Source organism: Streptomyces lacaronensis (assembly GCF_047337785.1).
Taxonomy (GTDB): domain Bacteria; phylum Actinomycetota; class Actinomycetes; order Streptomycetales; family Streptomycetaceae; genus Streptomyces; species Streptomyces lycopersici.
Window position 1 is genome coordinate 6,425,348 of record NZ_JBLHDK010000003.1, and the last position, 56,642, is coordinate 6,481,989.

At 71.6% G+C, this 56,642-nt stretch carries 48 protein-coding genes, 1 tRNA gene and 1 pseudogene (2 of these 50 running past the window's edge); 36 read left to right on the plus strand and 14 right to left on the minus strand.

Features of this window, described 5'->3' with window-relative positions; translation table 11 throughout:
* Both ACMTAK_RS28110 and ACMTAK_RS28115 read right to left on the minus strand, forming a co-directional pair.
* On the minus strand, positions 1–23 hold the 5' end (the start) of the coding sequence (locus ACMTAK_RS28110; protein ID WP_413808755.1) for a hypothetical protein. 757 nt of this gene lie to the left of the window's left edge; the window shows 23 of its 780 coding nt (coding positions 1–23); it begins with the start codon at positions 21–23; its stop codon lies beyond the left edge, outside the window.
* Positions 24–210: 187 nt separating this feature from the next.
* Positions 211–702 carry an ATP-binding protein gene (locus ACMTAK_RS28115; RefSeq protein ID WP_413808756.1) on the minus strand — a complete coding sequence of 164 codons (492 nt, stop codon included), beginning with the start codon at positions 700–702 and terminating at the stop codon, positions 211–213.
* Positions 703–831: 129 nt separating this feature from the next.
* On the opposite strand from ACMTAK_RS28115, the gene ACMTAK_RS28120 reads away from it, so the two are divergent.
* From ACMTAK_RS28120 to ACMTAK_RS28130, 3 genes are all read left to right on the plus strand, one after another.
* Positions 832–1,686 carry a helix-turn-helix domain-containing protein gene (locus ACMTAK_RS28120; RefSeq protein ID WP_413808757.1) on the plus strand — a complete coding sequence of 285 codons (855 nt, stop codon included), beginning with the start codon at positions 832–834 and terminating at the stop codon, positions 1,684–1,686.
* Complete coding sequence (locus ACMTAK_RS28125; RefSeq protein ID WP_413808758.1) at positions 1,574–1,951, plus strand: DUF397 domain-containing protein; 378 nt, start codon at positions 1,574–1,576, stop codon at positions 1,949–1,951. Before ACMTAK_RS28120 ends, ACMTAK_RS28125 begins: the two co-directional genes overlap by 113 nt.
* A gap of 267 nt (positions 1,952–2,218) precedes the next feature.
* Positions 2,219–3,394, plus strand: coding sequence for a macrolide family glycosyltransferase (locus ACMTAK_RS28130; RefSeq protein ID WP_413808759.1), 1,176 nt, complete (start codon positions 2,219–2,221; stop codon positions 3,392–3,394).
* 55 nt (positions 3,395–3,449) lie between these two features.
* Here the strand turns inward: ACMTAK_RS28130 and ACMTAK_RS28135 are convergent, their stop codons facing one another.
* Entirely contained in the window at positions 3,450–5,273 is a 1,824-nt protein-coding gene (locus ACMTAK_RS28135) for a bifunctional metallophosphatase/5'-nucleotidase (protein WP_413808760.1), read from the minus strand.
* 278 nt (positions 5,274–5,551) lie between these two features.
* Between ACMTAK_RS28135 and ACMTAK_RS28140 the strand changes: the two genes are divergently transcribed.
* From ACMTAK_RS28140 to ACMTAK_RS28160, 5 genes are all read left to right on the plus strand, one after another.
* Positions 5,552–5,812, plus strand: coding sequence for a hypothetical protein (locus ACMTAK_RS28140; protein WP_413808761.1), 261 nt, complete (start codon positions 5,552–5,554; stop codon positions 5,810–5,812).
* Positions 5,813–5,822: 10 nt separating this feature from the next.
* Entirely contained in the window at positions 5,823–6,755 is a 933-nt protein-coding gene (mshD, locus tag ACMTAK_RS28145) for a mycothiol synthase (RefSeq protein ID WP_413808762.1), read from the plus strand.
* 268 nt (positions 6,756–7,023) lie between these two features.
* Positions 7,024–9,276: an RNA degradosome polyphosphate kinase gene (locus ACMTAK_RS28150; RefSeq protein ID WP_413808763.1), complete on the plus strand. Its 2,253-nt coding sequence runs from the start codon at positions 7,024–7,026 to the stop codon at positions 9,274–9,276.
* A 16-nt stretch (positions 9,277–9,292) separates the two neighbouring features.
* Entirely contained in the window at positions 9,293–11,029 is a 1,737-nt protein-coding gene (locus tag ACMTAK_RS28155) for a CHAD domain-containing protein (RefSeq protein WP_413813010.1), read from the plus strand.
* Between the two features lie 95 nt (positions 11,030–11,124).
* Positions 11,125–11,607: an NUDIX hydrolase gene (locus ACMTAK_RS28160; protein WP_413808764.1), complete on the plus strand. Its 483-nt coding sequence runs from the start codon at positions 11,125–11,127 to the stop codon at positions 11,605–11,607.
* A 249-nt stretch (positions 11,608–11,856) separates the two neighbouring features.
* Here ACMTAK_RS28160 and ACMTAK_RS28165 read toward each other — a convergent pair whose 3' ends face one another.
* On the minus strand, positions 11,857–12,882 hold the full coding sequence (locus ACMTAK_RS28165) for an aldo/keto reductase (protein ID WP_413808765.1): 1,026 nt from the start codon (positions 12,880–12,882) through the stop codon (positions 11,857–11,859).
* A 207-nt stretch (positions 12,883–13,089) separates the two neighbouring features.
* Here ACMTAK_RS28165 and ACMTAK_RS28170 point away from each other — a divergent pair, with 207 nt between their 5' ends.
* Together ACMTAK_RS28170 and ACMTAK_RS28175 are read left to right on the plus strand one after the other, a co-directional pair.
* A complete protein-coding gene (locus tag ACMTAK_RS28170; RefSeq protein ID WP_413808766.1) occupies positions 13,090–13,938 on the plus strand; it encodes a helix-turn-helix transcriptional regulator in 849 nt (282 codons plus the stop codon).
* Positions 13,939–14,225: 287 nt separating this feature from the next.
* On the plus strand, positions 14,226–15,764 hold the full coding sequence (locus ACMTAK_RS28175) for an APC family permease (protein ID WP_413808767.1): 1,539 nt from the start codon (positions 14,226–14,228) through the stop codon (positions 15,762–15,764).
* Here the strand turns inward: ACMTAK_RS28175 and ACMTAK_RS28180 are convergent.
* Complete coding sequence (locus ACMTAK_RS28180) at positions 15,727–16,539, minus strand: methyltransferase domain-containing protein (protein WP_413808768.1); 813 nt, start codon at positions 16,537–16,539, stop codon at positions 15,727–15,729. The two genes, ACMTAK_RS28175 and ACMTAK_RS28180, sit on opposite strands and share 38 nt — an antisense overlap.
* Before the next feature lie 280 nt (positions 16,540–16,819).
* Here ACMTAK_RS28180 and mshA point away from each other — a divergent pair, with 280 nt between their 5' ends.
* The 6 genes from mshA (at position 16,820) to ACMTAK_RS28210 (ending at position 23,736) form a co-directional block, all read left to right on the plus strand.
* Positions 16,820–18,181, plus strand: a complete 1,362-nt coding sequence (gene mshA / locus ACMTAK_RS28185; RefSeq protein ID WP_413808769.1) for a D-inositol-3-phosphate glycosyltransferase — start codon at positions 16,820–16,822, stop codon at positions 18,179–18,181.
* The gene (locus tag ACMTAK_RS28190) at positions 18,174–18,707 is read left to right on the plus strand and encodes a type III secretion system chaperone family protein (RefSeq protein ID WP_413808770.1); all 534 of its coding nucleotides are present in this window, start codon (positions 18,174–18,176) and stop codon (positions 18,705–18,707) included. Before mshA ends, ACMTAK_RS28190 begins: the two co-directional genes overlap by 8 nt.
* 178 nt (positions 18,708–18,885) lie before the next feature.
* Positions 18,886–20,631, plus strand: coding sequence for a glycoside hydrolase family 55 protein (locus ACMTAK_RS28195; protein ID WP_413808771.1), 1,746 nt, complete (start codon positions 18,886–18,888; stop codon positions 20,629–20,631).
* 113 nt (positions 20,632–20,744) lie between these two features.
* On the plus strand, positions 20,745–20,999 hold the full coding sequence (locus ACMTAK_RS28200; protein WP_413808772.1) for a hypothetical protein: 255 nt from the start codon (positions 20,745–20,747) through the stop codon (positions 20,997–20,999).
* Complete coding sequence (locus tag ACMTAK_RS28205; RefSeq protein WP_413808773.1) at positions 20,996–21,679, plus strand: RNA polymerase sigma factor; 684 nt, start codon at positions 20,996–20,998, stop codon at positions 21,677–21,679. Before ACMTAK_RS28200 ends, ACMTAK_RS28205 begins: the two co-directional genes overlap by 4 nt.
* Complete coding sequence (locus tag ACMTAK_RS28210; RefSeq protein ID WP_413808774.1) at positions 21,676–23,736, plus strand: M48 family metalloprotease; 2,061 nt, start codon at positions 21,676–21,678, stop codon at positions 23,734–23,736. The genes ACMTAK_RS28205 and ACMTAK_RS28210 overlap by 4 nt, the downstream gene beginning before the upstream one ends.
* A 26-nt stretch (positions 23,737–23,762) precedes the next feature.
* Here the strand turns inward: ACMTAK_RS28210 and ACMTAK_RS28215 are convergent, their stop codons facing one another.
* Positions 23,763–25,160 carry an MDR family MFS transporter gene (locus ACMTAK_RS28215; protein WP_413808775.1) on the minus strand — a complete coding sequence of 466 codons (1,398 nt, stop codon included), beginning with the start codon at positions 25,158–25,160 and terminating at the stop codon, positions 23,763–23,765.
* 143 nt (positions 25,161–25,303) lie between these two features.
* Between ACMTAK_RS28215 and ACMTAK_RS28220 the strand changes: the two genes are divergently transcribed.
* The 4 genes from ACMTAK_RS28220 (at position 25,304) to ACMTAK_RS28235 (ending at position 28,507) form a co-directional block, all read left to right on the plus strand.
* Positions 25,304–26,065 (plus strand): phosphoglyceromutase, encoded by a 762-nt coding sequence (locus tag ACMTAK_RS28220; protein WP_413808776.1) that lies wholly within the window; start codon positions 25,304–25,306, stop codon positions 26,063–26,065.
* A 173-nt stretch (positions 26,066–26,238) separates the two neighbouring features.
* A complete protein-coding gene (locus ACMTAK_RS28225; RefSeq protein WP_413808777.1) occupies positions 26,239–27,024 on the plus strand; it encodes a GntR family transcriptional regulator in 786 nt (261 codons plus the stop codon).
* Between the two features lie 2 nt (positions 27,025–27,026).
* Positions 27,027–27,785 carry a glycosyltransferase family 2 protein gene (locus ACMTAK_RS28230; RefSeq protein ID WP_413808778.1) on the plus strand — a complete coding sequence of 253 codons (759 nt, stop codon included), beginning with the start codon at positions 27,027–27,029 and terminating at the stop codon, positions 27,783–27,785.
* A gap of 107 nt (positions 27,786–27,892) precedes the next feature.
* Positions 27,893–28,507, plus strand: coding sequence for a dihydrofolate reductase family protein (locus ACMTAK_RS28235; protein ID WP_413808779.1), 615 nt, complete (start codon positions 27,893–27,895; stop codon positions 28,505–28,507).
* A gap of 19 nt (positions 28,508–28,526) precedes the next feature.
* Here the strand turns inward: ACMTAK_RS28235 and ACMTAK_RS28240 are convergent, their stop codons facing one another.
* From ACMTAK_RS28240 to phoU, 4 genes are all read right to left on the minus strand, one after another.
* Positions 28,527–29,450, minus strand: coding sequence for an FkbM family methyltransferase (locus tag ACMTAK_RS28240; protein WP_413813011.1), 924 nt, complete (start codon positions 29,448–29,450; stop codon positions 28,527–28,529).
* A 297-nt stretch (positions 29,451–29,747) separates the two neighbouring features.
* On the minus strand, positions 29,748–33,974 hold the full coding sequence (locus ACMTAK_RS28245; RefSeq protein ID WP_461773819.1) for a WD40 repeat domain-containing protein: 4,227 nt from the start codon (positions 33,972–33,974) through the stop codon (positions 29,748–29,750).
* A gap of 486 nt (positions 33,975–34,460) precedes the next feature.
* Complete coding sequence (locus ACMTAK_RS28250) at positions 34,461–34,691, minus strand: hypothetical protein (protein ID WP_413808781.1); 231 nt, start codon at positions 34,689–34,691, stop codon at positions 34,461–34,463.
* A 421-nt stretch (positions 34,692–35,112) separates the two neighbouring features.
* Positions 35,113–35,790: a phosphate signaling complex protein PhoU gene (gene phoU, locus ACMTAK_RS28255; RefSeq protein ID WP_413808782.1), complete on the minus strand. Its 678-nt coding sequence runs from the start codon at positions 35,788–35,790 to the stop codon at positions 35,113–35,115.
* 324 nt (positions 35,791–36,114) lie between these two features.
* Here phoU and ACMTAK_RS28260 point away from each other — a divergent pair, with 324 nt between their 5' ends.
* The 3 genes and pseudogenes from ACMTAK_RS28260 to ACMTAK_RS52685 form a co-directional block, all read left to right on the plus strand.
* Positions 36,115–37,419 (plus strand): sensor histidine kinase, encoded by a 1,305-nt coding sequence (locus tag ACMTAK_RS28260; RefSeq protein WP_413808783.1) that lies wholly within the window; start codon positions 36,115–36,117, stop codon positions 37,417–37,419.
* A complete protein-coding gene (locus ACMTAK_RS28265) occupies positions 37,416–38,096 on the plus strand; it encodes a response regulator transcription factor (protein ID WP_037960596.1) in 681 nt (226 codons plus the stop codon). Before ACMTAK_RS28260 ends, ACMTAK_RS28265 begins: the two co-directional genes overlap by 4 nt.
* A gap of 106 nt (positions 38,097–38,202) precedes the next feature.
* A pseudogene (locus tag ACMTAK_RS52685) lies at positions 38,203–38,274 on the plus strand (DNA-binding response regulator); the annotation flags it as partial.
* A 93-nt stretch (positions 38,275–38,367) separates the two neighbouring features.
* On the opposite strand, the gene ACMTAK_RS28270 reads toward ACMTAK_RS52685, so the two are convergent.
* On the minus strand, positions 38,368–39,075 hold the full coding sequence (locus ACMTAK_RS28270; RefSeq protein ID WP_413808784.1) for a DUF461 domain-containing protein: 708 nt from the start codon (positions 39,073–39,075) through the stop codon (positions 38,368–38,370).
* 632 nt (positions 39,076–39,707) lie between these two features.
* Between ACMTAK_RS28270 and ACMTAK_RS28275 the strand changes: the two genes are divergently transcribed.
* From ACMTAK_RS28275 to ACMTAK_RS28300, 6 genes are all read left to right on the plus strand, one after another.
* Entirely contained in the window at positions 39,708–40,190 is a 483-nt protein-coding gene (locus tag ACMTAK_RS28275; protein WP_009716930.1) for a CarD family transcriptional regulator, read from the plus strand.
* 335 nt (positions 40,191–40,525) lie between these two features.
* Entirely contained in the window at positions 40,526–41,317 is a 792-nt protein-coding gene (gene ispD, locus ACMTAK_RS28280) for a 2-C-methyl-D-erythritol 4-phosphate cytidylyltransferase (protein WP_413808785.1), read from the plus strand.
* Positions 41,307–41,798: a 2-C-methyl-D-erythritol 2,4-cyclodiphosphate synthase gene (ispF, locus tag ACMTAK_RS28285; protein WP_413808786.1), complete on the plus strand. Its 492-nt coding sequence runs from the start codon at positions 41,307–41,309 to the stop codon at positions 41,796–41,798. Before ispD ends, ispF begins: the two co-directional genes overlap by 11 nt.
* 219 nt (positions 41,799–42,017) lie before the next feature.
* On the plus strand, positions 42,018–43,415 hold the full coding sequence (cysS, locus tag ACMTAK_RS28290) for a cysteine--tRNA ligase (RefSeq protein WP_413808787.1): 1,398 nt from the start codon (positions 42,018–42,020) through the stop codon (positions 43,413–43,415).
* Between the two features lie 153 nt (positions 43,416–43,568).
* Complete coding sequence (gene rlmB / locus ACMTAK_RS28295; protein ID WP_413808788.1) at positions 43,569–44,519, plus strand: 23S rRNA (guanosine(2251)-2'-O)-methyltransferase RlmB; 951 nt, start codon at positions 43,569–43,571, stop codon at positions 44,517–44,519.
* Positions 44,520–44,735: 216 nt separating this feature from the next.
* The gene (locus tag ACMTAK_RS28300; protein WP_413808789.1) at positions 44,736–46,499 is read left to right on the plus strand and encodes a DoxX family protein; all 1,764 of its coding nucleotides are present in this window, start codon (positions 44,736–44,738) and stop codon (positions 46,497–46,499) included.
* Positions 46,500–47,211: 712 nt separating this feature from the next.
* Here the strand turns inward: ACMTAK_RS28300 and ACMTAK_RS28305 are convergent.
* From ACMTAK_RS28305 to ACMTAK_RS28315, 3 genes are all read right to left on the minus strand, one after another.
* On the minus strand, positions 47,212–48,012 hold the full coding sequence (locus tag ACMTAK_RS28305) for a nucleotidyltransferase family protein (protein ID WP_413808790.1): 801 nt from the start codon (positions 48,010–48,012) through the stop codon (positions 47,212–47,214).
* A gap of 81 nt (positions 48,013–48,093) precedes the next feature.
* Positions 48,094–48,513, minus strand: coding sequence for a hypothetical protein (locus tag ACMTAK_RS28310; protein WP_020870433.1), 420 nt, complete (start codon positions 48,511–48,513; stop codon positions 48,094–48,096).
* Between the two features lie 312 nt (positions 48,514–48,825).
* Positions 48,826–49,962, minus strand: coding sequence for an ABC transporter ATP-binding protein (locus tag ACMTAK_RS28315; protein ID WP_413813012.1), 1,137 nt, complete (start codon positions 49,960–49,962; stop codon positions 48,826–48,828).
* A gap of 176 nt (positions 49,963–50,138) precedes the next feature.
* Between ACMTAK_RS28315 and ACMTAK_RS28320 the strand changes: the two genes are divergently transcribed.
* From ACMTAK_RS28320 to ACMTAK_RS28350, 7 genes are all read left to right on the plus strand, one after another.
* Positions 50,139–50,211: transfer RNA gene (locus ACMTAK_RS28320), tRNA-Thr, on the plus strand.
* Positions 50,212–50,687: 476 nt separating this feature from the next.
* On the plus strand, positions 50,688–50,945 hold the full coding sequence (locus tag ACMTAK_RS28325) for a LysR family transcriptional regulator (protein ID WP_046084493.1): 258 nt from the start codon (positions 50,688–50,690) through the stop codon (positions 50,943–50,945).
* Positions 50,946–51,597: 652 nt separating this feature from the next.
* Positions 51,598–52,323, plus strand: a complete 726-nt coding sequence (locus ACMTAK_RS28330; protein ID WP_413808791.1) for a DNA-binding response regulator — start codon at positions 51,598–51,600, stop codon at positions 52,321–52,323.
* A gap of 115 nt (positions 52,324–52,438) precedes the next feature.
* On the plus strand, positions 52,439–53,248 hold the full coding sequence (locus tag ACMTAK_RS28335) for a LuxR family transcriptional regulator (protein ID WP_413808792.1): 810 nt from the start codon (positions 52,439–52,441) through the stop codon (positions 53,246–53,248).
* A gap of 156 nt (positions 53,249–53,404) precedes the next feature.
* Complete coding sequence (locus tag ACMTAK_RS28340; protein WP_413813013.1) at positions 53,405–54,148, plus strand: thioesterase II family protein; 744 nt, start codon at positions 53,405–53,407, stop codon at positions 54,146–54,148.
* Between the two features lie 4 nt (positions 54,149–54,152).
* Positions 54,153–54,881, plus strand: a complete 729-nt coding sequence (locus ACMTAK_RS28345; RefSeq protein ID WP_413808793.1) for an IclR family transcriptional regulator — start codon at positions 54,153–54,155, stop codon at positions 54,879–54,881.
* 85 nt (positions 54,882–54,966) lie between these two features.
* Positions 54,967–56,642, plus strand: partial view of an AfsR/SARP family transcriptional regulator gene (locus tag ACMTAK_RS28350; RefSeq protein WP_413808794.1) — the 5' portion only. It continues 193 nt past the right edge of the window; only the first 1,676 of its 1,869 coding nucleotides appear in the window; the start codon lies at positions 54,967–54,969; the stop codon falls past the right edge of the window.

Below are 56,642 nucleotides of genomic sequence, written 5' to 3' on the forward strand. Positions count from 1 at the left end.
TCCGTGGCGTCGGGGGTGAGCACCTCGACGGCTGCTTCCTTTGGCAGCGGGACGTCCAATATGCGGAATACCGGCGCGAGTAACTCCGGGCGTTCTTGAAAGATGCGATGTGCGGCCTCGTGCCGCGAACTGACCGTGTATGTGAACGTAGGGTCATCGGGGCATGTGCACGGGGCAAATGACCGGTGATCACCCTATTGGGGGAATGGGTCAGGCCGCGATCTCGTAGGCATCCTGCTGGGGGGTGAGTTCGAACCAGAGGAGCTTCCCGCTGATGCCGAAGAGGTCGTCGGCGAGGGGATAGCCGCCCCAGTTGTCGGCGCACAGCCGGACGATGAGCAGGCCACGGCCGGAGGTCGCGTCCAGGTTGGCGGCGGCCTCGGTGAGGGCGGTGAAGCGGTCGAGGGGGCTGGGCGGGGCGTCGAAGGGTGCGGGGATGGTGGGGTTGGTGTCCCAGATGCTGACGCGAAGGCGGTTCTCGCAGAGATGGCGGATGCGGAGTTGGGCCGGGCCGTCGGAGTGGCGGACGGCGTTGGTGACCAGCTCGCAGGTCAGGAGTTCCGCCGTGTCGGTCAGCTCGGCCATGCCGTGGGAGGAGAGGACCGCCCGGAGCGTGACCCGTGAGATCCGTGCGGCTCGTGGGTCGTTGGGCAGGCGGAGGGAGTACGTCCAGGGGTCGGAGGACGGCGGTACGTTGGCCATGGAGTCTCCCTCGGTCGGGCGAAGTTGGGGCACTTGCGCCACACCGTATGGCAGTCGGTGGTAGACCTGCTACGAAAACGGCAGCAAGGCTGCTAAATGACTTCGTGTGGGTGACATAGGGAGATCCGGATGCCGCCGAGCAACACCCCGACACTGACCCAGCGACGCCTGGGGACAGAGCTGCGCAAGCTCCGGGAACGCGCGGGCTTGTCATCGACCGCTGCCGCCGCGCGGCACGGGATCAACCAGGCTCGCCTGAGCAGTATCGAGGCCGGTCGGTATCCGGTGAGCGCGGATCGCGTGCGAGTCTTTGCCCGCAACTACGCCTGTGGGGAGGACGATCTACTGGATGCGCTTGCCGACATGACGGGCGGCCGCACCCGGGGTTGGTGGGACGAGTACCGAGAGCACCTCCCGGCGAGCTTCGCTGATTTGGCGGAGCTGGAACACCAGGCGCGTGGGTTGCGTGTCGCAGTCGTCATCCACATCCCGGGTCTGTTGCAAACCGTGGATCATGCCCGTGCGGTGATCAGGGAAGCGGCTCCGCCGTTGCGGGCATACGAGGTGGAGCATCGGCTGTCGCACCGGATGAAGCGGCAGGCGATCCTCCACGGCGACAAGCCGGTGCCGTACACCGCGATCATTCATGAGGCCGCACTGCGGATGGAGTTCGGCGGTGTGGAGACGGTTCGCGCCCAGCTTGAACACCTCATCGCCATGAGCGAGCTGGATAACGTCACCATCCAGGTGATTCCGTTCGGCGGGGGTGGAACCTTCCCTGGTGCAGGGCAGTCGCTCGACTATGTCATCGGTCCCGTGTCACAACTCGATACGGTGCAACTCGATCTGGCGTGGGGGTGCCAGTTCATCGATGCTGAGGCTGAGTTGGCCAGATACCGGGCTGTCGTCGATCGCATGGAGACGACTGCCCTCAAGCCGCGAGAATCGCGGGACTTCATCCGTGGCGTCTTGCGTGCGATGTGAAGGGAGAAGCGTGTCCGGGTACCAGTGGCGGAAGTCGTCTTACAGCGCTAACTCGTCCAACTGCGTCAACGTCGCTGCTGAGCGGCGGAAGTCTTCCCAGAGTGGGGACGCGGGCAACTGCGTGAACGTCCCCGCGAGCGACCGCGCCGTGCTGCTCCGCGAGAGCGACGACCCCCACGTCATCCTGACCACCACCCCGGCCGCCCTGCGGGCCTTCATACGCGGGGCCAAGGCCGGTGATTTCGACCGCGTTCAGGAAGGTTAGGCGCGACGGTCCGTCGGGAGAGGGAGGGAGAACAGACGGCCCGTCGCGTTCGTGACCCTAGGCTCCGGCGCTGAGCGGGCACTTACCGCTTGCTGAGGCCGGAAAACGGGAGGCGGCCCGGCCGGCGGCCGGGGTACCGTGCCGCCCATGGACTCGTTCCTTCAGATCTACGGCTGACACGCCGTTCCGCCCCGCGCACCGGCGACATCGCCGCTGCGCCGGGCCGTCGTGTCCATCTCGTCGTAGATCTGAAACGAGTGATTCCTCATGTCCCGTCGCCGTGCCCATATCGCCATGGTCGGCATCCCCGCCATCAGCCACACCCTGCCCAGCCTCGAGATCATCCGTGAACTCGTGGCGCGCGGGCACCGGGTGACGTACGCCAACGATCCCTTCGTCGCGGACGTCATCGCGCCGACCGGCGCCGAGTTCGTGCCGTTCGAGTCCACCCTGCCGGTCGCCGACAACGACTGGCCGGAGGACCCGATCGCCGCGATGACCCTGTTCCTGGACGACGCCATCCACGTCCTGCCCCAACTCCGCGCCGTGTACGACCGCGACCCGGCCGATGTGTACCTCTACGACATCGGCGCGTACCCCGCCCGGGTGCTCGCCGAGACGCAGGGGCGCCCGCTGGTCCAGCTGTCGCCGACGATCGTGGGTTGGGAGGGCTACCACGACGAGGTCGGGGGGCAGATCATGAGCCTTCCCGGCGCGGACGCGTATCAGGAGAAGTTCGCGACCTGGCTCGTGGAGTCCGGTGCCACCACCACGGACCCGAACGCCTTCTCCGGGCAGCCGCCGCGCTGTGTCGCGCTCATTCCCCGCGCGATGCAGCCGAACGCCGACCGGGTGAACACCGAGGTGGTGACGTTCGCCGGACCGTGCATCGGGGACCGTGCCGACCAGGGCGGCTGGGAACGTCCCGTCGGTGCGGAGAACGTGCTGCTGGTCTCGCTGGGCTCGGCGTACACCCGGCAGGCCGCCTTCTACCGCCGGTGCGTCGCGGCCTTCGGGGATCTGCCCGGGTGGCACGTGGTGCTCCAGATCGGCAAGTACGTGGACCCGGGTGAGCTGGGGGAGATCCCGGCGAACATCGAGGTCCACAACTGGGTGCCGCAGCTGGCGATCCTGGAGCGGGCCGACGCGTTCATCACCCACGCGGGGATGGGCGGCAGCAACGAGGGGCTGTACACCGGCTGTCCGATGATCGCCGTCCCGCAGGGCGCGGAACAGGCCATGAACGCCGACCGGCTCGTCGAACTGGGCGTGGCCCGCCGCTTCGACACGGCGGACGCCACCGCCGGGGCCCTGCGTGCCGCGCTGCTCGAACTCACCACGGACCCGGAGGTCGCGCGCACCTCGGCGCGGCTGCGGGACGAGGTGCGGGCCGAGGGCGGCACCGGGCGGGCGGCCGATCTGATCGAGGAAGCGCTGCGCTGACACGACGATGGCCCGGCCGCCACAGGCGGCCGGGCCATCGGCAGGTGTCGGGCGGTTACTTCACGATCGTGATGCGGTCCGCCTTCGGCGGGTCCAGGGGCGAGGCCTGCGACGAGTGCGCGCCCAGGTAGGCCGTGAACGCGTCCAGGTCGGAGGCGCCGACGAGCTTGTTCTTGCCGTCCTTGAAGGCGGGGAAGCCGTCGCCGCCGCCCGCGAGGAACTCGTTCAGCGCGACGCGGTAGGTCTTGGCGGGGTCGATCGCCTCACCGTTCAGCTTCACCGAGTCCGTGACGATCCGGTCCTTGCCGGACTTGGTCAGGTCCAGGGTGTAGGTGAGGCCCTTGGAGACCTGGAGGATCTTCGGGGAGGCCTCGTTGGCGCCGCTGACCTGCTGCTGGAGCGCGGTGATGAGCTGGGAGCCGGTCAGGTCGATCACGTTCATCATGTTGGTGAACGGCTGGACCGTGAACGCCTCGCCGTAGGTCACCACTCCGTCCCCCTCGCTGCCCGACGCCTTGTGGGCGAGGTCGGAGCGGATGCCGCCGGGATTCATGAAGGCGATCTGGGCGCCGCCCTTGTCGGACGGGGAGAGCGCTTCGAGCTGGCCGTCGGCGATGACGTCGCCCAGGGGCGTCTCGTAGGCGGTGGAGCCGCGGCCGTTGACGTCGGCGGAGATGTAGCCGACGGGCTTGTTGGCGATCGGGGCGGCCAGCTTGTTCCAGCGCCCGATGAGCGAGGTCATGTCGGGGGCCTTGGGCTGCTCACGGTCCACGACGTGGTTCGCCGCGTGGGCGCCCTTCACGCTCGTCCGCACGATGTCGCCGGTGCGGCGGTCGTAGGTGAGCGTGGTGTCGGTGTAGAGACGGCCGAAGGAGGCCGCGGAGGTCACCGTGCGCGGGGTGCCGGACGGGTCCGGGACGGTGCAGGTGTACGCCTGGTGGGTGTGGCCGGTGACCAGGGCGTCGACCGTGGGCGTGATGTTCTTGGCGATGTCGACGATGGGGCCGGAGACGCCTTTGCCCGCACCGCCGTTGTCGCAGTCGTAGTTGTACGAGGGGGAGGCGGGCAGCCCGCCCTCGTGGATGAGCGCGACGATCGACTTCACGCCCTCGCGCTGGAGCTCCTTGGCGTACTTGTTGATCGTCTCGACCTCGTCGTGGAACTTCAGGCCCTTGACGCCCTCGGCGGTGACGATGTCCGGGGTGCCCTCGAGGGTGACCCCGATGAAGCCGATCTTCACGCCCTTGTGCTTCCACACCGTGTAGGGCTTGAGGATGGGCTTGCCGGTCTTCTCGTCGGTGACGTTCGCGGCGAGGTAGGGGAAGTCGGCGCCCGGGAAGGTCTTGCCCTTCTCGTAGCAGCCCTCCTTGGGGTGGCAGCCGCCGTTCTGCATCCGGCTCAGCTCGGCGCGGCCCTCGTCGAATTCATGGTTGCCGACGGAGGTGACGTCGAGGTCCAGCTTGTTGAGCGCCTCGACGGTCGGCTCGTCGTGGAAGAGCCCGGACAGCAGCGGGCTGGCCCCGATCATGTCGCCACCGGCCGCGGTGACCGAGTACTCGTGGCCCTTACGGGCGTTACGGAGAGAGGTGGCGAGGTATTCGGCGCCACCCGCCGGAATGGTCTTGGTGGTGCCGTCCGCCTGGGTCTCGGTGACGGTGCCCGAGGAGCCCTGCGGGGGCTCCAGGTTTCCGTGCAGATCGTTGAAGGACAGCAGCTGCACATCGACGGTGCGCCCGGGCCGGTGCTTGTCCGAGGCGGCGGCGCCGGTGTCCGCACCCGCCGGGCTCACGGCGGTCAGCACCCCGGCCGCGGCGGCCAGCACCGCGACTCCCGTGGCCAACCGGCGTACCGCCCCGCGCCGTTGAGGTCTCGCTGGCATGTCGTCCCCTTGTGTGCCCGTGTGTGTCCGTCATGGATGTGGAGCGCAGCTTACGGTCAACGCGCGTAGCGGGGCAGGGGGGTGAGGTGAAGAGCTGATGGCCGATGGTCAACGGTGTGGGGCGACTTCGCCCGTTCGGCGGAAAAGTCCTGATGAGGGGTCGCGGAGCTGCGTACAGCCTTCCCGAACCAGCGCGGTTTCGGTGCGCGGAATCTCAAGTACATGCAGCAGATGGCTCGAACATGGCCCGAACACATGGGGCAACAAGCTGTTGCCCAATGGAGCGCGACGATCCGACCCTCGGGATCCTCATCGCCAAGAGCCGTGACAAGGGGACGATCGAGTACGCCCCGCGGAGCGACAACGCACCGTTCGCCGTGAGCACGTATGCCGCGCTGCCGCCCCATGTGCGGGAGCTGATGCCCAGCGCCGAGGACCTCTCCCGCATCGCCGATGACATCCTCGACGGGATGGGACAGCCGGGTGACTCGCCGGTAATAAATTGTGCAGCGGCTTGCCGCACAATGGGGCCGCCGTAGGCTCGGCCTCATGAATGACGTGGTGAACGAGACATCCGGGGCCCGGCGGCTCGATGTGCTGGAGGAGCTGACGTCGGCCGAGGTGGAGGATGTGCTGCGGCTGGTCGCGGAGTCCGCGCGGGCCGATGGGCAGCAGGCGGTGTCCGAGCAGGGGCGGCTCCAGCTGCGGGGGCGGCGGGAGGGGGTGCGGCATCTGGTGTTGCGGGAGCCGAGCGGGGAGCTGGCGGGGTACGCCCAGCTGGAGGACACCGACCCGGTGGAGGCCCCGGCCGCCGAGCTGGTCGTGCATCCGGCGCACCGTGGACAGGGGCACGGCCGGGCGCTGGGGGTGACGCTGCTGAGGGAGTCGGGGAAGCGGCTGCGGATCTGGGCGCACGGGGGGCATGCCTCGGCGCGCCATCTCGCGCAGGTGCTGGGGCTGACGCTGTTCCGGGAGCTGCGGCAGATGCGGCGGCCTCTGGGGTCACTCGCGGAGCTCGGTCTTCCGGAGCCCGCCTTCCCGGAGGGCGTGACCGTACGGACCTTCCGGCCGGGTGCGGACGACGCCGCGTGGCTGGCGGCGAACGCGGCGGCCTTCGCCCACCACCCCGAGCAGGGTTCGCTCACCCAGCGTGATCTGGACGACCGCAAGGGTGAGCCGTGGTTCGACCCGGAGGGGTTCTTCCTGGCGGAGCGGGGCGGGGAGATCGTCGGGTTCCACTGGACGAAGGTGCATGCCGAGGAGCGGCTGGGGGAGGTGTACGTCGTGGGCGTGCGGCCGGACGCGCAGGGTGGTGGCCTCGGCAAGGCGCTGACCTCGATCGGGCTGCGGCATCTGGCGGCCCGCGGGCTGCCGACCGCGATGCTCTATGTGGACGCCGACAACTTCGCCGCGGTCGCGGTCTACGAGCGGCTCGGCTTCGTCACCCATGAGACGGATCTGATGTACCGGACGGAGACCTGAGCGAAAACGGAGACCTGAGGGACATCTGAGCGGGACCTGAGCCCGGGGGCGTGAAGGTGGCCCCGGGGGCGTGAAGAGGGCGGGACCCCCTGGGGGATGGGTCCCGATTTCCTACGCGCCATGTCTCCGTTACCGGCGATTCAACCTTGGTTGCGAGCATCACTGAATGCAGCCCGCTGTGCCGAATTCGTCGAACCGGAGGCTCCGTGCCGTTTCCGCACCCGCTTCCGCCACGCCGTATTCACCTCCGGCGCGGAACAATGAGTTCATGAGCCACACAAGCGGTCAGGCATCGGTTTCCCCGCAGCCCCAGCCCAACTCCCAGCCTTCGGTCGGGTCCATCGCGGCCCACCGGCCGCATGCTGTCGCCGCACCGGTGCGGTCGCTCGACCCCGACCTCGACGCCGACCTGGACTCGTACGAGGAGGTCACCGGGCCCGGCACGGAGGGCGGGGAGCTGCCGCAGGGACGGTTCCTGGACCGGGAGCGCAGCTGGCTCGGGTTCAACGAGCGGGTGCTGGAGCTGGCCGAGGACCCGTCCACCCCGCTGCTGGAGCGGGCCAACTTCCTGGCGATCTTCGCCAGCAATCTGGACGAGTTCTTCATGGTGCGGGTCGCCGGCCTCAAGCGGCGCATCGCCACCGGGGTCGCCACCCGCTCGGCCTCCGGGCTGCAGCCGCGCGAGGTGCTGGAGCTGATCTGGAACCGGTCCCGTGAGCTCATGGCCCGGCACGCCGCCTGCTACCAGCAGGACGTCGCCCCGGCGCTCGCGGAGGAGGGCATCCATCTGGTCCGCTGGCCGGATCTCACCGAGAAGGAGCAGTCCCGCCTCTTCACCCTCTTCCGGCAGCAGATCTTCCCCGTGCTGACCCCGCTCGCCGTGGACCCGGCACACCCCTTCCCCTATATCTCGGGGCTGTCGCTCAATCTCGCGGTCGTGGTGCGCAACCCCGTCAGCGGGCATGATCACTTCGCACGTGTGAAGGTCCCACCGTCGCTCTCCCGCTTCCTGGAGCCGTCGCCGCAGCGGTACGTACCGCTCGAGGACGTGATCGCGGCGCATCTGGAGGCGCTGTTCCCGGGGATGGAGGTGCTCGCGCACCACATGTTCCGGGTCACCCGCAACGAGGACCTCGAGGTCGAGGAGGACGACGCCGAGAACCTTCTCCAAGCCCTGGAGAAGGAGCTGCTGCGCCGCCGCTTCGGGCCCCCGGTGCGGCTGGAGGTCGAGGAGTCCATCGACCCGTATGTGCTGGACCTGCTGGTGCGCGAGCTGAAGGTCTCGGACGCGGAGGTCTATCCGCTGCCCGGACCGCTCGACCTCACCGGTCTTTTCGGCATAGCCGCGCTGGACCGGCCGGAGCTGAAGTACCCCAAGTTCGTGGCGGGCACCCACCGGGACCTCGCCGAGGTGGAGTCCGCCTCCCCGCCCGACATATTCGCGGCGCTGCGCGAGCGGGACGTCCTGCTCCACCACCCGTACGACTCCTTCTCCACCTCCGTGCAGGCGTTCCTGGAGCAGGCGGCCGCCGATCCGGACGTCCTCGCGATCAAGCAGACGCTGTACCGCACCTCCGGCAAGTCGCCGATCGTCGACGCCCTCATAGACGCCGCCGAGTCCGGTAAGCAGGTGCTGGTGCTGGTCGAGATCAAGGCCCGCTTCGACGAGCACGCCAACATCAAGTGGGCGCGCAAGCTGGAGGAGGCCGGCTGCCACGTGGTCTACGGCCTGCTGGGCCTGAAGACCCACTGCAAGCTGTCGCTGGTGGTCCGCCAGGAGGGCGACACCCTCACCCGCTATTCGCACGTGGGCACCGGCAACTACCACCCCAAGACCGCCCGGCTGTACGAGGATCTGGGGCTGCTGACGGCGAACTCCCAGGTCGGCGCGGACCTCTCCGACCTCTTCAACCGACTGAGCGGCTACTCCCGGCGGGAGAACTACCGGCGGCTGCTGGTCGCCCCCAAGTCGCTGCGCGACGGGCTGATCACCCGGATCAACAAGGAGATCACCCACCAGCGGGCGGGTCGCCCGGCCTACGTCAAGATCAAGGTCAACTCGATGGTCGACGAGGCCGTCGTCGACGCCCTCTACCGGGCCTCGCAGGCCGGGGTGACGGTCGATGTGTGGGTGCGCGGCATCTGCGCGCTGCGGCCGGGCGTCCCCGGGCTCTCGGAGAACATCCGGGTCCGCTCGGTCCTCGGACGCTTCCTGGAACATTCGCGCGTGTTCGCGTTCGGGAACGGCGGCGAGCCGGAGGTGTGGATAGGCAGCGCCGACATGATGCACCGCAATCTCGACCGCCGGATCGAGGCGCTGGTGCGGGTCACCGACCCCGGCCACCGCGCAGCCCTCAACCGCCTGCTGGAGACCGGGATGGCCGACTCCACCTCGTCCTGGCACCTGGGCCCGGACGGCGAGTGGACCCGGCACGCCACGGACGCGGACGGCCAGCCGCTGCGGAACGTTCAGGAGATGCTCATCGACGCCCGGAGGCGACGGCGTGGTTCAACGACATGACCTGCCGCCGGCCGGGATGACGGGCGCCGCGGACCCGGCCGCCGACCCGCCCCGCCCGGGGACCGACGGCGTGACGGACCGGGCGGCGGAGGCCGCGGCGGCGGCTTCGGGGGCTGCGGCACCCGCCGCGGCTTCGGCACCGGCTGCGGCTTCGGCGGCTTCCGGGGCTTCGGGAGCGCCCGCGTGGGAGGCGGCGACGGCCGGGGAGGTGCTGTCGGCGTATCTCCACGCCCAGGCCGGGAACTTCCTGCGCAGCCTGCGGCTGCACCGTGAGAGCGGCTCCGATGTCCAGGAGGCGGCCGAGGCCGCCCGGCTGCTGCGCCGCGCCGCGCGGCGGATCAGCGGCGCGCTCTACGTCTACCGCCCGATCACCGACCCGGCCTGGTCCGATGAGCTGCGGACCGAGCTGGCCTGGCTGACCGGCACGCTGGCGCGGGAGCAGGCCTACGCCGAGCGGCTGGACCGGCTGCGTGGCGCCCTGCACCGGCTCTCGGGCGCGGGCGGCCCCTCGGACCGCTCACCGCAGGGCGAGGGAACGGCCGCCGACGCCGCGAGCCCGGGGGAGTGGCCCTCCGACACACAGCCTGTGAACGCGGCGCATGCCACGAGTGGCGCGAGCGCCGCGCGCACCGCGCGCGGCGGGGTCACGGTCGCGGTCGACGGCGCGGGCGGCCCCACCGGCACGGCGGGCCCGATTCCCCGCCCCACCCGTGCCTCCCGCCGCAGCGTCTCCCTGGCCGCCGGTGCGCCGGGAGGTGGGGCCGCGGACCCTGTCGGGGGGCAGGGTGCGCGGCCCGGTGCGGCCGACGCGGGCGGCGGCGCCGAGGGCGCGGCCGGGACGACCAGGGACCGGGACCGGGACCGGGACCGGGACGAGGGCCGGGCGGCCGGACGGCGCCGCGGTGAGCGCGGCGACAAGGGCGGCCGGGGCGCCAAGGGCGAGAAGGGCGAGCGGCCCGGCCGGCCGGGCGCGGCCCATCAGCGGGCCGGTGCCGAGGAGGAGGCCCGCGGCGGGGCGCTGACCGTGGGCGCGGCCCGCGCCGGAGCGCTGCTGGAGCGCCAGCTCACGCTGGCCCGGACCCGGGCCCACACCGCCGCCCTGGAGGCGCTCGGCTCCTCCCGCTTCCACGCGGTCGCCGACACCGTCGCCCTGCTCGCCTCCGACGTCCCGCTCGACGAGGCCAACGCCACCCGCCCCGCCGGGCAGGTGCTGCCGCCGCTCGCCGAGCTGGCGAACCGGCGGCTGGCCGAGTCGGTGGAGGCGCTGCCGCTGGTCCGCGCCGGGCATCCGTACAACGCGGAGGCGCTGGTCCACGGCCTGGCGGCGACCCCGGCGGCGGACGCCCCGCCCGCCAGCGAGCGCCAGGACGCCCCCTGGCACCAGGTGCGCCATCTGCTGCGGCTGCGGCGGTACGCGCTGGAGGTGCTCGACCAGGCGTGGCAGCAGCCGGACGGGGCGAGCGGGCCGGGCGGCTCCGGTCCGGGCGGCTCCGGTCCGGGCGGCTCCGGCCCCGTGGACGCCGAGCTGCCGCTGTCGGTGCGGCTGCTGGCCGCCGGGCAGGCGCTGGAGCGCCACCGCGACGCGGCCGAGGCGGCGGCCGCCGCGGCGGCCGCCGCCCGTACGCCCCGGATCGCCCCGGCGACGGCGTACGCGCTCGGGGTGCTCCACGCCGATCAGCGGCATGAGGTCGAGGCGGCCCGCTTCGCGTTCGGCCGGATCTGGCGGCGCGTGTCCGCCGCCAGATCCTCCTGAGGACGGGCGGCGGGCGCCGGACCCGAAGGACCGAAGGAAGACGCGCACGGCACAACGCGGAGGACGGCGGAGGACCGGGGAGGGAGAGACGACGGATGAACCGGCGGAATTCCCGCGCTGACGGGCTGGTCGGAACGGACACAGGAACGGACACCGCAACGGACACCGGGACGGTCCTGGCGGCGGGCTGTGTGCTGTGGCGACGGTCCCCGCGCGGCGGCGGGCTCGAGGTCGCCCTCGTCCACCGCCCCCGCTACGACGACTGGTCGCATCCCAAGGGCAAGCTGAAGCACGGCGAGGAGGCGCTGCACGGCGCGGTGCGCGAGGTCGCCGAGGAGACCGGTATGGGCTGCGCCCCGGGGCAGGCGCTGCCCACTCTCCACTACATGGCCAAGGGCCGCCCCAAGCAGGTCCGCTACTGGGCGGCGGAGGCGGTCGACCACGACGAGACCTTCGTGCCCAACCGCGAGGTCGACCGCCTGGTCTGGCTGCCCCCGGACGCGGCCCGCCTCCGCCTCACCTACGACCACGACCGCACCCTCATCGACGCGCTGCTGCACACCCTGCGGCTGTCCTGAACGACGGCCCGGTGTCCTGCACGCCGCCTTTTCGGCCAGCCCCACTCGCGGCCGGCCGAACGGCTGGCCGAGCGTGGTGTGCACACCGCCAACCGGGACGGTCTGATGCTGTGGGTGCCGTGGTGGACGAGACCTCCGCGCTGGTCACCCTGGCCGCCCGGGGTATCACCGATTCGCCGGGCAGCCGGTTCTGCGTCTCTTACGCGCGTCCCCCTGTGCGGGTCGCCACCAGCAGGCCGACCCGGGTGTTCAGCGGCGGCGCAGGCTCTTGTCCGCGAGCGCCGGCGGCACGTAGTAGTTGTCCGCCCGGTTGAGGTCCGTGCCCGGCGGGACGATCTCGTCGATCCGGTCCAGGACGTCCTCGCTCAGCTCCACCTCGGACCCGGCGAGCAGATCCTCCAGGTGCTCCATGGTGCGCGGGCCGATGATCACCGAGGTGATGGCCGGATGCGCCCGTACGAAGGCGATGGCCATGTGCGGCAGCGAGAGCCCGGCGTCGGAGGCCAGCTCGGCCAGCGCGCCGACCGCCTCCAGCTTGCGCGCGTTGTCGGGCAGCGACGGGTCGAACTTGTGCTTCTCCACGGCCGCCCGGCCGCCCGACAGATCGATGTCGGACGCCTTGGTGTACCGGCCCGTGAGCCAGCCCGCCGAGAGCGGACCCCAGCTCAGCACGCCCATCCCGTACTTCCGCGCGGTCGGCAGCACCGCCGCCTCCACGCCGCGCGCCAGGATCGAGTACGGCGGCTGCTCGCTGCGGAACCGTACGTGCCCGCGCCGCTCGGAGACCCACTGGGCCTCCACGATCTGCTCCGCCGGGAAGGTGGAGGAGCCGACGGCGCGCACCTTGCCCGCCCTGACCAGGTCGGACAGGACCGACAGCGTCTCGTCGACGTCCGTCGTCGGGTCCGGCCGGTGGATCTGGTAGAGGTCGATGTAATCCGTGCCCAGGCGGCGCAGGCTGTTCTCGACCTCCTGGGTGATCCAGCGCCGTGAGTTGCCGCCGTGGTTGGGGTCGTCGCCCATCGGGAAATGGGCCTTGGTCGCGAGGACGATGTCGTCGCGGCGGCCCTTGAGGGCCTTGCCGACGATCTCCTCGGACTCGCCCTCGGAGTAGGCGTCGGCGGTGTCGACGAAGTTGATGCCCGCGTCGAGGGCGCGGTGGATGATCCGTACCGAGTCGTCGTGATCGGCGTTGCCCAGGGCGCCGAACATCATCGCGCCCAGGGCGTACTCGCTCACCGAGATGCCGGTTCCGCCCAGGATCCTGCGCTTCATGGCAGCTGCCTTCCTTTGCCTTCCGTGGCTTTGCCTTCTATGGCCTTTGCCTTCTGTGGCCTTTGCCTTCTGTGGCTTTTGCCTTCTGTGGCGTCCTGCGCCTTCAGCCTCGGCGCCGGGCGGGGACCTCACCAGGCCCGGCTCAACCTGGGTCTGCCAGAACCACCTGTCCGGCCCAGAATCCGGCGTTGCCCGGATAATGGAGCGATGGGCCATTCCGAACCGGAGATCAAGGGGTTTCTCAAGGCGCGCCGCGCCGCGCTGGACCCGGCCGAGCTGGGGCTGCCGGACGGAGTCGTGCGGCGCCGGGTGCGCGGTCTGCGCCGTGAGGAGGTCGCGCAGCGGGCCGGGATCAGCGTCGACTACTACACCCGTATCGAGCAGGGCCGGGCCCCGGCCGTCTCGGACTCCGTGGTCGACGGGCTGGCGCGGGCGCTGCGGCTGACCCCGTCCGAGCGCACCTACCTGCGCAACATCACCCTGCCCCGGCGGCGCGCCGGGGAGCCCGACCCCGATCCGCGGCCGCGGGTGCGGCCGGAGATCCGGCAGCTGCTGAACGCGATGGACGGCACCGTCCCGGCCTATGTCTACGGACCGGCGATGGACATCCTGGCCTGGAACACCCTCGGCACCCGGCTCGGCATCGACTACGCCGCGATCCCCGAGGAGCGGCGCAACGGCCCGCTGCTGGTCTTCCTCGACCCCCGGATGCGGGAGATCCATCCGAACTGGGCCGAGGTCGCCGATGAGACGGTGGCCGGGCTGCGCGCGGAGACCGGCCGCCACCCGGGCAGTTCGCGGGTGTGCCGGGTGACCCATGAGCTGCTGGAGCGGAGCGAGGAGTTCCGGCGGCGGTGGGAGGCGCAGGCGGTGCAGGAGCGGACGCGGGGCGTCAAGCGGTTCCGCCATCCGGAGGCGGGGGAGCTGGTGCTGCGGTTCGAGGCGTTCGTACTGCCCGCGGATCCGGGGCAGATGCTGTGCACGTACACGGCCGACGAGGGGTCGGCGACGGCGGAGGCGCTGAAGGTGCTGGCGGGCGCGGCGGCGGTGGCCTGAGCCCGGACCGGGGGTGCGGCGGCGGTGGCCTGAGCCCGGACCGGGGGTGCGGCGGCGGTGGCCTGAGGTCGCCGACGGACCGAGCCGCGCTCCGCCCTCCTCGCCTTACGGCCCTCCTCGCCTTGCGGCCCTCCTCGCCTTGCGGCCGGGACCGCCTCCCCGGCCGTCATCGCTTGCCGCCATCCCTTTTTGCCCCGTCCCACCTCCTTGACGCGACTGGAAACTTTCCTTACTTTCATTCCCTCCCACGGTGGCGCCAGTGGCGCGAGAGGGCAATGGAGGTCCGGATGTCCGGCACCGAGGGCGGATTCGTCCGCCGTATCGGCCTGTTCCAGTCGACCGCCATCAACATGAGTCAGATGTGCGGCATCGGGCCATTCGTCACCATCCCCCTCATGGTCGCCGCCTTCGGCGGACCACAGGCCGTCATCGGCTTCGTCGCGGGCGCGGTGCTCGCGCTCGCCGACGGGCTGATCTGGGCCGAGCTGGGCGCCTCGCTGCCCGGGGCCGGGGGCAGCTATGTGTATCTGCGTCAGGCGTTCCAGTACCGCAGCGGCAAGCTGATGCCGTTCCTGTTCGTGTGGACGGCGATGCTGTTCATTCCGCTGATCATGTCCACGGGTGTGGTCGGTCTGGTGCAGTATCTGGGCTATCTGTGGCCGGATATGACGCAGACCCAGGGCGATCTGGTCGGTCTCGGGGTCATCGTCCTGGTCATCGGGCTGCTGTGGCGGGGCGTCGAGCACATCGCCCGGATCACGGCCGTCATGTGGTGCGTGATGATCGCCTCCGTGGTCCTGGTCATCGTGGCGGCCTTCAGCCACTTCGACGCGGGGCAGGCGTTCACCTATCCGGACCACGCCTTCGAGCTGACCAGCGGTCACTTCTGGACCGGTTTCGCCGCGGGCCTGACCATCGGCATCTACGACTACCTCGGCTACAACACCGCCGCGTACATGGGCGCCGAGATCAAGGACCCCGGCCGCACCCTGCCGCGGGCGATCGTCACCTCGATCGCCGGGATCATGGGGATCTATCTGCTCCTCCAGATCGGCACCCTCGGCGTCGTCGACTGGCATGAGATGACCGACCCCGACTCGGTGGCCGCCCAGTCCGTCGCCTCGGCGGTGCTGGAGGAGACCTGGGGGAAGGGAGCGGCCGACGTCGTCACCGTGCTCATCCTCATCACGGCCTTCGCGTCCGTCTTCGCCGGGCTGCTGGGCGGCTCCCGGGTGCCGTACGACGCCGCCCGCGACCGGGTCTTCTTCCGGCCGTTCGGCACGCTCCACCCGCGCCATCGCTTCCCCGTGCTGGGCCTGGCCACGATGGGCGTCGTGACGGCGATCGGCTTCCTGATCGGCCGCCACACCGATCTGGCCACGCTCATCCAGCTGCTGACCACGGTCATGGTGATCGTGCAGGCCCTGGCGCAGGTCGTCGCCGTCACGGTGCTGCGCCGCCGCCAGCCAGGCCTGCGGCGGCCGTACCGGATGTGGCTCTATCCGCTGCCGAGCGTGGTGGCGCTGGTGGGCTGGCTGGTGATCTACGGCTACGCGGACAAGAACTCCCCCGGGCGGCACCCCATCGAATGGTCGCTCGCCTGGGTCGCGGCGGGGTGTGTGGCGTTCGTGCTGTGGGCGCGGCTGGAGAAGGTGTGGCCGTTCGGCCCGAAGGAGATCAGCGAGGAGTACGCGGCGGGGGCCGACCCCGACACGGAAGGCGGCACCCTGGGCACCGCGCACGCCCTGGGCGGCGCGGGGAACGGCCCGGATGGCCCGGATGGCGCCGTCAGCCCCGGGGCGCCAACGCCTCCCACCGCACCGTGACCTCGCCCTGGCGCCAGCGCCGTGGGCCGTCGATGAGCGGCCAGCCCTCGGCCCGCAGTGTCTGGGCGCTGCGTATCCAGCGCTGACGCGCGCTGAGCGGCGCGTACGGGGCGGCGGCCGCCCAGGCGCGGTCGAAGTCGCGCAGGAAGGTGTGCACCGGCTCGCCCGGCACATTGCGGTGGATCAGCGCCTTGGGGAGCCGTTCGGCCAGGTCGGAGGGGCGTTCCAGGGAGCCGAGGCGGGCCGCGAAGGTCACGGTGCGCGGGCCCGACGCGTCGAGCGCGACCCATACGTGCCGCCGCCCGATCTCGTCGCAGGTGCCCTCCACCAGCAGTCCGCCGGGCGCCAGCCGGGCGCACAGCCGCCGCCACACGGCGGCGACCTCGCCCTCCTCGTACTGCCGCAGCACATTGGCCGCCCGGATGAGCGCCGGGCGGGCCCCGCCGGGCAGCGGCACCTCGAAGCCGCCGTGCGTGAAGGTGAGCCCCTCGCGCTCGTACGGCCGCGCGGCGAGCACGCGCCCCGGGTCGATCTCGACCCCGACGACGCGGGCCCCGGCCCGTACGGTCCGCAGCCGGGCCAGTAGCTCCACGGCGGTCCAGGGGGCCGCCCCGTAGCCCAGATCCACCGCCACCGGCGCCTCCGCGGCCCGGCGCAGCGCGGGCCCGTGCGCCGCCGCGATCCACCGGTCCATCCGGCGCAGCCGGTTGGGGTTGGTGGTCCCGCGGGTCGCCGAACCGATCGGACGGGACGGCGGGGGAACGCGGGCGGGCATGGCGCTGAGCCTATGCCGGGGCGGAGGGGAATCCTGTGCCGGGGCGGACGCTGAGCCTGCGGCGGCGCGCGGACGGGGAACCCGTACGGGGAGCCTATGCCGGCGCGGACGGGAGCCCATGCCCGGGACGGGGAGCCCATGCCGGGAGCCCGTGCCGGGGCGGACGGGGAGTGCCCGTCGGGCATCAGAACGTCACACTTTGGCAAAGCGGAAATGGGAACCATGCGTTCCGGTGTTGAGGCGTTCGAGGGAGCCCGCCCCGGCAAGGAGGTAACGCGCGGTGAGCCAGCACGCGTCCCGGCTCGGCGGCCTGCGAGGCCGGTCCCACATACCGTTCGGCGCCCCGTCCCACCAGCGGCTTCGCCGCATTCCACGGCGTCCGCGGCGGATCGCGATGCTCAGCGTCCACACCTCGCCGCTGCACCAGCCCGGCACCGGCGACGCCGGTGGCATGAACGTCTACATCGTGGAGCTGGCCAGGCGCCTGGCCGCCATCGACATCGAGGTGGAGATCTTCACCCGCGCCACCACCGCCGCGCTGCCCCCGACCGTCGAGCTCGCCCCCGGGGTGCTCGTCCGGCACGTGGACGCGGGGCCCTACGAGGGGCTGGCCAAGGAGGATCTCCCGGCCCAGCTGTGCGCGTTCACCCACGGCGTCACGCAGGCGTGGGCCGGGCACCGGCCGGGCCACTACGACCTCGTCCACTCCCACTACTGGCTCTCCGGCCACGTCGGCTGGCTGGCCGCCGAGCGCTGGGGAGTGCCGCTGGTGCACGCCATGCACACCATGGCCAAGGTCAAGAACGCCGCGCTGGCCGCGGGCGACAACCCGGAGCCCGCGGCCCGCGTCATCGGCGAGCAGCAGATCGTCCGCGCCGCCGACCGGCTGATCGCCAACACCGCCGAGGAGGCGGAGGAGCTGGTGCGCCACTACGAGGCGGCGCGCGAGCTGGTGGCGGTCGTCCACCCCGGGGTGAACCTCGACCGCTTCCGGCCCACCGACGGCCGGGCCGCCGCCCGCGCCCGGCTGGGGCTCCCGGCCGACGCGCTGATACCCCTCTTCGCCGGGCGCATACAGCCGCTGAAGGCCCCCGACATCCTGCTGCACGCCGTCGCCCACCTCCTGGAGGAGGACCCCTCGCTGCGCGAGCGCATCGTCGTGCCCGTGGTGGGCGGCCCTAGCGGCAGCGGCCTGGCCAAGCCCGAGGGGCTGCACAAGCTGGCGGCGCGGCTCGGGATATGCGATGTGGTCCGGTTCCGGCCGCCCTGTGCGCAGGACGAGCTCGCGGACTGGTACCGGGCGGCGTCCGTGCTGGTCATGCCGTCGTACAGCGAATCGTTCGGCCTGGTGGCCATCGAGGCGCAGGCGTGCGGCACCCCGGTCGTGGCGGCCTCGGTGGGCGGTCTGCCGGTTGCCGTACGGGACGGGGTCAGCGGCACGCTGATCGACGGCCATGACCCCGCCGACTACGCCCGCGCCCTGCGCCCCTTCGTACAGGACCCGGGGCGGGCGGACCGGATGGGCGCGGCGGCGGCCCGGCACGCCCAGTCCTTCGGGTGGGACACGGCCGCCGCGGCCACGGCGGAGGTGTACACGGAGGCGATGCGCGAGCGGCGTCGCCTACGATCGGCCCATGGCTGATCCCAAGGCTGACCGTAAGGCTGACACCGACCCCGAGGCCGACCCCCGGGCCGTCATCGAGCGGACGCTGAACGACGCCGAACTGCAGTGGGAGAGCCCGGAGGACGGCACCTACGTCGTCACGCTCCCGGGCACCCGCAAGCTGTCGACCACCTGCTCGCTGCGGGTCGGCCGGCACTCCCTCTCGGTCAACGCCTTCGTCGTCCGCCACCCGGATGAGAACCACGAGGCGGTCCACCGCTGGCTGCTGGAGCGCAACACCCGGCTGTACGGGGTGAGTTACGCGATCGACCAGCTCGGCGACATCTATCTGGTGGGCAAGCTGCCGCTCGCGGCCGTCACCCCGGAGGAAGTGGACCGGCTGCTCGGTACGGTGCTGGAGAACGCGGACGGCAGCTTCAACACGCTGCTGGAGATGGGGTTCGCCACGGCCATTCGCAAGGAGTACGCGTGGCGTACCTCGCGGGGCGAATCGACGCGGAATCTTGAGGCGTTCAGCAATCTGACTCGGGATACGGCGAAGTGAACGACCGGGCCCCGGCCCGGTCTTCGTCCGACATCCACCTTTCCGCTTGACCTACGCCTGATCCTGTTGACCTACGCCCATCCTGACGCGACCCCTTCCGCGCGCCCCTGCCCCATGGCATCCTCACGCCGTCTCTCACCTGAACTGCGTTCACATCCATGGAAGGCGGGGCTGGCTCATGGGCACGGAGATCGACAGAAGGCAGTTGCTCGGCGGTGCGATGGGACTGGCGGCGGCCGCCACGCTCCTGGGGACGGGGGCCCCGCTCCTGACCGCCACGGACGCGGCGGCGGCCGCCGCACCGGGTATGCCGGGCGGGACCCGTACGTCCGGCGGGGCGGACACGTCCGGCGGCGCCCGTACGTCCGCCCTCTGGCGTGAGTTCCGCGCCCACCCGTACACCCACCCCCAGATCCCCTACGTCGGCCGTGCCGGATACCTCGGTGGCCGCACGAACTTCCCGCGCCTGCCCGTCGTCGCGGACGTCCGCGCCTTCGGCGCCCGCCCCGACGGCTCCGCGGACGCCGCCCCCGCGATCAACCGCGCCATCGCCGCCGCCGGTCGCCGCGGCGGCGGCACGGTGCTGGTGCCGCCCGGGACGTACCGCGTGGACGACGTGATCCGCCTCGGCTACGACAACGTCGTACTGCGCGGCGCGGGCAGCGGCCGCACCACCCTCCACGCGACCCGTAACCTCACCGAGCTGATCGGCCCGTACGGCAGCCGCTACGGCGGCGACAAGTCGTCCTGGTCCTGGGCCGGCGGGCTCATCTGGATCTGCCCGGACGCCCGCTGGCGCTCCCTCACCGACGCGATCCGCGCCCAGGCGTGGCCGTTCGAGGGCTGGACCGGCAACCGGCGCGACGAGTGGCACACCCTTACCGATTTCGCCGCCCCCGCCCGCCGCGGCGACTGGACGGTGACCGTCGAGGATCCGTCCGCCCTGCGCCGCGGCGACCGCGTACTGCTCCAACTCACCGACGACGACAGCCACTCGCTGTTGGCCCATATGGCCGGTGACGTCGAGGGCGCCGCCGACTACGTCTGGACCGACAAGACCAAACTCACCTCGTACGTCCCCTATGAGTGGCCGTGCCGCGTCGTCGCCGTCGACCGGCGGCGCCGCCGGGTGACCCTCGACCGCCCGCTGCCGCTCGACGCCCGGTCCGTCTGGAAGCCCCGGTTCACCACACTGGTGCGCCCGGTCACCGGCTCCGGGGTCGAGGGCATCACCCTCGACGTCGTCGAGACCCCGCAGTCGAAGCACCTGCTGGACAAGGGGTACAACGGCGTCGCGCTGCAGTGCGCGTGGGACTGCTGGGTGGACGACGTGACCGTCAACAACGTCGACAACGGCTTCCTGCTCGTCGCCGCCAAGGCGTGCACCCTGCGCCGCACCCGGGTGACGGGCCGCGGCAGCCACCATCCTTACTGCTGCCGAGAGGGCTCGCACGACAACCTCGTGGAGGACTTCGTCCTGGCCCAGCGCACCGTCCCGGCCCCGGCGGGGACACAGCTGCACGGGGTCAACGTGGAGGGGCTGTCCAGCTACAACGTCTGGTCGCGCGGCCGGATGGAGATGGGCACCTTCGACACCCACCGCGGGATGCCCTTCGCCAACGTCCGTACGGAGATCACCGTGGACAACACGGGGTCGCACGGCGGCGACGCGAGCGCCGGTCCGCTCTACGGTGCGCGGTTCGCCCACTGGAACGTCACGGTCACCAATCAGCGGGCCGGATGCGTCAAGATCGACGACGTCGCGCCGTACAGCGCGACGGTCGGGATCAGCGAGGTGCGGCAGTTCGGCCAGATCGACGTCCCGGACTTCACCGGTCCGCTCCACTCCCGTATCGAGTCCTACGGCCACCCGGAGGCCGTCCACCCCCGCAACCTGTACGAGGCGCAGCGCGCGCTTCGCTGACATCTCCCCTGAAACATCGTGGAACGCGGTGAAGAAATACGGTCCATGAGGGCTCTTCATGGTGAACCGGCTCCGGCGGCCGGGAACCATGAAGAGGAGACACAACGGTGCTCATGGACAATCCGTGGCTCACGGTGGCAACGGTCGTGACGGTGGGGGTGCTACGGCTGATGGGGGACGTCATCCGCTGGCTGGCGGCGCGCTCGGGGGAACGGCTCCGGGCGCGCACGCTGGCCGAGTTGGTGAACAGAACGGAGCCGGGCACGGTCCTCACCGACCGCCGTCCCGACGGCGCGGCGCTGACCATACGGCGGCGGCCGGAGGAGCGGGAGGAGCGGGGCGAGCGGGACGGGGGTCGATCGGAATGAGCGACACCGTCGGGGAGACCGCGCGTGGCGGGCGGCCCGAGGAGGAGTTCGACGCCTTCTACGCCCGCACCTACCCCTGGCTGGCCGCCCGCGCGGTGATGCTCAGCGACAACCGGCAGAACGCCGAGGACGCCGTGCAGGAGGCGTACATCGAGGCGATGCGCCGCTGGCCCGAGGTCAGGGCGTGCACCTCGCCCGAGGCATGGGTGACCACCACCATGCGGCGCAAGCTCTCGCGGGACGGGCGGCGCTGGTGGTTCCGCTGGAAGCCCGCCGAGATGAGCGTCCCGGCCGCCGCGACCGCGAGCGTGGAGGAGACCGCCGAGGCACTGGCCGCCCTGCGCGCCCTCGGCACGCTGCCGCCGCGTCAGCGCCAGGTGGTCGTCATGCACTCGCTCGAGGGCATGAGCTACCAGGCGATCTCCGCCGAGCTGGGCATCTCCGTGGGCAGCGTCGGCAGCAACCTCCACAAGGCCCGCGCCCGGCTGAGCCTGCTGCTCGACGTCTCCCCGGAACCGGGCCGCGCGACCGACCGCCTCCTGACCCGCGCCCCGGAGGACCCGCTGAGCGTGGCCCTGTTCGGGGCCGCGGAGTGGCTGTCGGCCGGGTTCAGGGGCGAGGGCCGGGCGCTGCGGGACGGGAGTGGGGACGGTGCCGACGGCATGCGGGGGCGTCGATGATCGCCGCCGCCCGCGCGCTCCTCGTCACCGCCCGCGCGCTCCTCGTCACCGCCCGCGCGCTCCTCGCCCTCGCCCTGCTCGCCGTCTTCTACGCGCTGGTCGCGGCCATGGTGCTGCTCTGGGCGGCCTTCCTCGCGGCGGCCTTATGGACCGCGGGAACGCCGGAGGCCACGACGCCGCCCACCACCGTGGTCACCGCCTGCGCGGCGTTCGCCCCCATCGTCTTCGGCATGGTGTGGGCGGTGGTCCGCACCGCCCGCCCCGCCGCCCCGCGCGAGGACGCGGTGACGGTGACCCGGCGCGGGGCGCCGGAGTTATGGCGCACGGTCGAGGAGCTGGCCCTCGACGTCGGCACCCGGCCGCCCGGTCACATCAGGCTGACCGCCGAGGTCAACGCCTCCGTCACCGAGGACGCACCGCTCCTCGGCCTCGCTCCCGGCCGACGCGTCCTCTACCTGGGACTGCCCCTGCTGGCCGGCCTTTCGCCCGCCGAACTGCGCGCCGTCCTCGCGCATGAGCTGGGCCACTTCTCCGGCCGCCACAGCCGCTTCGGCGCGGTCGCCCACCGGGGCGCGGCGGGTCTGGTCGCCGCCCGGCAGGCGATCCAGGACGCGTCGGCCGCGAACGACCTGGTGCGGCTGTACGCGGGCGTACCGCTGCTGCTGCTCGGCCTCTACACCCATGTCTTCCGCCGGCTCACCCGCCCGGTCCGGCGGCGGCAGGAGCTGGAGGCCGATCGCGAGGCGGCGCGGGTGGCCGGTCCGGGCGCCGTCGCCGACGCGCTGTGCTCCACGGCGGCGCTGGAGGCGGCGTGGCAGGAGTTCCTCGTGGACTTCCTCGCCCCGATGCGCCGGGCGACGGGCCGGATCCCCGACGATCCGTTCCGCGCCTTCGCCCATATGGTCGAGGCGCCAGAACTGCGGGAGCCGATGGCCGTGTTGCGCACCCGTGCCGTCGAGCGGCCCGCGGACCCCGACGACGCGCATCCGGCCCTGGCCGTCCGGCTGGAACGGCTGGCGCGCCTGCCTGCGCAGGGGCCCGGAACCGACCCCCACCCCTCCCCAGAGCCGCTCTCCGTACAGCCGCTCTCCGTACAGCCGCGGTACGCGGTCGAGCTGGGCCGTGTCCTGCTGTCCGGCCCGGACGCGGGCACGAGGGTGCCCTGGCGGGACTGGCTCACCGAGCTGGCGGAGCACCGCGCTACGCGGATTCTGACCCCGCTGGCGGAGGCGGTACGCGGGGTGGAGGAGACGGAGGGGATGGGGCGGCGACAGAAGACAGCGCCGGAACCGGTACCGGAGCCGGACACGCTGACAATCCACCGAGTGCTGCGACTGCTGGACGGCGGCCGCCGCATGCCGCTGGCCCGCGCGCTGAACGCCCGGCTGTCCGAGGGCGAGCGAACGCTCCGTGGCGATCAGACCGGACAGGACCCACTCGCCCCCCTGGCCGGGGCCCTGGCCGTACTGATCGGGGCGCAACTGGTAGCGCGGGGGACCGCGTACTGGGCCATGAACTGGACCGGCCCCAGCATCCTCGTACCGCCCGACGGCATCGCCCCCGAGACCATCCGCACCTGGGCCGACACCGCCGTACGACTCCCAGGCCAGACCCAGCGGCTGGGGCTGCACCTGGCCGCCCTGGGCGTGGACGAACGCGCACCCCTGCCCACCACCGGCCCGGCAGGGGGTACGGCGGACGGGCCGGTGCCGGGGGAGAAGGCGCTACGGATCAGCATCGCACCCGGTGCCACCGGCCCCGCGCGTCGGCGCATCACCGCCGTACGGGCGCTGGCGCTCACCGTGCTGGTGGGGCTGACGGGGCTGACGTTCGTCCTGTGGGTGAACCGGGGCGAGCCGAGCTACCCCGGAACACCGGTGACCCGCTGGAACGACCGCTACCAGCCGGGCGGCACCACCGGCACGGAGCCCGCACCGTTCCCGACGTACCAGCGGCCCACCTTCCCGGCCTGGCCGACGTCCCCGGCATACCGCCTGCCCCCACGCTCAGTGCCGAGCATCCACATCGAGCCGGTCATCCCGAGGCCCACGCCCTGATCCCCGCCGGAGACGGCCCAGCCCCGCTAGGAGGAGCCCGCCCCCACGGAAGGCACTCCGGCACCGGAAGCAGCACCAGTCCCACCGCCGGAAGCAGCCCCAACCTGACCACCCTCACCAGCCGAAGCCGAAGCGGAAGCCGCAGCCGCACCCGAAGCCGCACCCGCACCCGCACCCACCCCGCCCCCGGACTCCCCGGCCGCGGGCCGGTTCCGCAGGGCGCGCCCCAGCGCCATGTACCCCCCGGCCGCCACGAGGCCCACCACGGCGCTGGCCGCCCACAGGGCGTCCGCGCCGAAGCGGTCCATGACGGCGCCGCCCGCGAGCGGGGCGATGAGCGAGGCGAGGGACCACGACAGGGTGTACATCCCCTGGTAGCGGCCGCGCCCATGGGTCGGGGAGAGCCGGGCGACCAGCCCCATCTGCGTCGGAGAGTTGATGATCTCGCCGACCGTCCAGACCATCACGGCCAGTGCGTACATCCCGACCGATCCGGCGAAGGCGGTCAGCCCGAACCCGGCGCCGGTCAGCAGCGCGGACACCATCAGCAGCGGCGCCGGATCGCGATGTTCGAGGAACCGCGTCACCGGGATCTGTACGGCCACGATCAGCACGCCGTTCGTCGCGATCGCGACGCCGAAGTCCGTACTGGACAGCCCGTCCGCCCCCATCGCCACGGGCAGCGCCACGAAGGCCTGTTGGATGAGGGTCGCGACCAGAAACGACAGCGCGACCACGGCCATGAACCGCCGGTCCCGCAGCACAGCGCCCAACCCGACCTCGCGCTCCGGCGCATCCGCCACCACGCCCTCGCCGGTACGCTCCCGCTCGGGCCGGGACTCCGGAACCTTGCCGAAGACGATGACCGCACACAGCAGCGTCATCCCGGCATCCGCCAGGAAGAGCGTGAGATAGCCATGGCGCGCGATCAGCCCGGCCGCCGCCGCGGAGACGGCGAAGCCGAGGTTGATGGCCCAGTAATTGAGCGCGAAGGCCCGTACCCGGTCCCCGGGGGCGACGATGTCGGCGATCATCGCCTGCACCGCGGGCCGTGACGCGTTGCTGGTCATCCCCACCAGACAGGCCACGACGGCGATGGCGACCGGGTTCTGGACGAACCCCAGCACGGCGACCGTGACCGCGGTCGACAGCTGTGCGACGAGCAGCGTGGGCCGCCGCCCCAGCCGGTCGGTCAGCACCCCGGAGACGACGGCCGACACGGCCCCGCCCAGCCCGTGCAGCGCCCCGACCAGCCCGGCGAACATCGCCGAGTAGCCTCGATCCACGGTCAGGTACATGGCAAGAAAGGTGGCCACGAACCCGCCCAGCCGATTGACCAGCGTGGAGGTCCACAGCCACCAGAACTCCCGGGGCAACCCCGAGACGCTCTCCTTCGCGGCCTGCCTCAGTCGGACGACGGACACCGGACGACTCCCCCCTGTGAGCAGCGCACCCTGTAAGTGGCACAACCAGCATCCGCAACTTACCGATAGGGCCCCCGGCCCGCCAGTCAATTGACGGGGTCCGTCAACCGAGCCCCTCGGACTGGTCCAGTAGGCTCAACGGCATGGCCGACGCACCGTACAAGCTGATCCTCCTCCGCCACGGCGAGAGCGAGTGGAACGCGAAGAACCTGTTCACCGGCTGGGTGGACGTCAACCTGAACGAGAAGGGCGAGAAGGAGGCCGTCCGCGGCGGTGAGCTGCTGAAGGACGCCGGCCTGCTCCCCGACGTGGTCCATACCTCGCTCCAGAAGCGCGCGATCCGCACGGCCCAGCTGGCGCTGGAGTCCGCCGACCGCCACTGGATCCCCGTCCACCGCTCGTGGCGCCTGAACGAGCGCCACTACGGCGCCCTCCAGGGCAAGGACAAGGCGCAGACCCTCGCCGAGTTCGGCGAGGAGCAGTTCATGCTGTGGCGCCGCTCCTACGACACCCCGCCGCCCCCGCTGGACCGCGACGCCGAATACTCCCAGTTCGCGGACCCGCGCTACGCGACCCTCCCGCCGGAGCTGCGCCCGCGGACGGAGTGCCTCAAGGACGTCGTCGTCCGCATGCTCCCGTACTGGTTCGACGGCATCGTCCCGGACCTGCTCACGGGCAAGACGGTCCTGGTCGCGGCCCACGGCAACTCCCTCCGTGCCCTGGTCAAGCACCTGGACGGCATCTCCGACGCCGACATCGCGGGCCTGAACATCCCGACGGGCATCCCGCTCTCCTATGAACTGGACGCCGACTTCAAGCCGGTCAACCCGGGCGGCACCTACCTCGACCCGGACGCCGCGAAGGCCGCCATCGAGGCAGTCAAGAACCAGGGCAAGAAGAAGTAAGCCCCGAACGATCAAGCCCCCTACTCGCGGTGAGACCGCGAGTAGGGGGCTTGGTGCTGCCCGGCGGGGCGTCAATTGGTGGGTGGTGGCCCGTCCGGCCCCGGCTCCGGTCCTCAAGACGTCTTGAGGACTTACGCTGAAAGCGTCCGCGCAATCTGGGACGGTGAGCACCCATGGCCAAGTACGAGCAGATCGCGGATGCCCTGCGCCAGAGCATCCGCGCAGGTCAGCTCGGGCCCGGGGAGCGGCTGCCGGCCGAGGACAAGCTTGCGGCGCGGTATCGGACGAGCGTGCCGACGCTCCAGCGTGCGCTGTCGGAGCTGGTGGCCGAGGGGCTGATCGACAGGCGGCACGGGGTGGGGACGTTCGTACGGACCCCGCGCCGGCGGGTCGAGCGGAGCAATGAGCGGCACCAGTGGGAGAAGGACCGGGCCCGCCGGTCCAGGGCGGAGCGGCTGCGGACCGGGTCGACCGAGCACGACACCGGGCTCGAGGTCGGCGACCTCGCCTTCCACGCCGAGTACCGCGACGCGAAGGCCGACGAGGACCTGGCGTCGGTCTTCGGGGTCCCCGTGGGCACGCGGCTGCTGGAGCGGATCTACCGCACCAACTGCCGTGAGGAGGACGCGCCGTTCGCGCTCGTGCACTCCTACCTGGTCCACGATGTCGTGGCCGCCAACCCCGACCTGCTCGACGCCGCCCATGAGCCCTGGCCCGGCGGCACCCAGAATCAGCTCTACACGATCGGCATCGAGCTGGACCGCATAGAGGAACGGATCACGGCCCGGCCGCCGACGGTGGAGGAGGCGGAGGCGCTCGGCCTCAAGAAGGGGGTTTCGGTGATCGTTCTCCGGAAGATCTGCACGGACATCGGCGATCGGGTCGTCGAGGTCTCCGACGTGACGCTGTGCGGGGACCGTACGGAACTCGTCTTCACCACGCCCCTGAAGAGGTGGTGACCATGCCGAACACCATCACCGTCATCACCGCGGTCCACGCCCCGGGCGCGGTGCATCTGCCGGACGCCCACAAGTCGCTGTGCGAGCAGGAGCTGCCGGACGGCTGGGACTGGCAGTGGGTGATCCAGGAGGACGGCGAGACCGACGCCGTACGGCCCTACGTGCCCGACGACGCCCGCGTCAGCTTCGGGCAGGGCAGGGCCGGACGGGCCGCGATGGCGCGCACCATGGGGCTCGCCCGCGCCGAGGGCGCGTACGTCAAGGTGCTGGACGCCGACGACATGCTCACCCCCGGCGCCCTCGCCCGCGACCTCCGCGCGCTCACCGACCACTCCGATCTCGGCTGGGCCACCTCCCGAGCCCTGGACCTGCTGCCCGATGGCTCCACCGTCGGCTTCGAGGGCGACCCGCCGCAGGGGCCCATCGCACGCGGCGCGGTCCTCGAATTCTGGCGGGCGAACGGCCACCGCGCCCAGGTCCACCCCGCCACCCTCTTCGTACGCCGGGACCTGCTCCTCGCCCTGGGCGGCTGGATGGCCCTCCCCGCCTCCGAGGACACCGGCCTCCTCATGGCCCTCAACGCGGTCAGCCGCGGCTGGTTCACCGCCGAGACCGGTCTGCTCTACCGCAAGTGGCCCGGCCAGGTCACCAGCCAGTCCGCCCACACCGACGCGGCCGAGCGCGCGGCACGCTTCGCGGTGGTCGAGGCGCGGGCCCGGGTCCTGGCCGCCATGGACGGCTGGCGCTACGACAGCCGCTGAAAACCCGCCGGCCGCTGAAACCCGCTGGCCGCCACCGATGAGTTTGTGCGGCCTCCCCGGTCTGAGAGGAGGAAGAGCTCACCGACCGCATCCCACGGAGGGGCGTCATGAGGAAGATCACCGCCAGCCTGTTCATCTCAGTCGACGGGGTCGTGGAGGCGCCGGACCAGTGGCACTTCCCCTACTTCAACGACGAGATGGGCGCCGCCGTCGACGCGGTCCTCGGCACCGCCGACACCCTCCTCATCGGCCGCAAGACCTACGACAGCTTCGCCGGAGCCTGGCCGGACCGCGAGGCGGCGGGCGGTGAGGACGCCCACTTCGCCAAGAAGCTCGGCGACGCCCGCAAGATCGTCCTGTCCCGTCAGAACCTCAGCTTCACCTGGCGGAACTCCGAGCAGCTCAAGGGCGACTTCGCCGAGGCCGTCACCGCGCTGAAGAACGAACCGGGCGGGGACATCGCCCTCAGCGGCTCGGTCTCGGTCGTCCGGCAGCTCATGGCGCACGGCCTGCTGGACGAGCTGCACCTGCTGGTCCACCCGATCGCCGTCCGCAAGGGCATGCGGCTGTTCGACGAGGCCGAGACCACGATCCCGCTGAAACTGCTCTCCTCCGCCACGTTCAGCACCGGTGTGCTGCACCTCGTCTACGCCCCGGCCGAGTCCACCGCCGACGCCACCTACGAGGACGCCAGGACCCACCTGCCCCAGGACGACCAGTAGACGCACCCAGGACGACCACTCAGGGCAGCGTCTCCGCGTCGACCCGGGAGAAGACCAGGTCGCTTTCCTCGGTGACCGGCCCCCGCCAGCGGACCGGAACCTCCGGTGGGTGCCGCAGGGCGTCCGGGTAGCTGCCTGCCGCGTAGTCGTTGGGCAGGCGGTAGACGTGGAAGCCGTGGTCCTTGAGGGCGGTCAGCAGGTCTTCTACGGAGTCGCCCAGGTCGGACATGCGCTGGGGGGTGACCTCGACGGTCAGTTCGGCGTCGGGGCGCAGTTTGTCGAGGAGGGGGACGAGGCCGCGGACCACGCTGCCTTCCGCGCCCTCCACGTCGATCTTGATGACCCGGGCGTTGGTGATCTCGTCGTCGGTGAGGAGGTCGGGCAGGGGCTGGGCCGCGATCTCGAAGGTGGACTCGGCGGGGCCGTCGTAGGGGACGACGCTGTTGGCGCCCATGTTGCGGGAGCTGGCGAGGATGAAGGTCAGCAGCTCGTCGCGGTCGGAGACGGCCGCGTTGAGGGCGCGGATGTTGGTGCGGTCGTTGCGCCGGGCGTGGCGCTGGAGGAGCTGGTGGAACGTCGGTGAGGCCTCGATCGCCACCACCGTCCCACCGCGGCCGACGAGGCGGGAGGCGAGGACGCTGTAGTAGCCGATGTTGGCCCCGACGTCTACGAAGACGTCCCCGGGCCTCAGCCGGCGCTGGAGCCACCGCGTCATATGGGGCTCCCAGACGCCGAAGAGGTAGAGGTACCGCTGGATGAGGTCCTGGGTGTCGACGGCGAACGTGGCGCCGAAGCGCGTACGGGCCAGGCGGTGCAGGGGGCGGTCCCGCAGGGCGGCGTTGAGGTGGCGCTCGACCAGGGCCCGCTTTCCGGCGCTCCAGGGCGCGTGGCGGACGTACTCGCGGCCGAGGTCGAGAGCGGCCTGGTCGACGAGCCTGCGGATCACGGGGTCTCCAGGTGGGGAGGTGTCTTTCGGCGTGCGGCGTGCGGCGTGTGGCGTGCGGGCGTGCGGTATGCGGGTCGTTCGCTGTCGCGTCGCACCGGTGCCCAGTGTCCCCCGGCCATGCCCGGACATGGCCCGGCCATGGTCCTGACATGGAAGCGCCCGACCGCTGGCGACGGGGGATGCACCAGCGGTCGGGCTGTACCTAAGAGTAACGCGGTCGCCGGGGTGGGGAAGCCGACTCCTCCCTTGCGGGAGCAGTTGTGACCGCGATCACGCAACGTTCGCGCAACGTCGTTACCGACCGCACGGAGGCGCGTACGAGAGCCGGGATAGGTATTCGTCCCATTTCTCCGGAGTCAGCACACCTCGCGTCATCGAGCAGATGCGACGCACCGCCTCGTCCACGTCCAGGCTCCACAGCCGGACCGTGTCCGCGCCGCTGGACACCCCGAGCATCCGGCTGTGCGGGCTGAACGACAGGAAGTTGCCGGTCTTGGCGTTGGGGCTCAGCGACTGGCCGATGGACGTGGCCTTGGAGGGGACGGTGACGTCCCACAGCCGGACCGCGTTGTCGTTGCCGCCGCTCGCGAGGGTGTTGCCGTCCTTGCTGAAGGTCAGCGACACGATCGCGTCGGTGTGGCCGGTGAGCGGGGACCGCAGCCGGGTCGTCCTGCCGGGGTCGGTGACGTTCCAGAGCCGGACCGTGTTGTCGTCGCTGCCGCTGGCCAGCGTGCGGCCGTCCGGTGTGAAGACGAGCGCGTTGACGGGTCCGAGGTGGCCCGTGACCGGCGCGCCCCGCGGGGTGGCGTGGCGCGGGTCGGTCACCTTCCACAGCCGGATGGTGTTGTCCGCGCTGCCGCTGGCCAGTGTGCGGCCGTCCGGGCTGAAGACGAGGGAGTTGACGTAGCCCCGGTGGCCGGTGAGCGGTTTGCCGAGCCGGCGGACATGCGACGGGTCGCTGACGTTCCACAGCTGGATGGTGTCGTCGTTGTACGCGGTCGCCATGATGCGCCCGTCCGGCGAGAAGCCCAGCGCGCCCGCGAACCGGGTCCGCAGCGGGACGGGCGGCTTGTACGGGACGGGCCGGGTCGGGTCGGTGACGTTCCACAGCCGCACCTGGCGGTCCCCGGTCATCATCGCCAGGTTGTGGCCGTCCGGGGTGAACGTCAGCTCCCGTACCGTGCCCTCCCCCGGGTCGAACGGCTCGCCCAGCGGCACCGGCCGGTTGGGATCGTCCACGTTCCACAGCCGGACCTTCTCATCGCGCCCGGCCGTGGCGAGCACCCGCCCGTCCGGGCGGAACACCCCGACCCGGCCGACCATGTCCGACGTCGGGATCGTCCACAGCCGGACCGTGTTGTCGCCGCTCCCGGTGGCGAGGGTCCGCCCGTCGGGGCTGAAGCCCAGGGCGTACATCTCGCCGCTGCTCCCCGCGAGCGGCTCGCCGACCTGCGACGGGTACGCCGGATCGCTGACGTTCCACAGACTCGCCGTACTGTCCTGGCTGGCGACGGCGAGCATGGATCCGTCCGGGCTGAAGGACACCGACCATATGGGGCCGATGTGGCCGGTGAGCGGCGAGCCCAGCGGCTCCGCATGACGTGGATCGCCGACGTCCCACAGCCGGACGGTGTTGTCCGCGCTGCCGCTGGCGAGAGTGCGGCCGTCGGGGCTGAACGCCACCGAGTGGATCAGATCCTTGTGGCCGGTCAGCGCCTTTCCGATCCGCTTCGGACGGCGCGGATCGGCCATGTTCCACAGCCTGATCGAGGCATCGTCGCCGCCGGCCGCCAGCGTCCGTCCGTCCGGGCTGAACGCCACGGAGCGCACGGCGGCGGTGGCGCCGGTCAGCGCGCCGATCGCCTTCGGCCGGTCCGGGCGCCGCATGTCCCACAGGCGGACGACGCGATTCTCCGTGGCGGTGGCCAGCGTGCGCCCGTCCGGGCTGAAGGCGAGCAGATAGATCGTGCCGTCATGGTGGGAGAGGGGTGCGCCGAGCGGGCGCGGATGGCGGGGGTCCCGTACGTTCCACAGCCGGATCGTGCCGTCGTCGCCCGCACTGGCGAGGGCGTTGCCGTCCGGGCTGAAGACCGCACTGCTCACCCAGCTGGTATGGCCGGTGAGGGGCTTGCCCAGCGGTTTGGGGCGGGTCCGGTCCGTCACGTCCCACAGCCGGACGGTCCGGTCGTAGCTGGCGGTGGCCAACAGCCGCCCGTCCGGGCTGAACGAGGTGAGGTAGACGGCGCCGGTGTGGCCGTGCAGCGGCGTGGCCAGCGGCGCGTTCACCACCGACAGCAGCCGGTTCCTGGTGGCCTCGTCGTGCGGCCGCAAGTCGTGTGCCACCAGGGCGAGCTGGGCGGACAGCGACGGATCCGTGTTCTGGAAGCGATCGGCCTCGGTGACCACCTGCTCGAACACCGCGTCGTCCCGCTGCTGCCACGCGACCACCGCCGTACCGGCGGCCAGCACCGCCAGCACGACCAGAGCCGACACCGCGCCACGGCGGAGCCACACCGTGCGCCTGCGCAGCCGCACCGAAGCGGCCAGGAACTCCACCGCGCTACGGGTCAGATAGGTGCCGCCCGCGGTCTTCGCCCAGGTGTGGGCCTGCTCCAGCCGGGAGCCCCGGTAGAGCAGGGAGGAGTCGCGGTTCGAGCCCTCCCAGGACCGGCCGTCCTCCTCCAGCCGCTGGCGCACCAGATGGTCGTTGCGGTCCTCGTCGATCCAGTCGCGCAGCCGTGGCCAGGCGTGGAGCAGCGCCTCATGGGTGATCTCCACGGTCTCGGCGTCGAGCGTCACCAGACGGGCCCGGACCAGCGTTTCGAGCGATTCCTCCGTCTTGCCCGGATCCGTCGATTCCCTCGCCAGCTGGTGCCGGGTCCCCCGCCGGCGGGTGGCCTGGGTGTCCTCGCCCAGCCGGACCAGCCGGAGGAGTAGCAGCCTCGCCGCCGTGCGCGCCTCGGAGTCGAGGCTGGACCAGGCCCGCTCGGCGGTCGCCGCCACCGCCCCCTGGATGCCGCCCGCCGCGCGGTAACCGGCCAGCGTCAGCCGTCCGCCCTTCCGCCGCTGCCAGGTGGCGAGCAGGGCGTGGGAGAGCAGCGGCAGTACGCCCGCGTCATGCGTCCCACGCGGGCCGTCGGCGCTGACCTCCCGGACGATCAGCTCCGCGAGCCCCGGTTCGAGCTCCAGGCCCACCGCCTTGGCCGGGCCGGTCACCGCCTCGCGCAACTCGGCGGTGGTCAGCGGCCCGAGCACCATGTGCCGGTGCTGGAGCGCGTCGGCCAGTTCGGGGTAGCCCAGGCACAGCTCGTAGAAGTCGGCGCGGATGCCGAGGACGACGAGCACGGGAGGCGGCTCACCGGGGCCGGCGGGGGTGCAGGCGGCGTGGAGGAGCTGGATGAACGTACGCCGGTCGGCCTCGTCGGAGCCGAGGGTGAATGCCTCCTCGAACTGATCCACGATCACGACGGGGCGGGCGTCGGAGGAGGACGCCGTCTCGCGGTCCGCCCATGCGGTGACGGCCTCGCGGACGGCGTGGGCGAATTGGGGGGTGCCGGGCTCGGCGGCCGGTTCGTGAGGGGTTGGTCCGTGGGCGGCCGGTCCGTGTGTGGCTGGATTGGTTGCCGTTGGTTTGTCTGCTGTTGGCGCGTCTGCCGTCGGTTCGTCCGTTGTCGGTGTGTCTGCTGCCGGTGCCTTTGCTGTCGGTGCGTCCGCTGGTGGGCCGTCAGCCGCCCGTTCGTCCGCGTCGGCGTCCGCCTCCGGATCCGGTTCGTCCGTTTCCGGTTCCTCCGCCGTGGGGACCAAGCTCGCGAGTTCGGGGATATGGCGGGCCAGCTCCGCGAGCGGGTCGCCGCCCGGCACGAGTTGAGTCACGCTCCTCGCCCGGCCGTCCCCGTCGCCCGGCGCCCCGTTGCGCAGCGCGGGCACCAGACCGGCGTTCAGCAGCGAGGACTTCCCCGCCCCCGAAGCGCCCACGAGCACGACCAGGCCACCCGTCTTCTCCGCCGCGTGCAACTGGGTGACGAGGGCGTCGGTGCTCCGCTCCCGGCCGAAGAACCACCGGGCGTCCTGCCGGCGGTACGAGGCGAGGCCCCGGTACGGACATACGCCGCCGGGGACCGCCGGGCCCTCGGCCGGGGGCCCTTCCTCTTCTTCGGCGGCCGGTGCGGGGCGTTCGCCGACCGGGTCGGCCAGCGCACGCTCCCACAGCCGTTGCCAGCGGGCCATGTCGTACAGGCCCGGGGACACCGGCACGGGCCGCGAGCGCCGTGCGTCGGGTATCAGGACATGCAGGACGGCCGCGAGGGCGGGGAACTGGGCGGGTACGTTCTTCGCTCGTCGCCAGTCGCTGATCCGCTGGGCGGAGACCCGTACGGGACGCCCCCGCTCATCGGTCCGCTGGAGTCGGACGACCGCCTCGGCCACGCTCTTGAGGGGAGGATTACCGGCCTCCCTGTACAGCAGTGCGAGGCGTTCCGCGAAGGCTATGCGTGCCCCCGAGTCGGAACTCAAGGTCTCCACTCCTTACTTCCCCCGCGCTGGACATCCGGACCGGAAAACTCACTTTATATGGCTGACCAGCGGAGAAACCGTCGGCGTGATACCGGAACCTCCTCGGTGGGAGGCACAGCTGGCAGGATCATGCCGCGATAGCGCGGCCACCACGAGCCGTCCAGCCAGGCCATCAGCTCAGCGCACGGAGAGACAACCCATGGCACCGCATGTTCTCGGTCAGCTTTCGTCGCGGTCACGAGACGGTGGTCACGGGCGCGTCGCGTGAGCCCCAGAGATCCGTGAAGCCGGTCCCATCGGGAACGGCAGTCGCATCGACCACGGATCCAGCCCCCTGAGCCGCACCGTACGGCGCGGCTCGGCACCGCTCCAGCGTTCGGCACCGGTCCCCACGAGGGGAGGGACCGGCGCCGGACGTTGTGGCGGTTCTGTCGTCTCTGCTACGCCATCTGGGCGCGCGTCAGCAGGGCGCGTACGTGAGTCGGGCGGCGTGCGTCATCTGGGCGCGGCGGGCCAGTCGTCGGGGCCGCCGCCGTTCCATTTGATCAGCTCGGGGTTGTCGAGGGGCGTGTCCTCTTCCATCACACCCGCGCGGTGCAGGAGCCGCCGGAGCTCGTCCGGGCTCACCACCACTCCGACGTCGGCGCCGTCGATCAGCACACGGCGGCGGCCGTCCAGCGGTTCGTCCACCACGACGCGGGGCGGGGCCGGGGTCTTGTCCTCCATAGGACCAGGCTCGCCGCTTCCGGCTCCGACCGCACCTCGGGCGGGACGAGCCGGGGCCGACACGAGAGAAGTCCGGGAGACATGACGGAGGGCCTGGGACCGGTCGCCGGTCCCAGGCCCTCCGCCGTGTCGGTTGTATCGGTCGCGCCGGTCAGCCGCAGTTGCCGCCGCACTGGCACGGGCCGCCGGACTGACAGCCGCAGCCGCAGCCCGAGCCGCAGCCGCATGCGCCGACGGGGTGGGTCGGAGCGGGTTCGGGCTTGGAGAGGTCCGCCATGAGTCTCCTCCTCGGGAGAGGGCACGTCACCTGCTGCTCATGGTGCCGACGACCCGGCGGCCGAGCGCAGGGGCGCGTCGACGGCGCTTTGATGCACACCGTCGCGGACGCTCACGCCCCGCAGCCGCTCGCGCCCCTCGACGGTCATGCCCCTTCGACATCCCCTTGCGGGGATATCTCGTCGGCGTGCTCACCGGTGACCAGGTAGACCACGCGCTTGGCGACCGAGACCGCGTGGTCCGCGAACCGCTCGTAGTAGCGGCCCAGCAGCGTGACATCCACGGCCGTCTCGATGCCGTGCTTCCAGCGGTCGTCCATCAGGTGCTGGAAGAGGGCGCGGTGCAGCAGGTCCATCGCGTCGTCGTCCTGCTCCAGCTGGAGTGCGAGGTCGACGTCCTTGGTGATGATGACCTCGGCGGCCTTCGCCATCAGCCGCTGGGCGAGCTGGCCCATCTCCAGGATCGTGGCGTGCAGATCGTGCGGCACGGCCGAGTTCGGGAAGCGGAGCCGGGCCAGCTTGGCGACGTGCTGCGCGAGGTCGCCGGAGCGCTCCAGGTCGGCGCTCATCCGCAGGCTGGTCACCACGATCCGCAGATCGGTGGCGACCGGCTGCTGCCGGGCGAGCAGGGCTATCGCCCGTCCCTCCAGGTCCCGCTGCAGATCATCGACCTTCTCATCGGCGGCGATGACGCTCTCGGCGAGCTTGAGGTCCGCGTCGAGAATGGCAGTGGTGGCACGGCCGATGGCCGAACCGACGAGCCGGGCCATGTCGACCAGGCCGTCCCCGATCGAATCAAGCTCCTCGTGGTACGCGTCCCGCATCACTGACCTCTTTCACTGACTCTCGGTGACGATCTTTGACAGGCTCTGACAGGTTTCCTGGCAGTTCTCCGTGGCTCATGCCCCGGGGCCCCACACTTCCACGCTCCGGCCGAAACGCGTCCGCTTCCGGCATCGGGCGTTAATCACACCTGATGCCCAGGTGAACTCTCGGCAACGCAGCCCCGGCTGCCCCGTGTGAGACCCGCTCGACGAAAGGTCCGGAGTGAACCGGTACCGACTCCTCGGTGAACTCTCGGCAACGTCTGACCGAGGGGATCGTCACGGGGCTGTGGAGGGGTCTCGCCGCCCGCATAACCTGGATGCATGAACGTGAACGCGGCGATCGCCGCAGTGGCGGCGCTCGCCGGGTTGTGCACCGGCGTCATCGCCATGCTGGCGTTCCGCTGGAGCGAGCGTGAACAGGCGAAGCCTACGCGCTCCTCGCTGCATACCGACGCCGTGCTGCCGCCCGGCGTGGACACAGTGCTGTCGGTACTGCGTTCCTCGGCCGTCGTCCTCGACGAGGCGGACGCCGTCGTCAAGGCGAGCTCGGCCGCGTACGCGCTGGGCCTGGTGCGCGGCGGCAAGCTGGCCGTCGAGCCGATGCTGGCGATGGCCCGCGACACCCGGCGGGACGGCGAGATCCGGCAGATCGAGCTCGATCTGCCGCGCCGCGGCACCGGCCGGGGCGGCGACGCGCTCGCGGTCTCCGCCAGAGTGGCCCCGCTGGGCTCCCGGCTGGTCCTGCTGCTCGTGGAGGACCTCACCGAGGCCCGCCGGATCGAGGCCGTACGACGCGACTTCGTCGCCAACGTCAGCCATGAGCTCAAAACCCCGGTCGGCGCGCTGTCCCTGCTGTCCGAGGCCGTGATGGACGCGTCCGACGACCCGGAGGCGGTCACCCGCTTCGCCGGGCGGATGCAGGTCGAGGCCACCCGCCTGACCAGCCTGGTCCAGGAGCTCATCGACCTCTCCCGGGTGCAGAACGACGACCCGCTGGAGGACGCCGAGCCGGTCCGGGTGGACGAGCTCGTCGCCGAGGCCATCGACCGGTGCCGCCATCAGGCGGGCACCAAACAGATCACGATGGCCACGGGCGGCACCGCCGATCTGCACGTCTGGGGCAACCGCGGTCAGCTGGCCGCCGCGCTCGGCAATCTCGTCGAGAACGCGGTCAACTACAGCCCGGCCCGCACCCGCGTCGGCATCGCCGCCCGCCGCATCCCCGCGACCGGCGGGGACCTGATCGAGATCGCCGTGACCGACCAGGGCATAGGCATCTCCGAGAAGGACCGCGAGCGGATCTTCGAGCGCTTCTACCGGGTCGACCCGGCCCGCTCGCGGCAGACCGGCGGGACCGGGCTCGGGCTCGCCATCGTCAAGCATGTGGCCGCCTCGCACGGCGGGGAGGTCACCGTGTGGAGCGCCGAGGGACAGGGCTCCACCTTCACCCTGAGACTCCCGGAAGCCGGTGCGGCGCGGGACCGGGACCGCTCGCGGAGCGAGACGCGCGAGTCGAGCGAGTCGAGCGAGTCGTACGACACCGGAGACCTCGATGGCGAGGACCACGGCCGGCCGTACGAGACCTTCACCAATGAACCACTCTCAGCCCCGGAGGTCCTTCCGTGACCCGAGTTCTGGTCGTCGAGGACGAGGAATCGTTCAGCGACGCGCTGTCGTACATGCTTCGCAAGGAGGGATTCGAGGTCGCGATCGCGACTACCGGCCCCGAGGGGCTCGATGAGTTCGAGCGGAACGGCGCCGACCTGGTGCTGCTCGACCTGATGCTGCCGGGCCTGCCCGGTACGGAGGTCTGTCGGCAGCTGCGCGGCCGGTCCAATGTCCCGGTGATCATGGTGACCGCCAAGGACAGCGAGATCGACAAGGTGGTCGGGCTGGAAATAGGCGCCGACGACTATGTGACCAAGCCCTTCTCCTCGCGCGAGCTGGTCGCCCGGATCAGAGCCGTGCTGCGCCGCCGCGGTGAGCCGGAGGAGGTCACCCCGGCCGCCCTGGAGGCCGGACCGGTCCGGATGGACGTCGACCGGCACGTGGTCACGGTCGGCGGCGGCAAGGTTGACCTCCCGCTGAAGGAGTTCGACCTGCTGGAGATGCTGCTCCGGAACGCCGGCCGGGTGCTGACCCGTATGCAGCTGATCGACCGCGTCTGGGGCGCGGACTACGTGGGCGACACCAAGACCCTCGACGTCCACGTCAAGCGCCTCCGGGCCAAGATCGAGCCGGACCCGGGTGCGCCTCGGTACCTGGTGACGGTGCGGGGTCTGGGCTACAAGTTCGAGCCGTAAAGCCGGGCCTGAGCCCCGGACCGCCGGACGGAGTCCGGCACAGCGTGCCGAAGCCCGTGAGGCCCGCCAGGGCCGAGCGGTGCGAGGGGCGCACGGGGAAGGGGGGCTCGAGCCGGACCCGGGTGCGCCTCGGTACCTGGTGACGGTGCGGGGTCTGGGCTACAAGTTCGAGCCGTAAACCGGCTCGGTCGAGCCGTGGCAAGCGGCTCATGCGTGAGGGCGGCCCTGGAGGAAAGGTCCAGGGCCGCCCTCACGCATGCCCTAGCGGGTCTCAGTGACCGCCGCCGTTCGGGTTGGGCTCGCCGGACGCGATGCCGTTGGGGACGTCGCTGCTCTCCTCGCCGCCGGGCCGGCCGCTCGCCGTGCCGGTCGGGGTGCCACTGGGCTCACCACTGGCGGTGCCACTGGGCGTACCACTCGGCTTGCCGCTGGGCGTCGCCGAGCCCGACGGCCTGGCGGTCGGGAGCTCGGACGGGCCCCAGCCCTTGAAGTAGCTCCTCGCCGGGACCACGAACGCGGTGATCGGGATGTTGCCGGTCGAGCTGAGGTCGAAGACGACCCGCTGCGCGTTGCCGTCCTGGGTGGCCTCGCGCCCGTCGCTGATGACGGCGGAGGCGTTGCCCTCGCCGCCGAACGCCACCGAGCCGCCGCGCGGGACCACGACCGGGCCCTTGCCCTTGGCCGGGGAGAGCTTCACCCGAGCGCTGGTGCCGGGGAGGGTGATGGCCTTGACGGTCTGGTCGTTCTTGCCGTTGTTGAAGATCCGGCCGGTGACGACGGCCGGGCCCTCGGCGGTGCGGTCCGGCTGGGTCACCACGGTGGCGTTCTGGATCTTGATGTCCCCGATGGACGTCGCGGCGTTGTCGGGCTTGACCCCCAGCGTCTGCGCGTCGTTCCCGGCTCCGCAGGCGGAGAGCGGGGCGACCGAGACCACGATGGCGGCTGCGGCGAGGGCGCCGCGTCGAAGGCTGCTGCTCACGGCGGCGGCATCTCCTAGGACGAGGTAAAGGTTGGATCAGCGCGCTTAGATTACCGATCCGCCCTCTTCGGCCCGCACCCGACCCGCCCCAAGGCGACCGGCCCCGGGGCGGCAGGCCCGTACGCTGCCGGTTCCGGGGTGGTTCCGGCGTGGTTCCGGCATGGTTCCGGCGCGCTTCCCGGGTGCGTTACGCGGTCCGTACGCCACCGTCCCGAAGTCCCGAATATCGGCTCTACCGGCCGCGCGGGAGATTATCGGTAAGGAATCCATGCATGTCCGAGAATTGATCACAGACTTGATCCGCTCTGCGTGATCAACTCCGTGATCAATTCGCGAATCGGGGCCGGATCCCTCGCTTCTGATCCGAACGGAGTAGCGGAAGTCCATCGACTGGACTCCGGCAAAACGGGACGTAGGGCCACTCGTCCGGGCTTCTTCCGACGCGTAACGGGCGGGTTTCGGGGTGCCCGGACAGCCGCTCCCACCTGCGAATACCCGGTTCCGCGGGCCTCGCGCAGCACGTTCCTGCCGCACTTGTCAAGCCCCGAGATATGCCCTGACCTGCGAAAACGCCATTCAGAAGAAGGCGTTCCCGTGTTACCCTAGATAGCCACGGAAGGGGTACCTGTCACATGACGTTCAAGGTTGGCGACACCGTGGTCTATCCCCATCACGGGGCCGCGCTGATCGAGGCCATCGAAACTCGCCAGATCAAAGGCGTGGACAAGACCTACTTGGTGCTGAAGGTCGCCCAGGGTGACCTGACGGTTCGTGTGCCGGCGGACAATGCGGAGTTCGTCGGTGTGCGTGATGTGGTCGGCCAAGACGGGCTGGACCGGGTCTTCGAGGTGCTGCGCGCACCGTATGCGGAAGAACCGACGAACTGGTCCCGTCGCTACAAGGCAAATCTCGAGAAGCTCGCCTCCGGCGATGTGATCAAGGTTGCCGAGGTCGTGCGTGACCTGTGGCGCCGAGAGCGTGAGCGCGGACTCTCCGCCGGTGAGAAGCGCATGCTCGCCAAGGCCCGCCAGATCCTGGTGAGCGAGCTCGCCCTCGCCGAGAGCACCAACGAGGACAAGGCCGAGGCCCTGCTCGACGAGGTTCTCGCGTCCTGACAAATCAATGCCGTGGTGCCCGAGTGACTCAGACGTGAATTCCCGCTAATCGTCTGTCGCCGGGCGCTGCGGCATGTGTACGTGCCGGGCGTCACTGATCCCCCGAGTGATCTCCTTTGATCCCCCGAGCGATCTCTGAGCCCCCGGTCCATCGCACCTGGCCCATCGCACCTGGTGCCGATGCGCCACCGCGCGCACGGTGCGCGGTGTAGGTGTGCCGGGCCCGGGCAGCTGGCTCGACCAGTCGTCACGGAAGGGGCCGGTCGGGGCATCGCGCCCGGCACGCTGTGGCCATACCCATCTCGGCTGAGGAAGCAAACCTGAACGCCAACTCAATGTCCGCACCGGATCACGACGGCTCCGGCGCGTCCGGGCGAACCGCCCGCACCGCCGCCGTGATCCCCGCCGCGGGTCGCGGCGTGCGGCTGGGGCCGGGCGCCCCCAAGGCGCTGCGTCCGCTGAGCGGCACGCCCATGCTCGTCCACGCCGTACGGGCGATGGCCGGATCCCGCTCCGTCTCCCTCGTCGTCGTGGTCGCCCCGCCGGACGGCGCCGACGAGGTGCGGCGGCTGCTGGACGCGCATCCGCTGAGCGGCAGCCTCGGCGACACCACCGAGGTGGTCGTCGTGCCCGGCGGCGAGACCCGCCAGGAGTCGGTGCGCAAGGGGCTGGCCGCCGTCCCCGAGACCGTCACCACCGTGCTGGTGCACGACGCGGCCCGGCCGCTGGTGCCCGTGGACACGGTGGACGCGGTCGTCGACGCCGTACGGGACGGGGCGCCCGCCGTCGTCCCGGCGCTGCCGCTGGCCGACACCGTGAAGCGGGTCGAGCCGCGCACCGGGGAGCGGGCCGGTGAGCCCGAACCGGTGGTCGGCACCCCCGAGCGCGCCCTGCTGCGCGCCGTCCAGACCCCGCAGGGCTTCGACCGCGCCACGCTCGTGGCCGCCCACGAGAAGATCGTCCTGGAGGGCGAGGGCGCCACGGACGACGCGGGCATGGTGGAGCGGCTCGGCGTGGAGGTCGTGGTCGTCCCCGGCCACGAGGAGGCGTTCAAGGTGACCCGGCCGCTGGACCTGGTGCTGGCCGAGGCGGTCCTGGCCCGCAGGAGGGCGAACGATGGCTTCTGACGCGGCGATGCTCCCCCTGGTGGGCATCGGCACGGATGTGCACGCCTTCGAGAGGGGCCGTGAGCTGTGGTGCGCCGGGCTGCTGTGGGAGGGCGAGGAGTACGGACTCGCCGGGCACTCCGATGGCGATGTGGCCGCGCACGCCGCCTGTGACGCGCTGTTCTCCGCCGCCGGGCTCGGCGATCTCGGCGCCCACTTCGGCACCGGCCGCCCCGAGTGGTCCGGCGCGGCCGGCACCACGCTGCTCGCCGAGGCCGCCCGGATCGTCCGGGACGCGGGCTTCGAGATCGGCAATGTGGCGATCCAGGTGATCGGCGTACGCCCGAAGATCGGCAAACGGCGCGAAGAGGCGACGAAGGCGCTGACGGCGGCCGTGGGCGCCCCGGTCTCGGTGTCCGGTACGACCACGGACGGGCTGGGCCTGACCGGCCGCGCCGAGGGGCTCGCGGCGATCGCGACGGCGCTGGTGTTCCGGCGGTAGGGGCGACCGCGGTCCGCACGGGGGGCGGGCGCTCCGGCGGTGGCGCCGCCCGGCGTTCCGGATGGGCGCGCGGGTGCTCCGGTGGCGCCGCCCGGCGTTCCGGCGGTCAGGGGGCGCGCGGGTGCGTCCGGAGTGTCACCCGCGTCCCGAGTGTCACGCTTCTGTGTCCCGTGAGGGAAGGGGCACGGGGCACCGTTCACTTCCCACTACCCTTGATGCGTGACTATTCGCCTGTACGACACCAGCGCCCGGCAGATCCGTGACTTCACCCCGCTCAACCCGGGCTGCGTCTCGATCTACCTGTGCGGCGCGACCGTGCAGGCCGCCCCGCATATCGGGCACATCAGGTCGGGGCTGAACTTCGACATCATGCGCCGCTGGTTCGCCCACCGCGGCTATGACGTGACGTTCATCCGCAATGTCACGGACATCGACGACAAGATCATCGCGAAGTCGGCGGAGCAGAAGCGCCCCTGGTGGGCGATCGGCTACGAGAACGAGCGCGCCTTCAACCAGGCGTACGACATCCTCGGCTGCCTGCCCGTGACCTATGAGCCGCGGGCGACCGGTCATGTCCCCGAGATGATCGAGATGATGCGGGAGCTGATCGACCGGGGTCATGCGTATGCCGCCGAGGGCAATGTCTACTTCGATGTGCGCTCGTTCCCCGAGTATCTGAAGCTCTCCAACCAGGATCTGGACGGACTGCGCCAGCCCTCGGGCGAGGGCGAGACCGGCAAGCGCGACCCGCGCGATTTCGCCATGTGGAAGGCGGCGAAGCCGGGGGAGCCCAGCTGGGAGACCCCGTGGGGGCGCGGCCGTCCCGGCTGGCACCTGGAGTGCTCGGCGATGGCGCACAAGTACCTCGGGCGCGCCTTCGACATCCACGGCGGCGGCGTCGACCTGATCTTCCCGCACCATGAGAACGAGATCGCGCAGGCCAAGGCGTTCGGCGACGACTTCGCCGCCTACTGGGCGCACAACGCCTGGGTGACCATGAGCGGCGAGAAGATGAGCAAGTCGCTCGGCAACTCGGTGCTGGTCTCCGAGATGGTCAAGCGCTGGCGTCCGATCGTGCTCCGCTACTACCTGGGCACCCCGCACTACCGGTCGATGATCGAGTACAGCGAGGAGGCCCTGCGCGAGGCCGAGTCGGCGTTCGCGCGGATCGAGGGCTTCATCCAGCGCGTGGTGGAGAAGGCCGGGAACGTGGAGCCCGCCGCCGAGGTGCCGCCCGCGTTCGCCGAGGCGATGGACGACGACCTCGGGGTGCCGCAGGCGCTCGCGGTCGTCCACACCACCGTCCGCCAGGGGAACTCCGCCCTGACCGCCGACGACAAGGAGGCGGCGGTCGCCCGGCTCGCCGAGGTGCGGGCCATGCTGGGCGTGCTGGGACTCGATCCGCTCGACGAGCACTGGGCGGGCGGTTCGGACCGCGGTGAGGATCTGCACGGCGTGGTCGATTCCCTCGTCCGGCTGGTCCTGGAGCAGCGGCAGGCCGCGCGGGCCCGTAAGGACTACGCGACGGCGGACGCGATCCGCGATCAGCTCCAGCAGTCGGGTCTGGTGATCGAGGACACCCCGTCCGGGCCGCGCTGGGAGCTGAGCACCCGCTGACCTGGCCGTTTGTGCCGCCCGCCGCGTCGGGCGGCACACTTGTGACCGTACATACGACCGTTCGACCGTTCGACCGTAGACGCGTGTGACGTTCGACGTTTTCCGTTGCCGTTTGCCGAGCAGCGCTGAGCAGTGAAGAGACAGGTGACATTCATGGCCGGCAACAGCCAGCGCAGGAACCGCCGTACCAGCAACAAGAAGGGCGCGACGGTCGGCAGCGGCGGTAAGCGGCGCCGCTCCCTCGAGGGCAAGGGGCCCACCCCGCCCGCCGAGATGCGCAAGGGACACGCCAAGCAGCGGATGGCCAACGCCCGCGCCCGCCAGGCCGCCAAGCGCCCCGTCCCGCGGCGCGGCGGCAAGGGCTCCAACGAGCTGGTGGTGGGCCGTAACCCGGTGGTCGAGGCGCTGCGCGAGGGCGTTCCGGCGAACACGCTGTATGTGCAGCAGTTCATCGACAGCGACGACCGGGTGCGCGAGGCGCTGAAGGTCGCGGCCGACCGCGGCGGCATCCACCTCATGGAGGCGCCCAAGGCCGAGCTGGACCGGATGACGAACGGGCTGAACCACCAGGGCCTGGTGCTCCAGGTCCCGCCGTACGAGTACGCCCACCCCGAGGACCTGAGCGCGGCCGCCTTCGACGAGGGCGAGGACCCGCTGATCGTCGCCCTCGACGGCGTCACGGATCCGCGCAACCTGGGCGCGGTGGTCCGCTCGGTGTCCGCCTTCGGCGGCCATGGCGTCGTCGTACCGGAGCGGCGCGCGGCCGGGATGACCGCGGGCGCCTGGAAGACCTCCGCGGGCACCGCCGCCCGCACCCCGGTCGCCCGCGCGACCAACCTCACCCGGACCCTGGAGGCCTACCAGAAGGCGGGCCTGACGGTGGTCGGGCTGGCGGCGGACGGCGATGTCGAGTTGCAGGACCTCGAGGTGCTGGACGGCCCGGTCGTGATCGTCGTCGGCAGCGAGGGCAAGGGGCTGTCGCGGCTGGTGGGCGAGACCTGCGATCTGCGGGTGCGGATTCCGATGCCGGGCGGCGCGGAGTCGCTGAACGCGGGCGTGGCGGCGGGCGTCGTGCTGTACGAGGCGGCACGGCGCCGGGGCTGACCCTGGTGTGAGCGGTGCGCCGCCGCTGGGCGTGGCGGTGCGCCGCCGGGCGGGGCGAGTCCGGTACGGGCGTGGGCCGGGGCGTGGCTGCCCCGGTCCATGAGGCGCCCTCCGGCCCGATGATCTTGACGGGCCTCGGACAGATCGGGACGTCCCCGGCAGTGTCTTTCCCGTCCGTCACTCGGTTAGTTGGACGTGGAGACCAGAAAAGCCCGCATGCCTTCGCCCCTGGCGGGACGCGCGGGGGGATTCGACGACGAACCACAGCTGACCATGGCCAAGGTGCCATGCGATCCGGCGCAGGTCGCCGTCAATGCCCCGAGCTTCCGGGTGCAGCTCAGCGTCCCGGTCGTCAGCAACACGCTGACGGACACGGCCCGGCTCGCCCGCGTCCCGGCCCCCGGCCGGCGTCGGCCGCCCGTGGTGTGGAGCGGCCGCACCCGCCCCGGCGGGGACACCGCGGCGACCCGGCTGCTGCAGGCCGTGCGGTACTCCTCCGAGGGGCTGACCGACAGTCTGTCCGATGGCCTGAACGATGGTGTGGGCCGTTCCCGGGCGGGCGAGGGCGCCGAGGACGTGGGCGCCACGCAGGTGCTGCCGCGGATCGCCTTCGACGACGACACGGCGCCCACGGTCATCGGCCCGCGCAACCCGCGTACGGAGTCCGTGCCCAGGTCGTCCGGTGGAGTGCCCCGGTCGTCCGGTGGGCGGCGGCGTCCGGGCGCGGACGGCCCGGCCGAGGCGGGCGGAGCGCGCGAAGCGGGCAGGGCGAGCGCGGTGGCCAGGGCGGCCGGGGCGGAGCGGCGCGGCGTGTCCTCCGGACGGCCGGGCGCCCTCGACGGCGAGCCGGACGAGTCGCGGCGCGCCGCGGTTCCGCGCCCGCGCCGCCACTCCGAGTCCGTACGCCACGCCTACTACCCCGGGCGCCGGATGAACCTCGGCGTCGTCCTGCTCCCGCTGCGCATCTTCCTCGGCTTCATCTCCGTCTACGCCGGGATGGGCAAGCTCTCCGACCCTGTCTACTTCGACGGCGGCGAGCGCGGCTCGATGGTCACCTGGCTGCGCGGGCTGCACCCGTGGCCGATCGCCGAGCCGCTTCGCGACCTGGCGCTGGAGCATCCCGTGGGCGCCGGGCTGACCGTGGCGTTCCTGCAGATCGTGGTCGGCGTGCTCACCGTACTCGGGCTGTGGCAGCGGCTGGCCGCCTCGTTCGGCGCGCTGCTGTCCGCCGCGCTGATCGTCACCGTGAGCTGGCGTACGGTGCCGGTCTATGACGCGCCCGACATCATCTACCTCGCCGCCTGGAGCCCGCTGATCATCGCGGGCGCGCCGGTCTACTCGGTGGACGGCCGACTTGCCGGCGAGGCGTGGCGGCGGCTCGGCCCCCGGGCCGAACTGTGGGAGCTGCGGCGCCGGGTGCTGCGCCGCGGCGGCGTGATGGCGATGGTGGTCGCCGGGCTGACGCTGCTGGTGGGCTCGATGCTGGGCGCCGCCGTACGGTCCTCGGAGGTCGTGAAGGCGCCGGAGCCGAGCGATCTGCCCACGAACAACCTCCCCGGCTCGCCGCTGCCCAGCAAGCCCGCGGAGAGCCCGCGCGGTGGGCAGCGCGGGACGGTGGGCACGGGCGGGGGCACGGCGGGCGCGCCGTCGCCGCGCGAGCGGCTGTCGCACCGCCCCGAGCCGTCCGCCACGGACTCCTCGGCGTCGACGTCCTCGTCAGGGGTGCCGAGCGCGACGGATTCGGCGTCCGGCACGTCCGGCCGCCCCAGCGGCGCGTCCCGGCCCCGCCCGGGTCTGGGTACGGCCCCCCGCTCCCCGCGCCACCCCCTCGCCCCGACGGCGCCGGGCCCGTCCTCGCTGGGCGGCGCCGGTGGCGGCCTGTCCGCGGGCGGCCCGGAGGGCGGCCCCCCGGAGGACAACACATACAACTACAGCGACCCGGCCGCCGAGGAAGCCGCCTTGGGCGGCCTCCTCGGCTGAGAACGATCGCGCTCCCGCACAGGACACCCAGCGACGCCCAGCGACACCCACGACGGCTTCGCCATCCGCTCACGGGCCGGCGCGGGTTCGGTGCCCGTCCTGACAGCCGCCGTCCGCCTCAGGCTTGTGGGCGCACTGGGGAGGTGTCCGGCGGACCTTGGCGCCTGCGGCGGGCTGTTCCCCTCCCCGCCCCTTCCCTCAACCGGGGCTCCGCCCCAGACCCCGGGTCCGGGGGTGGAGCCCCGGATACCCCTTGCGCGTCGGCACCCCAGGATGACTGGGCCTGGCGGCTGTGCCGGCCTGGCCGGCGCACGATGGGGCGGCGGGGTCGGCGGGTCTTTCGCCTCGCCGCCCCTTCCCGCAGCGTCGATACACGGCTCCGCCGCCTGGCTGGGGCTTCGCCCCTGGACCCCGGGGCTGGGGCGCAGCCCACTTCGCGGCGGAGCCGCATATCGCGACTCCTCCTGGCACGCCGGCGGCGCTCCAGTCGTGGGAAGGGGCGGGGAACAGCGCGCGGCAGGCGGCACGATCCGCCGGGGCGCCGGGGCGCGGCCGAGCCTGACGGCGTCGCGCGGCGCATCCGGGGCTCAGGCGTGTGGCACAGGCGTGAGCAAGCCGCAGGCGGCACGATCCGTCGGGGCGTCGGGGCGTCGGGGCGTCGGGGCGCGGCCCCGCGGCCGAGCCTGAGGGCGTCGCGTGGCGCATCCGGGGCTCAGGCGTGTGGCACAGGCGTCGAGTCGAAGGGGCCGTGGCCGTGGGGTGGGGGGCCTGCGGCCAGTTCCTTGGCGGCCTCGGTCAGGTCCTTGGCCGTGTCGATGGCCCGCCAGTACGCGCCCTGGGGCAGTGGGAAGCCCGCCAGCCGACGTTCCCGCGCCAGGCGCGGGAAGGTGGTGCGCTCGTGGTCGCCCCGGTCGGGCAGCAGCGCGGTGAAGGCGGCGGAGAAGACGTAGACGCCCGCGTTGATGAGGTACGGCGAGGGCGGCGACTCGATGAAGTCCAGGACGTGGCCGAACTCATTGGTCTCCACCGCCCCCCACGGAATGCGCGGCCGGGCGAGGGCGAGCGTGGCGGTGGCGCCGCGCTCGTCGTGGAAGTCCGCCATGTCGCGGAGCGAGAAGCGGGTCCAGATGTCGCCGTTGGTGGCGTACCAGGGCTGGTCGGGCTCCGGGAGCCTGGCGGCGGCGAACTTCAGGCCGCCGCCGCGCCCCAGCGGCTCCTTCTCGACGACGGTCTTCACCCGCAGCGGCAGCTCCGCCGCCTCGAGCCAGTCCTGGAGGACGGCGGCGAGGTGGCCGCAGGAGACCACGGCGTCGGTGACGCCCTCGGCGGCCAGCCAGGCCAGCTGGTGGCCGATGATCGGAGTCCCGGTGCCCGGGATCTCGACCATCGGCTTGGGGCGGTCGTCGGTGTACGGACGCAGCCGTGACCCCTGGCCTCCGGCCAGGACGACGGCTTGTGTGGGGCGCGCGGTCTGGTAGTGATGCCCGGGCTTGCGCTCGTCGTCATCGCTCATGAACCGCACCATATGCGGTGCGGGGACCGCCGAAGGGGGAACAAGGGTGGGAAGAGCCCCGGCGGGACGGCGGGGGCGCGGTCAGCGGTACGCCTGGGTGGTCCCGGACGCGAACGAGGTGTCGCAGACGGGCCGTGCGTACGCCTGGGCGCGGCTCACACCGCCGTACTTGGCGACCGCGGCGCGGCCGAGCGCACGGGCGATGGAGGCGCAGTGCTTGGCGAGCGAGGGCCGTTCGGCCGTCGCCACCTGGAGGTGGGTGAGCGCCACGGAGGGGTTCTTCTCCTGGAGCTCGGCGAGCAGCCGGTCGCGCAGCAGCTCGTGCGGCGCCCGGTGGGTGGCATGGGTGGACGCCCGGTCGGACGAGGCGGTGAGGATCTGCGACTCGGCGCTCGGCGAGGCCCAGGGGACGCGGGTGACCGCGAGGGTGCCGGAGAGGACGAGCACGACGGGGAGGACGAGGGCGAGCGTTCTGCCGATGCGGCGGGCTGCGTGGTTCACGGGGTGGTTCCTCGCGGGTGGGCGGTACGGAGTGGGCGGTACGGAGTGGGTGGTGCGGAACTGCGCTATGCGGTGATCGTAGCGAGGAGCGACGATTTGACGACATTCCGTCACCGGGCCGGGTGATGGAAACCCACTCTTGGCGTTCGGAGGGTTGACGCTCGGGGGCGAAATGCGCGGAATGTCGGGGAATTTATCGACAACGCAACACCGCGGCGCGCTCGCTCCCCGCCCACCCCAACGCGACGGCGCCGCCCGTCCGCGGGAAGCGGACGAACGGCGCCGTCGGTACGAACTGTCGGGTCAGCGGCCTCAGTCGCTGAGCCGCTCCCCGGACGAGGTCGAGAAGACGTGCGTCTCACCCGGCCGCGGCACGACGTGCAACTGCGCGCCCTTCTCCGGCACCTGGCGCCCGTTCACGCGGACGACCAGGTCCTTGACCTCGCCGCCGACCTCGGCGGTGCCGTAGACGTAACCGTCGGCGCCGAGCTCCTCCACGACGTTGACGGTGACGGCGAGACCGGCCGGGGCGTCGTCGGAGGCCTTGGTGAGGCCCTGGGCGGCGCCGCCGTTCTGCTCGACCACGTCGAAGTGCTCGGGCCGTACGCCCACGGTGACCGTGCGGTCGCCCTTGTCGGACGCGGCGCTCAGCGCCTCACGCGAGACCGGGACGACGCTGTTGCCGAACTTCACACCGCCGTCGGCGATGGGCACCTCGACCAGGTTCATCGCGGGCGAGCCGATGAAGCCCGCGACGAAGAGGTTGGCGGGGCGGTCGTACATGTTGCGCGGCGAGTCGACCTGCTGGAGCAGACCGTCCTTCAGCACCGCCACCCGGTCGCCCATGGTCATGGCCTCGACCTGGTCGTGGGTGACGTACACCGTCGTGATGCCCAGCCGCCGCTGGAGGCTGGCGATCTGGGTACGCGTCTGCACACGCAGCTTGGCGTCCAGGTTGGACAGCGGCTCGTCCATGAGGAACACCTGCGGCTCCCGGACGATCGCCCGGCCCATCGCGACACGCTGCCGCTGACCACCGGACAGCGCCTTCGGCTTGCGCTCGAGGTACTCGGTGAGGTCCAGGATCTTCGCCGCGTCCTCGACCTTCTGCCGGATCTCGGTCTTGTTCACGCCGGCGATCTTGAGCGCGAAGCCCATGTTCTGGGCGACGGACATGTGCGGGTACAGCGCGTAGTTCTGGAACACCATGGCGATGTCCCGGTCCTTCGGCGGCAGATGGGTGACGTCGCGGTCCCCGATCCGGATGGTCCCGCCGTTGACGTCCTCCAGCCCCGCGAGCATCCGCAGGGAGGTCGACTTCCCGCAGCCGGAGGGGCCGACGAGTACGAGGAACTCGCCGTCCTCGATGGAGATGTCGAGCTGGTCGACGGCGGGCTTCTCGGTGCCCGGGTACACCCGGGTTGCCTTGTCGTACGTGACGGTGGCCATGGTGATCTGTCCCTTCACCGGCAGGAACGTGCCGGACGATCCGAGTAAAGGAGGGGTCTAGTCCACCGGAGGTGGATTGGCGTGACGCTATACCGGCGAGGGCGGCCATGTCTCTAGCCAGGACCCGAGAATTTTCGAACGGATCACACCTCGGGGCCGGGTACACTACAGGGGACGCCGACTTAGCTCAGCTGGTAGAGCACCGCTCTTGTAAAGCGAAGGTCGTCGGTTCGAACCCGACAGTCGGCTCTGAGCCCGAGCAGGGAAGAAGCCCCGGACGGTCTGCCCTCCGGGGCGTTTGCTATCTCACTCGACCGCTTCCGAGCCCGTGAAGTCCTCGCGGCGCCGCCCGTGAAGTCCTCGCGGCCGCCGGAACCGGTCGCCTTCCCCTTGGAACCGCTCGCCCTCTCCTTCTCGTCCTCATACCGCCCGGCCCGGTGGACCGCCACGGTGCGCCCGCGGCCGAGTTGCCTGGACCGCCCGCGCGATGTGTGCGGTGAACGCCGCGTGAACTTTCATCGGAGCCGGGTTCTTCACCTCCGGCGTTGCAGCATGTTCCGCTCTTGTGAAGTCTTCGGGGCCCGTCGCATTGCAGCTTCCTGCACCGGATGTTGCCTTCCAAGATTGAGTACGTTGATATGGTCTCGACGGATCGGATAACCCGTGCCTTCTCGGCGACGGGTTCTCGACGGCCATCGGATGGTGGCCGCCGGACAGGGGGCAAAATGCATGAGCGGGAGTTCCGCGCTTTCGTTTCCATAGCTGAGATAGGACGCATGGACCAAGCGGCCAAGGTGCTCGGCTATTCACAACCGGCCATCAGTTACCAGATCAAGTGCCTGGAACAGATGTTGGGCACCAAGCTTTTCACCCGCGACTCCACCGGTGCCCAGCTCACCAGGGAAGGCCGCATGATTCTTCCGTCCGCACGGGCGGTGCTCGCGCTGATCGACAGCATGAAGGGCGTCTGCGCGGCGGCCTGACGCATGCTGCAATCGCCACTTCGGCCCGACTTGTGGCGGCGGTCACCCAGGAATGGGGAACTCCTCATGTGAATGATCGCCACATGGATGTGGAGTGGTTGACCCGCTGGTTCGCGGCTTGTCGGGGTCATTCTCCGATTCCCTATGTTGGCTGGCAGTAACAGGACAGAAACAACCCGGGACGCTCGCTGAAAGCCTCCTGACCGATGCGTACAGTGATGATCACGACGTCGGAGGCGGGGGAGCCCGGGGCTGTACTGCAGCTAGCTGACAACTTCGGGGGTTCGCGCGGGGGGCCAAAGGGGGGCCGATAAGGGGAAGACCTGCCTACTCTTTCTGTGCCGACTTGGACGCGTTGACTGGCGTAGGAGTGGGAACTACTGTCGGCCGCGCATCGATAATTGAAGTGTTCCGGCTTTCAACCTTTGGCGACGGAACATACCTGGCCATTCAGGGGGATGGCCACTCACTTCAACCTCCCAGCCGCATCCCGGACCTACCGGTCCGATGTCCGCTGGTGATCGTTGTGTCATAACGGGGGTAAAGCGTGACAGGTTTGGCGATGGCGCCTGTTTCCGCGAGAGCGGGGGAACCGGCGGCGATAGGCACGGCTTCGGGACCCGGTGGTCCCGAACCGGGACGTGACGGTGTCGTGCAGGCACTGCTCCAGGCCCGTAAATTGATCGAATCGACGGTGAATCTGCACCGCCGCACCGTGGCCCGGCACGCCGTGGTGACCATGAAGGGGAATGACGCGGCCGTCGCGAACGCCGTGGAGGGGCTTGTCGACCGGGCCCGGCACGGCATCAGCATCGCGCTCCCCGCCGGCGGCGACCGGGCCGAGATCATGGTGTCGGCGCTGCGTCGGCTGACCGGGCCGGGCCATGAGCGCATTCCGGTGCGGCTGCTGTGCACTCCTGGTGCGCTCGCCGACCCCGCGACCCGGGCCGCCGTGGAAAGCGGTGTGAACACGCAGGTCAAGGTGGTCGACGCGGTCATGGAGATGCTGATCGTGGACGGCAGCGTGGCCATGGTCCGGTCCTCCGTGGAGCGCGGGGGAGGGGACGTGGTGTCGGTCATCGAGGACACGGCGTCCGTCCGGGCCCTGGATCTGCTGTTCGCCGGTGCGTGGTCGGGCGCGGTGCGCCTCGCGGAGCACCGCTGGATCAGCGAGCGGCTGCGGACCGAGTCCGCCCGGCGCATCCTGGAGCGGCTCTGCAAGGGTTATACCGACGATGTCGCGGCCCGTGAGGTCGAGGTGTCGTTACGCACCTACCGGCGCCATGTCGCGGAGATCATGCGGGCGTTGGGGGCCAGCTCCCGGTTCCAGGCGGGAGTGCGGGCGGTCGAGCTGGGCCTGCTGTCGACGGCCGACTGACCCGGGGAGCGACGCGGTGCGTGCCGTGCCGTGCCGATGGGCGGACACGAGTGGGTGTTCCGCGGTTGATACGCGATGAAGAACTCACGCGGGGGTGAGTGGTGTGCCATCCGGGGTGTCCGAGAGCTCTTCGGGCAGCAGCCGTCGAGAGGTCGACCTCGTTCCGGTCGAGGCCGCCGATGAATTCGAACGGGAGCTGCTGGAAGTCAGCGCGCTCCTCGCGTCCACGGTGGACAGACGCCGTAATCAGCTGCACCGCGACTCCATGGTGGACGTCATCGACACCCATGAGGACGCCGTCGAGACGGCGGCGCGGCTGGTCACGGGTGCGGCCGAACACGTCGACGTGGTGCTCGCCGCGGAGCCCGCGTACTCCGAGGCGGTCCACGGTGCCCTGACCGCGCTGCTGTCCGGTACGGGGCGGAAGACCTCCCGGGTGCGGCTGCTGTGCACGCCCTCGACGCTCGACTGGCGGTTCGTCTCGGCGCATGCCGCCGAACCGCGGGTACGGACCCGGGTGGCCCGGATCCCCGCGCTGGTCGCCGTGATCGCCGACAATGAGCACGCGCTGGTGTGCGCCGCGTCGGTGTCCGGCCGCCGGGCCTCGGTGGTCCGCGCCCCCGGTGTCATCCAGCCGCTGGTCGCGCTGTTCGACGGGGTATGGCGCAACGCGGTCGAGGTCTCCGACCGCATCGAATTCGGTGACAAGACGCGGGCGGATATCGCACAGCAGATACTCGAGCGGCTGCGGGCCGGGGTGACCGACGAGGTCGCGGCTCGGGAACTCACGATGTCCGTCCGCACCTACCGAAGATATGTCGCGGAGATCATGGCATTACTCGGGGCGAATTCACGATTTCAGGCCGGAGTGCGCGCCGCGGAACTCGGTCTGCTCATCTCGCAATCCGCCGGCGAGCGACGGTGACAGCCATCGCATTCTTTTCAGTGGCTCAATGGCAGCTTCATGACCGGCCGTTGCCCGGTGCATCGGGGCGCGGCTAGAACTGGCCGCAAGGAATGCGGGCGGGTCACCAGGGCGACGGGGGATCGGCCGACGATGACGAGGAGGGGCGTGGAGAAGATGGCCGTCGGCATCGACAGCAAGTGGTTCCGCAGATACGGGACCGGGGCGGCGCCGCGCGGGCGGCTGGTCTGCCTGCCGCACGCGGGGGGATCCGCCGGGTTCTTCCACGGCTGGGGGACCGCCTTCGACTACGGGGTGGAAGTGCTCGCCACGCGTTATCCGGGCCGGCAGGAGCGGCTCGCCGAGCCGGGCATCGACCGCATCGAGGACCTCGCGGACGAGGTCACCGCGGCCCTGCTGCCCTTCGCGGACGTGCCGTTGACCCTCTTCGGCCACAGCATGGGCGCGTCCGTGGGGTACGAGGTGGCGCTGCGGCTGGAGAGCCGGTACGGCATCCGCCCCCAGGCGCTCTTCGTCTCCAGCCGGAAGGCCCCGCACGAGCTGACGCCCCGGACCACCTACCTGGGCGGCGACGAGGCGCTGCTGGAGGAGGTGCGGGGGCTCGGCGGCACCGACGGCGAGCTGCTGGACGACCCGGATCTGCGCGAGGTGGTGCTGCCCGCGCTCCGGGCGGACTTCAAGGCGGTCGGGACGTACGGCCCCCGTACCGCGGTGCCGGTCGGCTGCCCGGTGGTGGCGCATGTCGGGGACGGCGACCCGCACATCACGGCGGAGGACATGGCCGCCTGGGGCGAGGTGGCGCCGGCGGGCTTCGAACTGCGGGTGCTGCCGGGGAACCACTTCTACCTGGTGGAGCAGCGCGACGCCGTCGTCCGCGCGCTTGCCGAGCATCTGGGTTGAGTCCATGGCCCACTCGACGATGACCTCACCGCCGCCGATGAGCGGAGTGGGCGTGCTCGACAAGGCGTCACTGCTGCTCGGCGTGTTGGAGAGCGGCCCCGCCACGCTGGCCCGGCTGGTCTCCGACACCGGTCTGAAACGGCCCACCGTGCACCGGCTGGTGGTGGCCCTGGAGCGGCTGAGGCTGGTCGCCCGCGACGGGCAGGGGCGCTTCGCCCTCGGCCCCCGGCTGGGCGACATGGTCGTCGAGGCGCGCCAGGACCGGCTCAAGGTCCAGGCGGGCCCGGTCCTGGCGCAGGTGAGCGCCCGGACCGGGACGAGCGCCCGGCTCCACCGGCGCCGCGGCCGGATGCGGATCTGTGTGGCCTCCTCCGAGGTGCTGGGCGGTGAGCCGATGCCGGTGGGCACCGCGTTTCCCATGAAGTCCGGGGCGGTGGCCCAGGTACTGCTCGCGTGGGAGGAACCCGAGGTGCTGTACGAGGCGCTGCGCGGGGCCCGGTTCAGCGCGGCCATGCTCTCCGGCGTACGGCGGCGGGGCTGGGCCCAGAGCGTCGGGGGCTGGGAGCCGGACATGGCGACCGTATCGGCGCCGGTGCGCTCCCCGGAGGGGCGGGTGATCGCGGCGCTGTCGCTCTCCGGGCCGATCAGCCGGGTGAGCCGCAATCCGGGGCATCAGCTCGGCTGTGAGGCGATCGACGCGGCGGTGCGGATCGCCGAGTTGTCAGGTTGCTGACGCCTCGCCGACGGCGGGGCGGGGTGGGACGAACGAGGGCGGGGGTGGTCGGACCGAACGACACCGAGGCCGTGGGGAGGCAGCTGTGCGGCAGGTGGAGTTCGGAATCCTCGGGCCGGTGGAGGTGCGCGTGGACGGGCTGCTGCTGCCCGTCGAAGGCGCCAAACAGCGGACCGTGCTGGCCGCTCTGCTGCTGTCCGGCGGCCGGGTGGTCTCGGACGACCGGCTCAGCGAGCTGCTGTGGGGACGCAATCCGCCGGTCACGATGACCGCGCAGCTCTACACCCATATCTCGCGGCTGCGGAAGCGCTGCGCCCCCTGGCTCCAGCTGGCCCGCCGGGGCCCGGGGTACGCCATGGACCACAGCGGGGCCCGGTTCGACTGGGAGGAGTTCCAGCGCCTCGCCGAACAGGGGCGCGGTGAACTCGCCGACGGCCGGTACGGGGACGCCGCCGAGCGGCTGCACACCGCCCTGGCGCTGTGGCGGGGGCCCGCCCTGTCGGATGTGACCGGCTTCCTGGGGGAGACGGAGCTGCCGCGGCTGGAGGAGGCCCGGATCAGCGCGGTGGAGCACCGCATCGAGGCGGAGCTGGCGCTGGGCCGGCACGCCCGGTCCGTACCCGAACTGACCCGGCTGGTGGCCGAGCATCCGCTCCGGGAGGGCCTGCGCGGACAGTTGATGACCGCGCTGTACCGGTGTGACCGGCGGGCGGACGCGCTGGCGGTCTACGAGCGCGGCCGGCGGGTGCTGCGCGATGAGCTCGGGATGGACCCCGGTGCGGGGCTGCGCCACGTCCACCACGGGGTGCTGCGCGGCGATCTGCCCGGTCCCGCCGCCCCGGAGCCGGTCCGGGTGCGGCTGCACAAGGCGGGGCGGGCGGGCGTCCCCGGGCCCGGGTCGATGGCCGGGGACATCTGGGCCGGTCTGATGCCCGCCATGCTGCCGACCGACATCGCCGATCTGAGCGGGCGCGCCGAGCAGCTCGCGGTCGTGTCGGACGGGCTGCGAGCCCCCGGGCGTGGCGGGGCGACGGTGCTGACCGGCGCTCCGGGGACGGGCACCTCGGCGCTGGCGGTGCACGCCGCGCACCGGTGCCGTGCGGACTTTCCGCACGGGCAGCTGTACGCCGACCTGAGGGAGGAGGGCGGCGGGCCCAAGGATCCGCTGGATGTGCTCGGCTGGTTCCTGCGGGCGCTCGGCGTCGGCCATCACGATCTGCCCGCCGCCCTGGACGAACGGGCGCAGCTGTACCGCAGCCGGCTGGCCGGCCGCCGGGCGCTGGTGGTGCTGGACAACGCGGTCGAGGACCGGCAGGTGCGCCCGCTGCTGGTGAACGGCGACGGCTGCCGCACGCTGATCACCGGTCACTCGTCGCTCACCTCGGTGGAGGGGGTGCGCGTGGTGCGGCTCGATCCGCTGGACGCCGCGGAGGGGCGGCTGCTGCTGGCGGCACTCGCGGGGCCCGGGAGGGTGGCGGCGGAGCCGGAAGCGGCCGACCGGATCGTGGCGCGGTGCGACGGGCTCCCTCTGGCGCTGCGGATCTGCGCGGCGCGGCTGGCGGCCTATCCGCAGTGGCGGCTGGCGCATCTGGCGGACCGGCTGGCGCCCGCGGAGCGGCGGCTGGGCGAGCTGTCCCTGGGCAGTCTCGATGTGCGGACGACCCTGAGCCGCTGTCACGCCCGGCTGGCGCCGACGGCCCGGTACGCGTTCCGGGCGCTGGCGTACCGGGACCAGGGCTCCGCGTTCACGGCGCGTCAGGC

What these genes read in the sequence shown, in the direction of transcription:
- ACMTAK_RS28115 (WP_413808756.1), bottom strand. Translation starts at nt 702, where the DNA reads ATGGCCAACGTACCGCCGTCCTCCGACCCCTGGACGTACTCCCTCCGC.
- ACMTAK_RS28120 (WP_413808757.1), top strand. Translation starts at nt 832, where the DNA reads ATGCCGCCGAGCAACACCCCGACACTGACCCAGCGACGCCTGGGGACA.
- ACMTAK_RS28125 (WP_413808758.1), top strand. Translation starts at nt 1,574, where the DNA reads ATGCTGAGGCTGAGTTGGCCAGATACCGGGCTGTCGTCGATCGCATGG.
- ACMTAK_RS28130 (WP_413808759.1), top strand. Translation starts at nt 2,219, where the DNA reads ATGTCCCGTCGCCGTGCCCATATCGCCATGGTCGGCATCCCCGCCATC.
- ACMTAK_RS28135 (WP_413808760.1), bottom strand. Translation starts at nt 5,273, where the DNA reads ATGCCAGCGAGACCTCAACGGCGCGGGGCGGTACGCCGGTTGGCCACG.
- ACMTAK_RS28140 (WP_413808761.1), top strand. Translation starts at nt 5,552, where the DNA reads ATGGAGCGCGACGATCCGACCCTCGGGATCCTCATCGCCAAGAGCCGT.
- mshD (WP_413808762.1), top strand. Translation starts at nt 5,823, where the DNA reads ATGAATGACGTGGTGAACGAGACATCCGGGGCCCGGCGGCTCGATGTG.
- ACMTAK_RS28150 (WP_413808763.1), top strand. Translation starts at nt 7,024, where the DNA reads ATGAGCCACACAAGCGGTCAGGCATCGGTTTCCCCGCAGCCCCAGCCC.
- ACMTAK_RS28155 (WP_413813010.1), top strand. Translation starts at nt 9,293, where the DNA reads ATGACGGGCGCCGCGGACCCGGCCGCCGACCCGCCCCGCCCGGGGACC.
- ACMTAK_RS28160 (WP_413808764.1), top strand. Translation starts at nt 11,125, where the DNA reads ATGAACCGGCGGAATTCCCGCGCTGACGGGCTGGTCGGAACGGACACA.
- ACMTAK_RS28165 (WP_413808765.1), bottom strand. Translation starts at nt 12,882, where the DNA reads ATGAAGCGCAGGATCCTGGGCGGAACCGGCATCTCGGTGAGCGAGTAC.
- ACMTAK_RS28170 (WP_413808766.1), top strand. Translation starts at nt 13,090, where the DNA reads ATGGGCCATTCCGAACCGGAGATCAAGGGGTTTCTCAAGGCGCGCCGC.
- ACMTAK_RS28175 (WP_413808767.1), top strand. Translation starts at nt 14,226, where the DNA reads ATGTCCGGCACCGAGGGCGGATTCGTCCGCCGTATCGGCCTGTTCCAG.
- ACMTAK_RS28180 (WP_413808768.1), bottom strand. Translation starts at nt 16,539, where the DNA reads ATGCCCGCCCGCGTTCCCCCGCCGTCCCGTCCGATCGGTTCGGCGACC.
- ACMTAK_RS28190 (WP_413808770.1), top strand. Translation starts at nt 18,174, where the DNA reads ATGGCTGATCCCAAGGCTGACCGTAAGGCTGACACCGACCCCGAGGCC.
- ACMTAK_RS28195 (WP_413808771.1), top strand. Translation starts at nt 18,886, where the DNA reads ATGGGCACGGAGATCGACAGAAGGCAGTTGCTCGGCGGTGCGATGGGA.
- ACMTAK_RS28200 (WP_413808772.1), top strand. Translation starts at nt 20,745, where the DNA reads ATGGACAATCCGTGGCTCACGGTGGCAACGGTCGTGACGGTGGGGGTG.
- ACMTAK_RS28205 (WP_413808773.1), top strand. Translation starts at nt 20,996, where the DNA reads ATGAGCGACACCGTCGGGGAGACCGCGCGTGGCGGGCGGCCCGAGGAG.
- ACMTAK_RS28210 (WP_413808774.1), top strand. Translation starts at nt 21,676, where the DNA reads ATGATCGCCGCCGCCCGCGCGCTCCTCGTCACCGCCCGCGCGCTCCTC.
- ACMTAK_RS28220 (WP_413808776.1), top strand. Translation starts at nt 25,304, where the DNA reads ATGGCCGACGCACCGTACAAGCTGATCCTCCTCCGCCACGGCGAGAGC.
- ACMTAK_RS28225 (WP_413808777.1), top strand. Translation starts at nt 26,239, where the DNA reads ATGGCCAAGTACGAGCAGATCGCGGATGCCCTGCGCCAGAGCATCCGC.
- ACMTAK_RS28230 (WP_413808778.1), top strand. Translation starts at nt 27,027, where the DNA reads ATGCCGAACACCATCACCGTCATCACCGCGGTCCACGCCCCGGGCGCG.
- ACMTAK_RS28235 (WP_413808779.1), top strand. Translation starts at nt 27,893, where the DNA reads ATGAGGAAGATCACCGCCAGCCTGTTCATCTCAGTCGACGGGGTCGTG.
- ACMTAK_RS28250 (WP_413808781.1), bottom strand. Translation starts at nt 34,691, where the DNA reads ATGGAGGACAAGACCCCGGCCCCGCCCCGCGTCGTGGTGGACGAACCG.
- phoU (WP_413808782.1), bottom strand. Translation starts at nt 35,790, where the DNA reads ATGCGGGACGCGTACCACGAGGAGCTTGATTCGATCGGGGACGGCCTG.
- ACMTAK_RS28260 (WP_413808783.1), top strand. Translation starts at nt 36,115, where the DNA reads ATGAACGTGAACGCGGCGATCGCCGCAGTGGCGGCGCTCGCCGGGTTG.
- ACMTAK_RS28275 (WP_009716930.1), top strand. Translation starts at nt 39,708, where the DNA reads ATGACGTTCAAGGTTGGCGACACCGTGGTCTATCCCCATCACGGGGCC.
- ispD (WP_413808785.1), top strand. Translation starts at nt 40,526, where the DNA reads ATGTCCGCACCGGATCACGACGGCTCCGGCGCGTCCGGGCGAACCGCC.
- ispF (WP_413808786.1), top strand. Translation starts at nt 41,307, where the DNA reads ATGGCTTCTGACGCGGCGATGCTCCCCCTGGTGGGCATCGGCACGGAT.
- rlmB (WP_413808788.1), top strand. Translation starts at nt 43,569, where the DNA reads ATGGCCGGCAACAGCCAGCGCAGGAACCGCCGTACCAGCAACAAGAAG.
- ACMTAK_RS28300 (WP_413808789.1), top strand. Translation starts at nt 44,736, where the DNA reads ATGCCTTCGCCCCTGGCGGGACGCGCGGGGGGATTCGACGACGAACCA.
- ACMTAK_RS28305 (WP_413808790.1), bottom strand. Translation starts at nt 48,012, where the DNA reads ATGAGCGATGACGACGAGCGCAAGCCCGGGCATCACTACCAGACCGCG.
- ACMTAK_RS28315 (WP_413813012.1), bottom strand. Translation starts at nt 49,962, where the DNA reads ATGGCCACCGTCACGTACGACAAGGCAACCCGGGTGTACCCGGGCACC.
- ACMTAK_RS28325 (WP_046084493.1), top strand. Translation starts at nt 50,688, where the DNA reads ATGCATGAGCGGGAGTTCCGCGCTTTCGTTTCCATAGCTGAGATAGGA.
- ACMTAK_RS28340 (WP_413813013.1), top strand. Translation starts at nt 53,405, where the DNA reads ATGGCCGTCGGCATCGACAGCAAGTGGTTCCGCAGATACGGGACCGGG.
- ACMTAK_RS28345 (WP_413808793.1), top strand. Translation starts at nt 54,153, where the DNA reads ATGGCCCACTCGACGATGACCTCACCGCCGCCGATGAGCGGAGTGGGC.